Annotated in this window: 50 protein-coding genes and 1 tRNA gene (2 of these 51 cut by a window edge); 14 read left to right on the top strand and 37 right to left on the bottom strand. The window is 62.0% G+C overall.

Going from position 1 to position 56,813, the window contains the following annotated elements:
• The 7 genes from CAF76_RS17595 to CAF76_RS17565 form a co-directional block, all read right to left on the bottom strand.
• Positions 1–696: the 5' portion of a sigma 54-interacting transcriptional regulator gene (locus CAF76_RS17595; RefSeq protein WP_064592681.1), read on the bottom strand. Its footprint begins 237 nt before the window's first position; 696 of the gene's 933 nt are visible here — the first part of the coding sequence; its start codon is at positions 694–696; its stop codon lies off the left edge, out of view.
• Positions 697–752: 56 nt separating this feature from the next.
• On the bottom strand, positions 753–1,334 hold the full coding sequence (locus CAF76_RS17590; RefSeq protein ID WP_007952774.1) for an alpha/beta hydrolase: 582 nt from the start codon (positions 1,332–1,334) through the stop codon (positions 753–755).
• A gap of 168 nt (positions 1,335–1,502) precedes the next feature.
• Positions 1,503–1,904: a biopolymer transporter ExbD gene (locus CAF76_RS17585; protein ID WP_003220570.1), complete on the bottom strand. Its 402-nt coding sequence runs from the start codon at positions 1,902–1,904 to the stop codon at positions 1,503–1,505.
• A 1-nt stretch (position 1,905) separates the two neighbouring features.
• Positions 1,906–2,631: a MotA/TolQ/ExbB proton channel family protein gene (locus CAF76_RS17580; protein ID WP_011331927.1), complete on the bottom strand. Its 726-nt coding sequence runs from the start codon at positions 2,629–2,631 to the stop codon at positions 1,906–1,908.
• A 45-nt stretch (positions 2,632–2,676) separates the two neighbouring features.
• The gene (locus tag CAF76_RS17575; RefSeq protein WP_085647927.1) at positions 2,677–3,489 is read right to left on the bottom strand and encodes an energy transducer TonB; all 813 of its coding nucleotides are present in this window, start codon (positions 3,487–3,489) and stop codon (positions 2,677–2,679) included.
• 379 nt (positions 3,490–3,868) lie between these two features.
• Positions 3,869–5,212: an aryl-sulfate sulfotransferase gene (locus CAF76_RS17570; protein WP_085647926.1), complete on the bottom strand. Its 1,344-nt coding sequence runs from the start codon at positions 5,210–5,212 to the stop codon at positions 3,869–3,871.
• A gap of 23 nt (positions 5,213–5,235) precedes the next feature.
• Positions 5,236–7,596, bottom strand: a complete 2,361-nt coding sequence (locus tag CAF76_RS17565; protein ID WP_085647925.1) for a TonB-dependent receptor — start codon at positions 7,594–7,596, stop codon at positions 5,236–5,238.
• A gap of 165 nt (positions 7,597–7,761) precedes the next feature.
• Between CAF76_RS17565 and CAF76_RS17560 the strand changes: the two genes are divergently transcribed.
• Both CAF76_RS17560 and CAF76_RS17555 read left to right on the top strand, forming a co-directional pair.
• The gene (locus CAF76_RS17560) at positions 7,762–8,706 is read left to right on the top strand and encodes a LysR family transcriptional regulator (RefSeq protein WP_085647924.1); all 945 of its coding nucleotides are present in this window, start codon (positions 7,762–7,764) and stop codon (positions 8,704–8,706) included.
• Between the two features lie 190 nt (positions 8,707–8,896).
• Positions 8,897–10,507 (top strand): alkaline phosphatase family protein, encoded by a 1,611-nt coding sequence (locus CAF76_RS17555; protein ID WP_085647923.1) that lies wholly within the window; start codon positions 8,897–8,899, stop codon positions 10,505–10,507.
• A gap of 188 nt (positions 10,508–10,695) precedes the next feature.
• On the opposite strand, the gene CAF76_RS17550 is transcribed toward CAF76_RS17555, so the two are convergent.
• Entirely contained in the window at positions 10,696–11,604 is a 909-nt protein-coding gene (locus CAF76_RS17550; RefSeq protein WP_085647922.1) for a TauD/TfdA family dioxygenase, read from the bottom strand.
• Positions 11,605–11,784: 180 nt separating this feature from the next.
• Here CAF76_RS17550 and CAF76_RS17545 point away from each other — a divergent pair, with 180 nt between their 5' ends.
• Positions 11,785–12,705, top strand: coding sequence for a LysR family transcriptional regulator (locus tag CAF76_RS17545; protein WP_039764497.1), 921 nt, complete (start codon positions 11,785–11,787; stop codon positions 12,703–12,705).
• Between the two features lie 94 nt (positions 12,706–12,799).
• Here the strand turns inward: CAF76_RS17545 and CAF76_RS17540 are convergent, their stop codons facing one another.
• Positions 12,800–13,813, bottom strand: a complete 1,014-nt coding sequence (locus tag CAF76_RS17540) for an ABC transporter substrate-binding protein (protein ID WP_085647921.1) — start codon at positions 13,811–13,813, stop codon at positions 12,800–12,802.
• Positions 13,814–14,122: 309 nt separating this feature from the next.
• Between CAF76_RS17540 and CAF76_RS17535 the strand changes: the two genes are divergently transcribed.
• From CAF76_RS17535 to CAF76_RS17525, 3 genes are read left to right on the top strand one after another with little or no spacing between them, the layout of a single operon-like run.
• Positions 14,123–15,721 (top strand): ABC transporter permease, encoded by a 1,599-nt coding sequence (locus CAF76_RS17535; RefSeq protein ID WP_085647920.1) that lies wholly within the window; start codon positions 14,123–14,125, stop codon positions 15,719–15,721.
• Positions 15,718–16,533 carry an ABC transporter ATP-binding protein gene (locus CAF76_RS17530; protein WP_085647919.1) on the top strand — a complete coding sequence of 272 codons (816 nt, stop codon included), beginning with the start codon at positions 15,718–15,720 and terminating at the stop codon, positions 16,531–16,533. Before CAF76_RS17535 ends, CAF76_RS17530 begins: the two co-directional genes overlap by 4 nt.
• A gap of 14 nt (positions 16,534–16,547) precedes the next feature.
• Positions 16,548–18,158 carry an arylsulfatase gene (locus CAF76_RS17525; RefSeq protein ID WP_085647918.1) on the top strand — a complete coding sequence of 537 codons (1,611 nt, stop codon included), beginning with the start codon at positions 16,548–16,550 and terminating at the stop codon, positions 18,156–18,158.
• A gap of 236 nt (positions 18,159–18,394) precedes the next feature.
• On the opposite strand, the gene CAF76_RS17520 is transcribed toward CAF76_RS17525, so the two are convergent.
• Positions 18,395–19,468, bottom strand: coding sequence for a fatty acid desaturase (locus CAF76_RS17520; protein WP_085647917.1), 1,074 nt, complete (start codon positions 19,466–19,468; stop codon positions 18,395–18,397).
• A 100-nt stretch (positions 19,469–19,568) separates the two neighbouring features.
• Here CAF76_RS17520 and CAF76_RS17515 point away from each other — a divergent pair, with 100 nt between their 5' ends.
• Entirely contained in the window at positions 19,569–20,573 is a 1,005-nt protein-coding gene (locus CAF76_RS17515; RefSeq protein WP_064592655.1) for an AraC family transcriptional regulator, read from the top strand.
• A 15-nt stretch (positions 20,574–20,588) separates the two neighbouring features.
• Here the strand turns inward: CAF76_RS17515 and CAF76_RS17510 are convergent, their stop codons facing one another.
• The 4 genes from CAF76_RS17510 to CAF76_RS17495 form a co-directional block, all read right to left on the bottom strand.
• Positions 20,589–21,812: a type II toxin-antitoxin system HipA family toxin gene (locus CAF76_RS17510; protein ID WP_085647916.1), complete on the bottom strand. Its 1,224-nt coding sequence runs from the start codon at positions 21,810–21,812 to the stop codon at positions 20,589–20,591.
• Entirely contained in the window at positions 21,805–22,053 is a 249-nt protein-coding gene (locus CAF76_RS17505; protein ID WP_085647915.1) for a helix-turn-helix domain-containing protein, read from the bottom strand. Before CAF76_RS17505 ends, CAF76_RS17510 begins: the two co-directional genes overlap by 8 nt.
• Before the next feature lie 113 nt (positions 22,054–22,166).
• Positions 22,167–23,555: a heavy metal sensor histidine kinase gene (locus tag CAF76_RS17500; protein ID WP_085647914.1), complete on the bottom strand. Its 1,389-nt coding sequence runs from the start codon at positions 23,553–23,555 to the stop codon at positions 22,167–22,169.
• Complete coding sequence (locus CAF76_RS17495) at positions 23,545–24,225, bottom strand: heavy metal response regulator transcription factor (protein ID WP_011331911.1); 681 nt, start codon at positions 24,223–24,225, stop codon at positions 23,545–23,547. The genes CAF76_RS17500 and CAF76_RS17495 overlap by 11 nt, the downstream gene beginning before the upstream one ends.
• Before the next feature lie 136 nt (positions 24,226–24,361).
• On the opposite strand from CAF76_RS17495, the gene CAF76_RS17490 reads away from it, so the two are divergent.
• Together CAF76_RS17490 and uraH are read left to right on the top strand one after the other, a co-directional pair.
• Entirely contained in the window at positions 24,362–24,844 is a 483-nt protein-coding gene (locus CAF76_RS17490) for a heme-binding protein (protein ID WP_085647913.1), read from the top strand.
• A 16-nt stretch (positions 24,845–24,860) separates the two neighbouring features.
• Positions 24,861–25,271: a hydroxyisourate hydrolase gene (gene uraH / locus CAF76_RS17485; protein WP_064592647.1), complete on the top strand. Its 411-nt coding sequence runs from the start codon at positions 24,861–24,863 to the stop codon at positions 25,269–25,271.
• 61 nt (positions 25,272–25,332) lie between these two features.
• On the opposite strand, the gene CAF76_RS17480 is transcribed toward uraH, so the two are convergent.
• Complete coding sequence (locus tag CAF76_RS17480) at positions 25,333–26,016, bottom strand: Crp/Fnr family transcriptional regulator (RefSeq protein ID WP_064592639.1); 684 nt, start codon at positions 26,014–26,016, stop codon at positions 25,333–25,335.
• A gap of 85 nt (positions 26,017–26,101) precedes the next feature.
• On the opposite strand from CAF76_RS17480, the gene CAF76_RS17475 reads away from it, so the two are divergent.
• Positions 26,102–26,626 (top strand): DUF962 domain-containing protein, encoded by a 525-nt coding sequence (locus tag CAF76_RS17475; protein WP_085647912.1) that lies wholly within the window; start codon positions 26,102–26,104, stop codon positions 26,624–26,626.
• 123 nt (positions 26,627–26,749) lie between these two features.
• Here the strand turns inward: CAF76_RS17475 and CAF76_RS17470 are convergent, their stop codons facing one another.
• The 6 genes from CAF76_RS17470 to dibA form a co-directional block, all read right to left on the bottom strand.
• Entirely contained in the window at positions 26,750–27,739 is a 990-nt protein-coding gene (locus CAF76_RS17470) for a sulfate/molybdate ABC transporter ATP-binding protein (RefSeq protein ID WP_074689378.1), read from the bottom strand.
• Between the two features lie 3 nt (positions 27,740–27,742).
• On the bottom strand, positions 27,743–28,615 hold the full coding sequence (gene cysW, locus CAF76_RS17465; RefSeq protein ID WP_011331905.1) for a sulfate ABC transporter permease subunit CysW: 873 nt from the start codon (positions 28,613–28,615) through the stop codon (positions 27,743–27,745).
• Between the two features lie 13 nt (positions 28,616–28,628).
• Positions 28,629–29,447 (bottom strand): sulfate ABC transporter permease subunit CysT, encoded by an 819-nt coding sequence (cysT, locus tag CAF76_RS17460; protein ID WP_007952818.1) that lies wholly within the window; start codon positions 29,445–29,447, stop codon positions 28,629–28,631.
• A 71-nt stretch (positions 29,448–29,518) separates the two neighbouring features.
• Positions 29,519–30,532 (bottom strand): sulfate ABC transporter substrate-binding protein, encoded by a 1,014-nt coding sequence (locus CAF76_RS17455; protein WP_011331904.1) that lies wholly within the window; start codon positions 30,530–30,532, stop codon positions 29,519–29,521.
• Positions 30,533–30,671: 139 nt separating this feature from the next.
• On the bottom strand, positions 30,672–30,854 hold the full coding sequence (gene oscA / locus CAF76_RS17450; protein ID WP_039772974.1) for a sulfur starvation response protein OscA: 183 nt from the start codon (positions 30,852–30,854) through the stop codon (positions 30,672–30,674).
• A 190-nt stretch (positions 30,855–31,044) separates the two neighbouring features.
• Positions 31,045–32,964, bottom strand: a complete 1,920-nt coding sequence (gene dibA, locus CAF76_RS17445; RefSeq protein WP_064592627.1) for a phosphodiesterase DibA — start codon at positions 32,962–32,964, stop codon at positions 31,045–31,047.
• Between the two features lie 146 nt (positions 32,965–33,110).
• Here dibA and desA point away from each other — a divergent pair, with 146 nt between their 5' ends.
• Both desA and CAF76_RS17435 read left to right on the top strand, forming a co-directional pair.
• Positions 33,111–34,295, top strand: a complete 1,185-nt coding sequence (desA, locus tag CAF76_RS17440; RefSeq protein ID WP_085647911.1) for a delta-9 fatty acid desaturase DesA — start codon at positions 33,111–33,113, stop codon at positions 34,293–34,295.
• Positions 34,296–34,441: 146 nt separating this feature from the next.
• Positions 34,442–35,431: a sensor domain-containing diguanylate cyclase gene (locus CAF76_RS17435; protein ID WP_085613312.1), complete on the top strand. Its 990-nt coding sequence runs from the start codon at positions 34,442–34,444 to the stop codon at positions 35,429–35,431.
• 27 nt (positions 35,432–35,458) lie between these two features.
• Here CAF76_RS17435 and CAF76_RS17430 read toward each other — a convergent pair whose 3' ends face one another.
• From CAF76_RS17430 to gabD, 3 genes are all read right to left on the bottom strand, one after another.
• A complete protein-coding gene (locus tag CAF76_RS17430; protein WP_085647910.1) occupies positions 35,459–36,670 on the bottom strand; it encodes a response regulator in 1,212 nt (403 codons plus the stop codon).
• 141 nt (positions 36,671–36,811) lie between these two features.
• Positions 36,812–38,089 carry a 4-aminobutyrate--2-oxoglutarate transaminase gene (gene gabT, locus CAF76_RS17425; RefSeq protein WP_007957613.1) on the bottom strand — a complete coding sequence of 426 codons (1,278 nt, stop codon included), beginning with the start codon at positions 38,087–38,089 and terminating at the stop codon, positions 36,812–36,814.
• 186 nt (positions 38,090–38,275) lie between these two features.
• Positions 38,276–39,718 carry an NADP-dependent succinate-semialdehyde dehydrogenase gene (gene gabD / locus CAF76_RS17420; RefSeq protein ID WP_064592619.1) on the bottom strand — a complete coding sequence of 481 codons (1,443 nt, stop codon included), beginning with the start codon at positions 39,716–39,718 and terminating at the stop codon, positions 38,276–38,278.
• 443 nt (positions 39,719–40,161) lie between these two features.
• On the opposite strand from gabD, the gene CAF76_RS17415 reads away from it, so the two are divergent.
• A tRNA-Arg gene (locus tag CAF76_RS17415) sits at positions 40,162–40,238 on the top strand.
• Between the two features lie 67 nt (positions 40,239–40,305).
• Here the strand turns inward: CAF76_RS17415 and CAF76_RS17410 are convergent.
• From CAF76_RS17410 to CAF76_RS17390, 5 genes are all read right to left on the bottom strand, one after another.
• Positions 40,306–40,575 (bottom strand): hypothetical protein, encoded by a 270-nt coding sequence (locus CAF76_RS17410; RefSeq protein WP_256579630.1) that lies wholly within the window; start codon positions 40,573–40,575, stop codon positions 40,306–40,308.
• A 20-nt stretch (positions 40,576–40,595) separates the two neighbouring features.
• On the bottom strand, positions 40,596–41,198 hold the full coding sequence (locus CAF76_RS17405) for a hypothetical protein (RefSeq protein ID WP_085647909.1): 603 nt from the start codon (positions 41,196–41,198) through the stop codon (positions 40,596–40,598).
• On the bottom strand, positions 41,195–41,776 hold the full coding sequence (locus tag CAF76_RS17400) for an RNA polymerase sigma factor (RefSeq protein WP_256579639.1): 582 nt from the start codon (positions 41,774–41,776) through the stop codon (positions 41,195–41,197). Before CAF76_RS17400 ends, CAF76_RS17405 begins: the two co-directional genes overlap by 4 nt.
• A 29-nt stretch (positions 41,777–41,805) precedes the next feature.
• On the bottom strand, positions 41,806–43,497 hold the full coding sequence (locus CAF76_RS17395) for a VWA domain-containing protein (protein WP_085647907.1): 1,692 nt from the start codon (positions 43,495–43,497) through the stop codon (positions 41,806–41,808).
• Positions 43,498–43,586: 89 nt separating this feature from the next.
• Complete coding sequence (locus tag CAF76_RS17390; RefSeq protein ID WP_064592611.1) at positions 43,587–44,147, bottom strand: YbhB/YbcL family Raf kinase inhibitor-like protein; 561 nt, start codon at positions 44,145–44,147, stop codon at positions 43,587–43,589.
• Positions 44,148–44,286: 139 nt separating this feature from the next.
• Between CAF76_RS17390 and CAF76_RS17385 the strand changes: the two genes are divergently transcribed.
• Entirely contained in the window at positions 44,287–45,816 is a 1,530-nt protein-coding gene (locus CAF76_RS17385) for an FAD-dependent oxidoreductase (RefSeq protein ID WP_085647906.1), read from the top strand.
• Here CAF76_RS17385 and pgaD read toward each other — a convergent pair.
• From pgaD to CAF76_RS17345, 8 genes are all read right to left on the bottom strand, one after another.
• Positions 45,809–46,342: a poly-beta-1,6-N-acetyl-D-glucosamine biosynthesis protein PgaD gene (gene pgaD / locus CAF76_RS17380; protein WP_039772993.1), complete on the bottom strand. Its 534-nt coding sequence runs from the start codon at positions 46,340–46,342 to the stop codon at positions 45,809–45,811. The two genes, CAF76_RS17385 and pgaD, sit on opposite strands and share 8 nt — an antisense overlap.
• Positions 46,339–47,694 carry a poly-beta-1,6-N-acetyl-D-glucosamine synthase gene (pgaC, locus tag CAF76_RS17375; protein WP_085647905.1) on the bottom strand — a complete coding sequence of 452 codons (1,356 nt, stop codon included), beginning with the start codon at positions 47,692–47,694 and terminating at the stop codon, positions 46,339–46,341. The genes pgaD and pgaC overlap by 4 nt, the downstream gene beginning before the upstream one ends.
• A 1-nt stretch (position 47,695) precedes the next feature.
• Positions 47,696–49,693, bottom strand: coding sequence for a poly-beta-1,6-N-acetyl-D-glucosamine N-deacetylase PgaB (gene pgaB, locus CAF76_RS17370; RefSeq protein WP_085647904.1), 1,998 nt, complete (start codon positions 49,691–49,693; stop codon positions 47,696–47,698).
• A 12-nt stretch (positions 49,694–49,705) separates the two neighbouring features.
• Positions 49,706–52,186 (bottom strand): poly-beta-1,6 N-acetyl-D-glucosamine export porin PgaA, encoded by a 2,481-nt coding sequence (pgaA, locus tag CAF76_RS17365; RefSeq protein ID WP_085647903.1) that lies wholly within the window; start codon positions 52,184–52,186, stop codon positions 49,706–49,708.
• Positions 52,187–52,443: 257 nt separating this feature from the next.
• Positions 52,444–53,949 carry a YdgA family protein gene (locus CAF76_RS17360; RefSeq protein WP_085647902.1) on the bottom strand — a complete coding sequence of 502 codons (1,506 nt, stop codon included), beginning with the start codon at positions 53,947–53,949 and terminating at the stop codon, positions 52,444–52,446.
• A gap of 199 nt (positions 53,950–54,148) precedes the next feature.
• The gene (locus tag CAF76_RS17355) at positions 54,149–54,784 is read right to left on the bottom strand and encodes an NADH:ubiquinone oxidoreductase subunit N (protein ID WP_085647901.1); all 636 of its coding nucleotides are present in this window, start codon (positions 54,782–54,784) and stop codon (positions 54,149–54,151) included.
• Between the two features lie 93 nt (positions 54,785–54,877).
• Positions 54,878–56,320, bottom strand: coding sequence for an efflux transporter outer membrane subunit (locus tag CAF76_RS17350; RefSeq protein WP_064382679.1), 1,443 nt, complete (start codon positions 56,318–56,320; stop codon positions 54,878–54,880).
• Positions 56,317–56,813, bottom strand: partial view of an HlyD family secretion protein gene (locus CAF76_RS17345; RefSeq protein ID WP_085647900.1) — the 3' portion only. The gene runs 391 nt beyond the window's last position; only the last 497 of its 888 coding nucleotides appear in the window; its start codon lies beyond the right edge, outside the window; the stop codon is at positions 56,317–56,319. Before CAF76_RS17345 ends, CAF76_RS17350 begins: the two co-directional genes overlap by 4 nt.

Genomic DNA, 56,813 nt, shown 5'->3' with positions numbered 1-56,813 from the left:
TTGCGCCGCTTCGCTGATCAGCGGCACCGGAAGATCCAGGCGCTGGCTGTAGATGCCGAGGAAGTACTCGGCCAACGACAGAATGTCGCCGACCCGCGCACGCAGAGCCGGCAGTTCCAGATGCCCTTCGCTGAGATAGTGATAAAGCCGCTCGTGGAATTTCCCCGCCGCCACCGCTTGGGCCAGATCGATACTGGTCGCCGCCACCAGGCGCACGTCCACCGGGCTTGGTTGATGCGCACCGACGCGGGTGACTTCGTGGTTTTCCAGGGCGGAAAGCAATTTGATCTGGATCGGCAGCGGCAGGTCGCCGATCTCGTCCAGGTACAAGGTGCCGCCGTTAGCCGAGCCGAACCAGCCGGCGCGACTGCTGGCCGAGCCGCTGTAGCTGCCGGCGGCGTAGCCGAACAACTCCGCATCGGCGTAGGTCGGGCTGATCGCCCCGCAATTGACCGAGACAAACAGCCCGCTGCGATCACTGGCGCGGTGAATGTGGCGGGCGAGCAATTCCTTGCCGGTGCCGGTCTCGCCGCGAATCAACACCGAGATCGAGCGCGGTGCGAGTTGGGCCATTTCCTCGCGCAACTGGCGCGAGCGTGGATCGACGAACACCAGCGCCTTGGCGCGAATGCTCAGGGGACTTTTTTCCGCATCGGGAAAGGTCAGCAACGGCTGGCCGAAGGTTTCAAAACTCATGGCAGACTCCCGCCCCAAATCGCCGGGAGACGGGGGCGTTGAAAAAACAAAAGTGGTCAGGCACGGCGCCGGGCGTGGTGTTCCATGCGGTTTTGCAGGCGATACAGATAAGCGAATCCCTGCTCCCAGCGTTGATGCCCGGACTTCACGTTGATATGGCCGGCGCCGGCGAGAATCCCCGCCTCGGCGCCCCAGTTGCGCGCCAGTTCCAGCGCACGCGGCGCACTGACGGCGGCGTCGTTGTCGGAGCTGACGACTTGGCTCGGGAAGGGCAGCAGATCGGTCGGGATCGGCGCGAAATTGCGCAGCGCCGGCACGCAGGCCGGACGCTCGACATCCGCCGGCGCAACCAGCAGCGCCCCGCGCACCTGACGCAAGTGATGCAGCGGCGCGGTGGCCGCCCAGTGCGCCACGGTGATGCAACCCAGGCTGTGCGCGATGAGAATCACCGGCGAGCTGTCAGCGGCAATCGCCTCGGCCAGCGCAGCGACCCAGTCTTCACGACGCGGTGTCAGCCAGTCGGCCTGCTCCACCCGCGCGCTGTTGGGCAGGCTGTTTTGCCAATGGGTTTGCCAATGATCTTCTGGCGATCCTTGCCAGCCCGGCACAATCAGATAACGGATTGATTCGTTGCGCATGGGGGAGCTCTCCTGCGTCGTGTCTGTTCCTGAACGAGTATAGGGACGGGATTTATATTCGTTAAGGAATAAGAAGCTATTTATTAAGACCTGAAAAGCATATTAAGCGGGAGACAAAAAAGGGGCCGCACCCTGCCAAGGAGACGGCCCCGGAAAAACGTGAAACCCTTATCGTGCAGTGATCACCGACAGCTTGGTGATGCCCGCCCGCTCAATCGAAGCCATGGCTCGCGCCACTTCGCCGTAATTCACCCCGTCGTCGGCCTGCAATTGCACGCGCACTTCCGGGTCCTTGGCCTTGGCCGACTTGAGGTTGAACTCCAGCAGATCCGGCTGGATTTCGTCCTTGTTGATAAACAGTTTTCCCGCACCGTCGATGCTCACCACCAACGGGTCTTTCTGCTCGACCGGCGCCACCGCTTCGGTCTTCGGCAGGTTGATCGGTATCGCGTTGGTCAAAAGCGGCGCGGTGACGATGAACACCACCAGCAGCACCAGCATCACGTCCACCAGCGGCGTCACGTTGATCTCGCTCAGCACCTCGTCGCTGTCTTGCGTGGAGAAGGCCATATCAGGACGCCTCCTTCACTTTTGTTGCGTTGCCCTGGGCCGCAGCCTTGTGCGCGGTCGGGTGGATCAGCACGCGGAACGAGCTTTTTTGCGCCAGGCTGTAGAAGTCGTGGGCAAAGTCGTCCAGGTCCGCCGCCGTCAGTTTCAGACGACGCAAAAAGTAGTTGTAAACCAGCACCGCCGGCACCGCGACCGCGATCCCCACACCAGTGGCGACCAGCGCTGCACCGATGGGACCGGCGACCGTTTCCAGGCTCGCCGAGCCTGCCGCGCTGATGCCTTTGAGCGCTTCCATGATTCCCCACACCGTGCCGAACAGACCAATGAACGGCGAGGTGCTGCCAATACTCGCGACCACCGCCAGACCGGTTTCCAGCGAACGCCGCTCGCGAACGATCTGCTGACGCAAGGCACGTTCGAGGCGATCCTGATGGTTGATCGCCTGGCTCAGGTCATTGGCCTGCGGCGCCTCGCCCACTTGTATCGCCGCATAACCGGCCTGTGCCACCCGCGCTGCCGCGCCGGGCTGGGTTTCGCTCAACTCGGCGGCGGAGTCCAGACTCGACGCCGCCCAGAAGCGCTTGTGAAATTTGCGGTCCTGCGCCTTCAACCGGCCGAACTGCACAGCCTTGAGCAATGCCAGGCCCCAGGTAGCGACAGAGAAGACCACCAGCAGCCAGATCACCGCGCTTTCGATGGATTCCAGTGGAGATGCCAGTAACGTCATGATGTGTTCCCTCGTGTAAACGTTTATCGCGAAATTGGTTTCGGTTTAATGAATCTTGAAATCGATGGGTACGCTGACCCAGCCGTCCTGGGCGATATCACCCTGCTTGGCCGGCACGAAGCTCCAGCGCTTCACGGCGTCCAGCGCCGCGTCGTCGAGTTGTTGCCGGCCACTGCTTTTCTGAATCTGGATCTCGCCCGGTTTGCCGCTGGCCAACACGTGCACCCGGAGCAACACCGTGCCTTCCCAACCGCGACGCTGGGCCAGCGACGGATACTCCGGCGCCGGGTTCTTCAGGTACGCCGCGTTGGCCGAGGCCGGCGTCACCGGAGCAGGCGCTGGTGGTGCAGGTGGCGCGGGCGCGGCGACCGGGGCGGCCGGTTGTGGCGGAGCCGGTGGTTGCTCGACCGCTTTCGGCGCCGGTTTCGGTACGGGTTTGGCCACCGGTTTCGGTTTGGGGATCGGCTTCGGCTTCGGTGGCGGCTTGGTTGCCAATTCGTCCTCCACCGGGGGCGGAGGCTCAACCACAGGTGCCGGTGGCGGCGGCACAACTACAGGTGGTGCCGGTGGCGCCGGGCGCGAAAACTCGATGGTCATCGGCGGAATTTCCGGCGGCACGATCGGCAGCGCCGGCGTCGGATGCTGGTTGATCCAGTAGATCACCGCGCCGTGCACCACCAGCGCCAGAACGCCGAGCAGAATCGTTTCGCGGCGGCTCAGAATGCCCTTGGGGGCGCGCTGCAAACGCAGCTGCCCCAACGGCACGCGATGGGGCCGGCCGAGATCGACCAACTCGCCGCTCGGCGCCTGGCGCCACAGCACCTCCTGTGCGCTGGCGGCGGTCTGGACATTGCCCATTGATTTACTCCCTGCGGTCTCTTTGCGTTTTTTTCGCTTAGCCGATTCGCCGCTTGTTGAATCCCCCACGGCGTGATCGATGGGTCAATCATTGGGCCAGCGGCTTATCTCCGAAAGTAATCTTTCATGTTATGAATAGACGTTTATGGAATATATGAAACAGTCATTTCCGCCAAAGCCACGGCCCGCAAGGCTTCCAGCGATTCACCGAAATCGACATGCTTTCGCGGCATAAAAAGTATTCATCCAAGGCATCGGATCTTGAAAAAAAGCAAACAAAAAGGCCGATGCATGTTTAATGCATCGGCCTTCGATGACTGACTTTCTTATTGCTTCACAAGCTCAACGGTCTTGGCTCGGCGGTGAACAATCCTGATAACTAACGACTGGCATTGGTCTGTTGCACGCCGATGGCCGGCGCAATCACTGCCGTCTCCGAGCGCGGCGTACCTGCCGGCACCCAGTCATAACTCACAGGAAGGGCTCGATAGACCCAGTTGCTGATCGCGTCGCTGCCCGGTGCCTTGCCCAGATAAGGGCTGACGTATTCCCAGACATTTTCACCACTGGCCGTCACCTGGAAAAATCGCCCGTTCATGCCTTCGTCGATCAGCGTGTTGCCGTTGGGCAAGCGCCGCGCGCTGCTGATGAACGAGCTGTAGAACGCCCACCCCGGCTGCTTTGAATTCGCCGCGCTGTACTGCCAGACGATTTCATTTTTCACCGGGTCGATCTCCAGCACCCGCGAACCGGAAATCAGCCCCAGCGTGACGTTCGGGTACCCCGCCGAACCCTGGTTGTCGAACACCAGCAAATTGCCCGCGCCGGGCAGTCCGGCCGGGATGATGTGCGCGTCATGCTGGCCGACGAACTGGTCCACCGGGCGCGGGATTTTCTGCGCGGTTTTCGGATTGGCCAGCGGCAGATTCGGCCCCAGACGCCAGACCACCTTGCCGCTGTGTTTGTCGATGATCGCGATGAAGTTGGCGTTGCGCGAATCGATCAGCAGGTTGTCCGGGTTGAAGCGCTTGTCGCCCGCATCAAACCACTTGTTCGGCCCGACCAGGCTGAGGTTGTTGATGTGCAGGTAATCCGGATTTTCACTGGCGCGAACCAGCTTCAACTGCTCGGCGGTGAAGCCGAATTCATTCAAATGATCCGACGCCAGCCACTGCCATTTCACCTCGCCGGCGGGGCTGACTTCATAGATCGCATCGTCGATCACCTCGGGCACCTTGAAGCCTTTGACCTTGTGCACCTTGTTCGCCAGCACCACGGTGTTGCCGTTGCTCAGGCGACGCTGATCGTGATGCTGTTGCGCAGCGCCACCGGGGGCCTTGTCGCCCCATTGCCAGACGACTTTGCCATTCCAGTCCAGCTCGCCGACGCTCTGATTGCCGAGGCCGTTACCGGCGGAGCCGAGCTTGCCCGGATCCTTTTCGCTCAGTTGCAGCAACACATGGCCGCGCTCGCCCCCGACCAGTTGCGGGTCGATGATCGCCGACGGGAAACCCGACTGCGGCCAGTTCTTCACCTCGTTGCCGTTCATGTCGATCAGGTGCGTCTGCTTGTCGGCACCGCTGAAGATCACATATTGATTGAAGGCCTTGGCCGGATCGTAACGGGTGACGCCGGTGGGGTAGACGCTGGGGGCGGCGAGCGCCCCGGCACTGAGCACTGCGCCGGACAACAACACCGGTAAAGCGGTTTTGATGCGCAACATGATGCAGCTCCTTGAAGGATCAATCAGAAGTCGTAGCGACCGGTGACGCCGAGAGTGCGCGGCGTACCCAGCAAGCCTTCATAGCCGCCGTTGCCGCCGGTCCACAGGGTCGTGTAGTAGGTTTTGTCGAAGGCGTTTTTCAGCCACAGCGAGACGTCCCACTGACCCTGATTGAAATCGCCGCGCAGGCCGGTGGAGAGATTGACCACCGCGTAACTCGGGATCTGGCCGTAATCGGAATCTTCGACCGTGCCCACCGCTTTGGAGCGGAATGCGTAGCTGCCGGTGACGTAAGGTTGCAGACCGTTATCCAGATTCCATTCGTACTTGCCGTTGGCATTGCCGATCCATTTCGAGGCGCCGACCACCTGATGGCCGCTGAGGTCGCAAGAGGCCGGAGCACCCGGTGCCTGGCTGACTTCCGGCGGGCACGGCGCGTCCTTGTAGGAGAGATAGCTGACGTCGTTGTACGAGCCGTTGAAGTTCAGCGTCAGGCCGCGCAGCGGGATCAGGGTGCTTTCGAATTCCACCCCGCGCGAGCGCACCGAGCCGGCGTTGGTCAGGTATTGCACCCGGTTGACGTCGTCGTAGGCGTTGGTCTGGTAAGCGTTGACCTGAGTCCAGAACACGTTGGCGTTGAGCTGCAAACGGCGATCCCACAGCGTGCTCTTGAAGCCGAGTTCGGCGTTGTTGGCGCGCTCGGTGCCGATCAGCAGCGAGTCGGCGCCAGCGGTCGGGGCCGAGCCGACCACAAGGTTGACCCCACCGGATTTTTCGCCGTGAGACAACGTGGCGTAGCCGAGCAGGTCATCGGTGAAGCGATAGCTGAGGTTGAGCAATCCGGACGGGCTGGAGCTGTACTGATTCAGGTCGCCGGAATCGTAGGCGCCGGTGCGGCCGCGTCGCGCGGTGGCGGCGGCACCCGTGACAGCGGCGCCACCCACCGGCGCATCACGATTGACCCAGGCGTTCTTCTCTTCATAAGTGCCACGCACCCCGGCGGTGAAATCCAGACGCGGTGTCAGGTGCCAGGTGCCTTGGGCGAACAGCGCAAAACTGTCGGTCTTGATATGGCCACGGCCGACGCTGTTGACGTTGGCCAGCGCGCCCCGTGGCGTGCCGTTCCAGATGTCTGCCTGCGGGCCGTAATAGGCGAAGGATTTGTTGTCCAGGTCCGAACCGAAATAGTAGGCGCCGAGGACGTAATCGAAGAACTCGCCCTTGGGCGATGCGAGACGAAATTCCTGGGAATACTGTTTGTCCTCAACCGACACCCCGGCGTTGTAGGTCGCCGGCACATTGAGGCCATCGTCGTTGCGCGGGGTGAAATTCCAGAAACGGTAGGAGCTGACCGAGGTCAGGGTGAAGTCGCTCGGCAAGGTCCAGTTGGCCTCCACCGATGTGCCGCCCTGATGGACGGTGACGTGCTGGTCGTTGTCCAGATTGACCTTGCGGTGCGAGCCGTTGACCAGCGTCGCGCCGGCAGCGGCGGCGCGGGCCGAGTAGAGATTGACGCCATTGATGGTCGGCCCGGTGTTGTACAGCACGCGGGTGCCGGCGCTGGAATCCTCTTCGTTGTAATCACCGATCCAGCGCAGGTTGAAATTCTCGTTGGGTTTGAACAGCAGTTGCGCCCGGAAGCCGTCGCGGGAACCGCCGTTCAGGTCATGGCCGTTGAATTCGTTCTTGATGTCACCATCGCTGCGGGTGCGATAGGCAGAGATGCGTCCGGCCAACTGATCGTTGAGCGGCCCGGAAAGCGTGCCCTTGGTCTGGAAATAACCGTCCTCGCCGACCGACGTCTCGATGCTGCGCTCCGGGGTAAAACTCGGCGCGCGGGTACTGATGTTGATCACCCCGGCGGTGGTGTTCTTGCCGAACAACGTACCCTGCGGCCCGCGCAGGACTTCCAACTGCTCGATGTCCATCAGGTCGAACACCGCCATCCCCGGGCGACCCAGATAAACGTTGTCGATGTACAGACCGACGCTGCCTTCCAGACCATCGCTGGCCGGGTTGTTGCCCAGGCCCCGGATCGACACGCTGGACTGGCGCGCATGCATGTAGGCGACGTTGACGCTGGGCACCAGTTGCTGCAGATCCTGAATCCGGTAGACCCGCTGCGTCTCCAGAGTCTGGCCGCTGACCACGCTCATGGGCGTCGGCACGTCCTGAGAACTTTCTTCGCGACGGCGGGTGGTGACGGTCACGGTTTCCAGTTGCGAAGTGGCGGTCGCGGTCTTGCCTGCCGGTGCCGGCACAGGGGTTTCCGTTTCCGCAGCGTAGCCGTGGGTCCAGCTGGCACTCCCCGCTAGCAACAGGGCCAGAGGCAGACGTTTGAGCCGTCGTGGCGGCGGCGGTGAAGCGAGGTTCAACGGACTCATGGGACTGCTCCTGGTCAAAAAACACGCAGACATCTTCCGTGCCGCATATTCTTTTAAGTTATTTATTTATGTTTTTACAAAGATTTACTGCATAAGAGATTGCCTTTATAAGGAGTCGACCTAATGCATATCCAATGCATTTCCCGGATATTTTTTATGTGAAAAATGCATATCGACTTGCGCCAACTCAGACACTTCATTGCCCTTGCCGAACAACGCAGCTTCGTCGCCGGCGCGCAGGCGGTGAACCTGTCGCAGTCGGCGTTCAGCCGCAGCATTCAGGCGCTGGAGCACAGCGTCGGTTGCCAGTTGGTGGATCGCGGACGCAAGGAATTACCGCCGACCAAACAGGGCCAGGTGCTGCTTGAACATGCGCGGCGACTGGTCAGCGGCGCGCAGCAGATGGCTAACGAGATCAGCCAGTTCAACGGGCTGGAGGCAGGAGAGTTACGCTTCGGTTGCGGCCCGGCGCCGGCGGCAGGATTGATCCCGCGCGCCATCGGTAGCTTCATCGGCCGCTACCCGAAAGCGCGGGTGCATTACCAGGTCGATGACTGGCAGAGCCTGAGCAAGCGACTGCTTAGCGAGGAGTTCGAATTCTTCGTCGCCGACACTCGGCACTTCGAGGCGGACCCGGATTATCTGACCCACCGCTTGCGGCCACGCAAATGGCATTTCTGCTGCCGCGCCGGGCATCCGCTGGCCGCATCGGATCGGGTCACGGCCGAGCAATTGATGAGTTATCCACTGGCCGTCAGCATTCGCCCGCCGAATCTGCGCAAGGTCATCGTCGACCTTAGTGGCCGCCCGGATTTCGTCCCGAATGTGGAGTGCGAGAACAGCGCCAGCCTGCTCGGCGTGGTGCTGCGCTCCGATGCGATCGGCATCGTTGGCGCCTATTCGGATGCGCTGCATCAGGCCCGGGGTGAGTTGGTGTGTTTGAAGGTCGAAGGGTTGGCGGATGATCTGGAGGAGCTTTACACCCGTTATGGAATCGTCAGCCGCGCCGGGTATCGGTTATCACCGTTGGCCGAGGCGATGATCGAGCAGATCAAGGCGATTGATGCGGTGGATGAAGAAGTGTGCTCACTGGAGAATTTTGCCGTCTGACACTCCGCCTTCGCGAGCAAGCCCGCTCCCACATTTGAAACGCGTACTCCTGTGGGAGCGGGCTTGCTCGCGAAGAGGCCTGTGCAGGCGCCGATGCATTTCCTGCATGAAACCCATTCCCCGAATGCACTTGCCGAACACCCTCGCCGAAAGCGAAAAACCTCGCCTGTCTTCCTGACTGGTGAACCCCATGTCCAACCCGCAAAACCCCGTGCGCAACGTGCTGTACATCATGTGCGATCAACTGCGCCGCGATTACCTGTCCTGCTACGGCCACCCGCACCTGCACACGCCAAACATTGATCGCCTGGCTGCGGCCGGCGTGCGCTTTAGCCGTGCCTACACCCAAGGCACGATTTGTGGGCCGTCGCGGATGTCGGCCTACACCGGGCGCTATGTCAGCAGTCATCAAGTGGCGTGGAACGCCGTGCCGCTGCCGCTTGAAGAACTGACCATCGGCGATTACCTGAGACCCCACGGCATTCGTACCGCGCTGGTCGGCAAGACCCACGCCACAGCCAACGTGGATGCCTTGCAGCGGTTGTCGATCAACCCGGAAAGCGCCCAGGCCGAAGTGCTGAACGAAGTCGGCTTCGAGCCGTACTTTCGTCACGACGGCATCTTCCCCGACGACCCGCTGTTCGATGACAAACGCGAATCCGCGCCATACACCCACTACCTGCGCGAGCAGGGTTTCGAAGGGCGTAACCCCTGGCATGACTGGGCCAACGCGGCCGAAGGCGACAACGGAGAAATCCTCAGCGGCTGGAAAATGCGCAATGCCCATTTGCCGGCGCGAATTCCCGAGCAACATTCAGAGACTGTCTACACTACAAATCGAGCCATCGACTTCATCGGTGAGCAAGGTGAAAAACCGTGGTTTTTACACCTGTCCTACATCAAACCCCACTGGCCCTATATCGTACCGGCTCCGTACCACACCTTGTACAGTACGAAATCGATTCTCAAACCGGTACGTAATGCCTCTCCAAGCGACCACCCGGTCTATCAGGCCTTTCGCCAGCATGAGGAAAGCCTGAATTTCTCCAAAGATCCGGTACGACTGAACGTGATCCCGACGTACATGGGCCTGGTCAAACAGGTCGATGATCAGCTGGGGCGGCTGTTCGATTTCCTGCAAAGCAACGGCCGCTGGGAGGACACGCTGATCGTGTTCACCAGCGATCACGGCGACTTTCTGGGCGATCACTGGCTGGGTGAGAAGGAGTTTTTGCTGGAACAAGCGGTGGGCGTGCCATTGATCGTGCGCGACCCACGTGCGGCGGCGGATGTCACACGGGGCACGGTGGATGAACGCCTGGCGGAAACCATCGACGGCGTGCCGACCTTTCTCGACGCGCTGGGCGTGACGGGGGCGGAGCATCGCCTGGAAGGTCGCTCGCTGATTCCGCTGCTGCACGGTGAGAACCCGGACTGGCGCCGCTATGCGATCAGCGAATACGACTACGCCTTTCAGGCCCCGGCACGTGAGCGACTGGGCCAGCCGATCGACCGTTGCCGCATGACCATGGTGCGCAGCGAACGCTGGAAATACCTGGCGTACGACGGCTTCCGGCCGCAGCTTTTCGATCTGTTGAATGACCCGCAGGAGCTGCAGGATCTGGGCGCGGACCCGGCGTATGCGGCGGTGCGCGAGGAGCATGCGGGGTATCTGTTCGAATGGGTGCGCGGGTTGAAACGCCGCACGACCATCAGTCATCAGGAGATTGATTTGCGTGGGCAGCGGTTTCGTTATGGCGAACCCGAGACCGAGAAGCTCGTTCAGATTGGCGTTTGGTAGAGATCAAGCGAAGGCAAGAGCAAGAGCCCCCTCACCCTAACCCTCTCCCGGAGGGAGAGGGGACTGACCGAGCTGTTTTTTAGAAGGACGCCGACCTGAAATATCAGGGTTGAACTCAGGCTCAAAAAGCCCCCAATCGGCTCCCTCTCCCTCCGGGAGAGGGCGGGGGGTGAGGGTTGCTTTTGATCTTAATCGCGCCCTTTGATGGTCTGGCTACGCTGCCCATTCGCCCCGACCGGCACTTCCCCTTTGAGCGTCACCCGACGCACCACACGATCCTGAGTGCCGTAATCATCAATCGCATAATGCTGCGTCGAACGGTTATCCCAGATCGCCACATCACCGGCCTTCCAGCGCCAGCGCACGACGTTCTCCTGGCGGATCACATGGCTCTGCAGCAAGCCGAACAGGTGCGCCGAATCGGCCTGGGAATAACCCTTGATGCGCTTGACGAAATGCCCCAGCAGCAAGCTCTTTTCCCCGCTGATCGGGTGCACACGGACCACCGGGTGCTCGGTCTCGTAAACGGTCGAGGTGAAGATCTTGCGATAGCGCTCGAGCTTCTCCGCCGACACGTCCGGCTTCACGGCGGCGTAGTCGTATTCGTTGCTGTGCACAGCCACCAGTTTGTCCGCCAGCTCGCGCAACTCGGTCGGCAGTTCGTTGTACGCCGTCGCGGTGTTCGCCCACAGCGTGTCGCCGCCGAACGCCGGGGCCACCACCGAGCGCAGGATCGAGGCTTTCGGGTAGGCATCGACGAAGGTTACGTCGGTGTGCCAGGAGTTGGCGCGCTGCCCTTCCGCGCCGTCCAGTTCCAGCAGATAACGGGTGCCCTCGCGGGACGGCACGGTCGGATGCGCTACGGGCTCGCCGAGCAGATGCGCAAAGGCTTCCTGACGTTGATCGTCGAGCTGGGTCTGCTCGCGAAAGAACACGACCTTGTACTGGATCAGCGCCTGTTGAATGGCTTCAACCGTCGCGGCATCCAGCTCACCGGACAGCTGCACGCCACGGATTTCGGCGCCGATACGACCGGCCACCGGATGAATGTCCAACGCGTGGACAGCGGGTTTTACAGCGAGTGCGGCATTGCTCATGGGTAGACCCTCATCGACTGCTTGCGGTTGGACGGCAGCGAAACAACGCTCTATCTATATTTCATTTACATCTAATAGATATTCACATGCTTCGTTGACGGAATAAGAGCTTGCATTTAAAACCTCAAGCAACCTCGTCGCAAATGCCTTCGAGCTATTTTTAGGATGCCGGAAAAGCATATGGATCTTCGCCAGTTGCGCTACTTCATCGCCCTCAACGAACACCGCAGTTTTGTCCGCGCGGCCGACGCCATGGGCATCACTCAACCGGCGTTCAGCCGCAGCATTCAAGGGCTGGAGCAGGAGTTCGGCTGCGTGCTGGTGGATCGCGGCAACAAGGATCTGCGCCCCACGCCCGAAGGCCAGGTGGTGCTGCAACACGCCCTGACCCTGGTGCAAGGCGCGGCATTGCTCAGCGCCGAGGTGACGCAGATGACCAAGCTCGACGCCGGCGAACTGCACTTCGGTTGCGGCCCGGCGCCGGCAGTGAAACTGGTGCCGGACGCGGTGGCGCAATTCATCAATGCGCACCCGAAAGTGCGCACCTGTTTTCAGGTGGATAACTGGGAAAAACTCAGCCGCGCCCTGAGCCGCGAGGAGATCGAATTCTTTATCGCCGACATTCGCCATTTCGAATCCGACCCGAACTTCCAGACCCAGCCGCTGACACCCAAGCGCGGGGTGTTTTTCTGCCGGCCGGGGCATCCGCTGCTCGCCAAGGAAAGCCTGTCGACCAACGACATGTTCGACTATCCGCTGGCGACCACGCTGATCCCGCCAGGCATTCGCAAATTGCTGGCGAATCTCAGCGGACGGATCGACTTTTCGCCGACCATCGAGACCGAGCACTTTCCGGCGCTGGTGAAAGTGGTGCTGCAATCCAACGCGATCGGCGTCGGTACTGAAGAGGCGTTCGTCGAGGATATTGCCCAGGGCTCGCTGGCGCTGCTGCACTGGCGCAATCTGCCGCAGAACCTGGAGAGCATGAATGCGCGGTGCGGGATTGTGAGCCGCACGGGATTCCGGCTGTCGCCGGCAGCGCGGGCGATGATTGAGACGTTGGTGGCAGTGGATAAACAGGAAATCAGCGTCGCGGTTTGAGGTCGTCATCGCCAGCAGGCTGGCTCCCACATGAAATGCATCCAATTGTGGGAGCCAGCCTGCTGGCGATGAGGTCTGTTCTGGCGCTAAAAATTCAAAGCTTCGCAGCCGCCAGCTCTGGCGCCACCCACTCGTTCACCTTGAACGGCTTGCGAATCAGCTTCTGCTGCGCCGCCAGGTCCACCTTGCCCTGCAGGTTCTGAAGGAACAGCGGGTCCAGTGTCGACGGGAACACTTCGCTCAGGTTCTGATCCTTCAGATCCTGGGTCAGGATCACCGGCGGATAGCTCGCCAGCCCCGACACAAGCTGCACATAGGCGTCCTTGTTGCTGTCCTGCGTCAACCACTCCACTGCCTGTTGCTGCGCCTTGAGCAGCTTCGCCACGGCTTCCGGATGCCCGTCGACAAACTTGCCGGTGCCCACCAGCACCGACTGCACACTGCCGGCGCCACCGAGATCCTTGGTATTCAATGGCAGCTCAGCCAGTCCTTTGGCCTGCAACGCGGTCAGCCCGGAACTGCCCCACGACGCATCGATCTGCTTCGCCGCCAGCGCCGCTACCGCTGCGTTGAAATCGAGGTTGATCACTTTCACGTCCTTCTCGCTCAAACCCACGCTGGCCAGCGCCGCATCGAACGACAACTGGGTCGCGGTGCCGCGGAAGATCGCTACGCGCTTGCCTTTGAGATCCTGCAGCGTCTTGATCCCCGAACCCGGCACCACGCCGAGGTATTGCTTCACGCCCCGGGCGCTGGCGCTGAGCAGGCGCGTATCCAGACCGTTGGACTTGCCGATGATGGCCGCCAGATCTCCGAGATAGGCCAGGTCCACTTGGCCGTTGGCGAACGCTTCGTTGATCACCGGTCCAGCGCCCTTGAAGAAGCTCCACTGAATCTTGATGCCTTGATCGGCGAAGGCCTTTTCGAAGATCTGCTGATCGCGCAGCACGTCCACGATGCCCCCGCCGCTGTGCTGGGTACCCGCGCTCAGATCAGGCACGGCAATCCTGATTTCCTTGAGCTCGTCGGCCTGGGCAGAGAACGCCAGCAGCCCCGCCAGCGCCGGCGCGGCAAACAGACTGATGACACGTTTGAAAGGAAGGTTCATGGGTGCGGCTCCTGATCACGGCGGGCATTGAGGAGCCGAAAGTAGGCATATTCCGCATCAACGTTTAAATACTTAAAAAGCACATTTTTATAGCTTTAAACGCTAAGCCAGAGTGCACAGGGCCTGTAGATCGATATGCATGCAGAGCATCGAAAATATTCTCCGAATGCATTGGATGCGCATGGGCTGGAGGCCTTAAATGGTCTGGCTTATCTCCCAATAGCATTGAATTGAATTTTTATATATCAAATTTGCATACCGCACTTCCATGAAGGCAGGCCTGCCTGCAACCCGACAACGGAGGTCACCATGGCCCGACAATCCCTGCTCAGCCTGCCGCTGCCCGCACCACCGCTGAAAGCACTGCGCTCATGGCCAAGCCTTGGCCAGCGTGTGCTGCCGTGGCTGCTGCCCCTCTCCCTGTTCGCCCTGTGGTGGCTGGCGGCGCGCAATCAATGGATGAGCGAACAGATCCTGCCCGCGCCTTCACTGGTGTGGAGCAGCGCGATCGAGCTGTCCCAGGGCGAGTTGTGGAGTCATTTGTGGATCAGCCTGCAACGGTTGTTCTGGGGACTGCTGGCGGGTGTTAGCGCCGGCGCAGTGCTCGGTGCGGCGCTGGGCTTCAGCCGCCGCCTCGAGCGCCTGATCTTCCCGACGTTCGCCGGCCTGGCCCAGGTGCCGACGCTAGCGTGGATTCCGTTGTTCATGGTGTTTTTCGGCATCGGCGAAACGCTGAAACTGGTGGTGCTGGTCAAAGCCATCGTGGTGCCGGTAACCCTGCACACGCTGGTCGGCGTGCGTGACGCACAACCGAAACTGCGTGAAGCCGCCGCTGTTTTACGTTTGCCGCCACGCCTGCTGATTCGCCGCCTGGTGCTGCCCGCCGCCCTCCCCGCATTCATGGCCGGCGTGCGTCTGGCGCTGGCCGCTGGCTGGACCTCGTTGCTTGCGGTCGAGCTGCTGGCCTCCAGCGAAGGCATCGGTTACCTGATGGTGTGGGCGCGTCAGCTGTTCATGCTCGACATCGTATTCGTGTGCATCGTCGTAATCGGTCTGATCGGCGTGGCGATGGATCGCGGCATCGGTCTGCTGGACAAAAAACTGGTGCACTGGCCGCACCCGGCCACGGCGGAAATTCGTCGCGGCCCACGCTACGAAGGCTGGCAGCGCGTGCAGCCATGGCTGCTGCCACTGGCGCTGTTTGCGTTGTGGCAACTGGCGGTCGACCAGCAATGGATCGATGCCAACATTCTGGTCAGCCCATGGGTGGTGCTTGAGGCAACCCAAAACGGATTGCTCGACGGCACGTTGATCTCCGGCATGGCCCTGAGCCTGGGCCGCACACTTGGCGGCCTGTTGATTGGCGGCGGTCTCGGCCTCGGGCTGGGTTTGCTGCTGGGTCTGTCACGCACCAGCGAACGCGTGCTCGGCCCGACCCTCGCCGCCCTGCGCCAGATCGCGATTTTCGCCTGGGTGCCGCTGCTCACCGCGTGGTTCGGTCTGGGCGAACTGGCGAAATGGGTGTTCGTCGCCCTCGCCGCGTTCTTTCCGTTGTTTGTCGCGACCCAACGCAGCGTCGCCAACCTCTCGCCGCAACTCAACGAAGCCGCGCAGGTGCTGCGCCTGAGCCTCGCCCAACGCCTGCGCCGACTGGTCCTGCCGGGCGCCGCACCGGGGATTTTCGCCGGCCTGCGCCTGAGCCTGATCTACGCCTGGCTCGGCACCATCGGCGCCGAATATTTCATGCCGTCCAACGGCGGCATCGGCAGCCAGATGATCGGCGCCCAACAACTGCTGCGCATGGACCTGATCATGGCCGGGATGCTGCTGGTCGGCCTCACCGGCGCCCTGCTCAACCTCATTGGCCAACGCCTGGAAATCCGCGCCACCCGCTGGAGACACGCATGAACGCACCGATTGTCAGCTTCACCCACGTAGGCAAGTCCTTCGACGTCGACGGTTTCGAACTGGAGGCGATTCGCGAATTCAATCTGGACATTGCCGAAGGCGAATTCGTCGCCATCGTCGGTTCCAGCGGCTGTGGCAAATCCACTTTGCTGCGCTTGCTGGTGGGCCTCGACACGCAGTTTCGCGGGCAGATCAGCGTCGACGGCAAAGCCGTCAGCGGTATCGGCGGCGAGCGCGGCATCGTGTTTCAGGAACACCGTTTGTTCCCGTGGCTGACGGTGGCCGACAACATCGGCCTGGGCCTGGTCAACGAGCCGCTGGCTGCCTCCGAAAAGCAGCAACGCATCAACGATTTCATCGAGCTGGTGGGCCTGCGCGACTTCACCCGCGCCTACCCGCATCAGCTCTCCGGCGGCATGGCCCAACGCGTGGCGATTGCTCGCGGGTTGGTGGCAAGCCCACGGATCCTGCTGCTCGACGAACCCTTCGGCGCCCTCGATGCGCTCACCCGCCAGCAGATGCAGGACGAGCTGCTGGCGATTCGCGAGCGGGCAAAGATCACCACGATTCTGGTCACCCACGATGTCGAGGAAGCGATTTTCCTCGCCGACCGCGTGGTGGTGATGGAACCGCGCCCCGGCCGGATCAAGCGGGTGGTGGACATCGCCCTGCCCCATCCGCGCCAACGCAGCAGTTTCGACTTTCATCAGCTGCGCGAAGAACTGCTGCACGAGCTGACCAGTGACGACCATTACCAACCGAGCGCACCGGTGCAGATCCGCGATCTGCCGCTGTCGTTCATTGCCTGCTGAACAGGAGCCTGTCGATGCCGCAACGTCCCAACTTTCTGGTGATTCTGGCCGATGACCTCGGTTTCTCCGACATCGGCGCGTTCGGTGGCGAAATCGCCACGCCAAACCTCGATGCCCTGGCCAACAATGGCCTGCGCCTGACCGATTTTCACGCTGCACCGACCTGCTCGCCGACCCGCTCGATGCTGCTCACCGGCACCGACCACCACATCGCCGGTATCGGCACCATGGCCGAAGCACTGACCCCGGAGCTGATCGGCAAACCGGGTTACGAGGGTTACCTCAACGATCGGGTCGTCGCGCTGCCGGAGTTGCTGCGCGAAGCGGGTTACCAGACCTTGATGAGCGGCAAATGGCACCTGGGCCTGACCGCCGAACTGGCGCCCCACGCCCGTGGTTTCGAGCGTTCATTCTCGCTGCTGCCCGGCGCGGCCAACCACTACGGCTTCGAACCGACCTACGATGAACACACGCCCGGCCTGCTGAAATCCACCCCGGCGCTGTACATCGAGGACGACACGTTCATCGACGAATTGCCCAAGGATTTCTATTCCTCCGACGCCTTCGGCGACAAGCTGTTGCAGTACCTCAAGGAGCGCGATCAGAGCCGACCGTTCTTCGCCTACCTGCCGTTTTCCGCGCCGCACTGGCCGTTGCAGGCGCCCGCCGACATCGTCGAAAAATACCGTGGCCGCTACGACGCGGGCCCCGAAGTCTTGCGCCTCGATCGTCTGGAAAAGCTCAAGTCGCTGGGACTGATCGAACCGGATGTCGAACCGCACCCGCTGATCCAGCTGACCGCGCAATGGGACGCGCTGAGCGATGAACAAAAATGCATTTCCGCCCGGGCGATGGAAGTCTACGCCGCGATGGTCGAGCGCATGGACTGGAACATCGGCCGCGTCGTCGACTACCTGCGTCAGCAGGGCCAGCTCGACAACACCTTCATCCTGTTCATGTCCGACAACGGTGCCGAAGGTGCGCTGCTGGAAGCCTTTCCGAAATTCGGTCCGGAGCTGATGACGTATCTGAACCAGCATTACGACAACAGCCTCGACAACATCGGCCGCGCCAATTCCTATGTCTGGTACGGGCCGAACTGGGCGCAGGTGGCGACCGCGCCGTCGCGCCTGTTCAAGGCGTTCACCACCGAGGGCGGGATTCGCGTTCCGGCGCTGCTGCACTATCCGCAACTGCCGCTGAAGGGGCAGATCAGCCACGGTTTCGGCACGGTGATGGACATCACGCCGACCATCCTCGATCTGGCCGGCGTGCGCCATCCGGGCAAGCAATGGCACGGCAAACCGGTGGCGCCGTTGCGCGGGAAATCGTGGCTGGGTTTTTTGTCCGGCGAGACAGCGCAGGTGCATGACGAACACACCGTCACCGGTTGGGAATTGTTCGGGCGCCGGGCGATTCGGCAGGGGCAGTGGAAGGCGGTGTGGATCCCCGGGCCGGTCGGGCCGGCGACCTGGCAGCTTTACGATCTTGGGAGTGATCCGGGGGAGATTCATGACCTGGCGGCCAGTCAGCCGCAGAAGCTTGAAGCGCTGATCGAGCATTGGCAGCGGTATGTGGAGGAGACCGGGGTGATTCTGAGTGAGTCGCCGTTTCAGCCGGATTGAGGGCAGGATCAAAAGCCCTCCCTCACCCCAGCCCTCCCGAAACGTCGGACCGCCCGGAGGGAGAGGGAGCTGACCGAGGTGTCTTTCGCTATACATCGACCTGAGAAACCGAGTTGATTGTGGATTCGGTAAAGCACTTTCAAGTCGGTGTATCTCCCGAATATCCCCCAATCAGTCCCCTCTCCCTCCGGGAGAGGGTTAGGGTGAGGGCTGGATCTCCAGCCGAAAACACAAAGTCAGTTCACCTCGATCGCCTTACCCGCCAACCCTTCATTCTCCTTGCGAACAAACCGGTTCGCCCGCCCGAACGTCCCGAAATCGTTAAACCGAACCCCCATCTCCCGCATCACCTTATGCGCCACCGGCACCGTCAGCTGGCGGATGTAAAACGGCTCCTTCACCACGAAATGATGAATCCCGTGACTGCTGCCGAAGTTGAAGCAGAACGCCTGCAACGGCCACAGCCACCAAGGATTCAGCACCTGACATTGCTGCAGCACATTGCCCGGTTCCACATCCCCGTAGTAATGCATGTTGGAGCTGATGAAGTGCAGGCAAAACGTACGCAACACGTTCGGGCCAATGATCACCACGGCGGCGATGTCGATCACCTGCATCACTGAAAGCGTGGTCGCCGACCATTCAATCGGCGAGCCCATCAAGTAAGCGACGCCATTGGCCGCATGGAATCCGAGAAACACATACCACGCCCCCCAATGCACCAGCGCCAGCGGCGCGTAGACCTTCAGCGTGCGTTTGATGATGCTGAACTTGTGCGCCCAGGTCTTGGCCCGGAGCATGCGGATGAATGCCGACATCACGTTGTCACCGACCATCAGCAACCGCGCGAAACCCCAGGGTTCGCCGTTGGTGATCGCCCGTTCTTCCATGTCGGTTTCGGTGCCGGACACCTTGTGATGATTGAGGTGCAAATGGCGGCGAATCCAGGGGTTGATCGTGCTCGGCCGCGCCAGCCACACCAGGCCCATCATCAGGTTGTGCGGCACCCGCTGTTTGCGGAAATACATGCTGTGGATCAGGTCGTGCTCTAGCTCATGGGTCAGCGAAGCGAAAAACGCGTTGAATAGCAGACACGCCCACCACGCCATGTGCCCGCTGATATACAGCGCCGCCGAACCGATCATTCCGGCCAGGGCAAAGGCGAGAATCCCGGCGCCGAGTGCATCCTGATGCTTGAGAATCGGGTAGCGCTCGCGCAGCTCCACGCCCTTGGCCAGCACCACTTCGCGAATATGCGCTGATCGCTGGGCAGCATTGTGTCGCTGGGGACTTGCAGAAGTACGGTCCATGCTTCCATCCTCTGGTTATTGATGTTCGCATCCTGCCTCGCGCGGACTCCAAACGCGGTAGCCGAGAACGCCAACCTGTTGACCGGAAGCGCCAATCAGCATGAAGGAACCGACTTCTCTCGCCAGCTGGACCCGTGCCCTGCGCAAGCAACTCGACGCGCTGGGGCTGGACAGCACTGCCCTGTGCCGGCAGGCCGGGCTCGATCCGCAACTGATGGATGACCCGAACGCCCGCTATCCGTTGTCCGCCACCACGCGCCTGTGGGAAATCGCGGTGCAGGTCAGCGGCGATCCGGCGATTGGTTTGCGGGTGTCGCGGTTCGTCAGCCCCACGACCTTTCACGCACTGGGCTATGCGTTGGTGGCCAGCGGCAGCCTGCGGGAAGTGTTCGAGCGGATCGTGCGTTATCACCAGGTGGTCAGCGACGCGCTGGAACTGGAGCTGACCCGCACCGAGGACCGCTACCGCTTTCGCCTGAAAATCCCGGCCGGCAATCCGGCCCCGGCCTTCGAAGCCATCGACGCCTTTGCCGCCATCTACGTGCGCACCTGCCGCAATCGCCTGGGCCGCGACTACGCGCCACTGGCGGTGTACCTGCGTCGCCCGGAACCGGTCGATGCGCATCAATGGCACAAGGTGTTCCGCTCGCCGGTGCACTTTTCCGCCGAAGAAGACCGGATCGAATTCGCCCTCACCGACTTCGACAGTCACCTCGACGACGCCAACCCGGAGCTGGCCGAACACAACGAAGCCGTGCTCAAACGCACCCTCGCCCAGCTCAAACCGCTGACCTGGGAGCGCAAGGTACGCGACGCCATCGAAGAACAACTGCCCGAAGGCGAACCCAGCGCCGAACGCATCGCCCAGGCCCTGCACCTGAGCCTGCGCAGCCTGCAACGGCATCTGGCGGACGAGGGTTGCCGCTTCGACACCCTGCTGAATGAAAGCCGCGAAAACCTCGCGCTGCTGCACCTGCGCGATCCGCAATGCTCGCTGAGCGAGGTCAGTTACCTGTTGGGATTTGCCGATACCAGCAGCTTCAGCCGTGCGTTCAAACGCTGGACCGGGATGACGCCGGGGCAGTTTCGGGATCAGTTGCGCTGAGCGCAAATGGGTCGCTCAACCCTTGGTCAGACTGCGCTCAATCCCGGATTCCCACTGCTCGATCATTGCCGTACCTACCTCGGCGAACGACTGATGGGTTCGGCAATGCTCAAGCATTTCCGCCATCGCCGTCTGCATGCCATGAACAACCTGCTGCAGTAGTTCATTGCACCGGCCTTCAGTGAGATTGCACGCCGTACGGCCGAAGCGCATCAGCGCCTTGTACTTGGGCCATGCCTTCGACCCGCCCAACAGCAAGGCCAGGCTGTCGTTCCTGATGTAAACCGATGTGGTGATGATGTCGTAAGCCGGGGCTAGCCGGATCGAAGCCTGCGCGCCGCAATGGTCATACAGCACACCGAAGTTCTTCAGATGCGCATCGCCGTTTTTCAGTCCCGCTGACAGCGCCACGATCTTGAAAAAAGCTTCCAGCGCCTGACTCAACAGCGCAGGAGAAACAAAGGCTTTAATCTGTCGGGCAGCGCCTTCGTAAGAACCATCGTATTTGGCTCTGGAAGGCCAGCCATTGAGTACGCAAAAGTCCTCGAAACCCAGATAGCCATGCTCAGTCAGGTCAAAACGCTCGACCACCAGAAACTTGCCCTGCTCACTCAATTCAAACTTTGGCACTTCAAGTCCGCTAAGCGCTGCGGCGCGCATACAGAAGTATTCGTTGGTCGCCAGCTCAGGAAACTCTTCGGGACGGAAGGCTTTGACCAGATGTGTGGAGCCTCGGTGAGTCAGGCGATCAACTGCTGCCGCGCTATCGCGCACCAGCACTTTGGGCTGCACGCCCGAAACCCCGGAGTATTGGCCGTACTTCTGTAGCAAATCTTCGAACAGTCCCTGGGCACCGTCATGCACCAAAAGCTCGGCCAGTGATGTTTCGGGCTGACGCTCGGTTGCCGACTCACTGGTAATCGCCAGCCGTCCCAACTGATGCGGTCCGACGATAGCGAGCAAGGCGAAATCATCAAAACCGCGCACTGCTTTACTGAAGCGTCGAACCAGCTCATCGCGCAGCGCGCCTTCCGGCAGATTCATTTCGAAGACAGGATGAATGCCCCGCTCCCAGCCGTAGCTCTCCAACCGGGTCGGCATTGTCAGCGACACTGCATTCTCGTCGATGGCGTCCTCGCGATAACTGAACACACTGTCCATGCCCGGCTGCCCTCGACCGAGCGTTCCGACCGGGCTATCAGCGACGGTGATGTGCAAGCGATCTGTCGGCTCAGTCATGGAAATTGACCTTCTGCAACGCGTCGAGTGTCGGACGTTGTGCTCTCACGGGAATCGCTGTCAGCTCATAGCCAAAGCCGTTGAGGATCGCCTCGACTTTGCGCAGACCAATTTCAGAAATCGTATTGTTTTCGATACCCGAAATGGTGGCGCGGCTCATGCCGTAACGTTGCGCCAACGCTTGCTGCGAGAGTTTTTGCGCTTTGCGCAGAGTTCTGATCAGTTCGCCCAACTGTTCCATGACACACCATTGCATTATATGCAGTGCAATAAAGCGTAATTAAAAGTATATGCATCGTATTCGATGCCAATTCCGGGCAAGTCTAGCTCATATGAAACGGCATATGCGGTCGATTAGCGACGGGTTACAAATCCAAGCTCAAAAACCGTACCCGTTGCATCACTGCTGACCCGCACCCGCCCCCCATGCAACTGCATGATCGACCGCACGATTGCCAGTCCCAATCCGCCGGAGTCTCCCGGCTCCGCGCGGGACGGGTCGACGCGGTAGAAGCGGTCGAACAGTTTGCCCAGATGCTCATCCGCGATCACCGGGCCGAGGTTGTGCACTTGCAGCCAGCACAGGCCTGGTTCATCGCGTCGGCGCAGGCTGATGGCCGAGCCGGCATCAGCATGGCGTACGGCGTTGGCCAACAGGTTGCCCAAGGCGCGTTGCAGCAGTTGCTGATCCGCCAGCAATTCTCCGCTGAACGTGTTTTCCAGACGGATTTCCCGGTCATCGGCCAAGGCTTCGAAGTAGTCGCATAACTCATCGCCGATTTCGTGCAACTTCAGCGTGCGCAGATCGAGCGCGCGTTCAGCCTGCTCTGCGCGAGCGAGAAACATCAGGTTCTCGGCCATGCGCTTGAGCCGTTCGAATTCTTCCATGTTCGACGCCAGCACTTCCTGATACTCGGTGCTGCTGCGCGGGTGATTCAGTGCCTGGCCGTTGCTGGCGAGCAAGGTGTGCAGGGGCGTGCGGATTTCGTGGGCGAGGTCGGCGGAAAACTGTGAGAGGCGCTGGAAGCCGTCGTCCAGCCGTACGAGCATGCCGTTCAGCGCGTGTACCGGCTCCAGCAATTCCGCCGGCGTGCTGGCGGTGGGAACGCGTTGGTCGAGGCTGCGCAGGTCGATGCCGCGCAGTGCTTCACTCAGCTTGCGCAGAGGCCGCAAACCTCGGCGCAACAGCATCAGGCCCAGCGTGAAAGCGAGTACGGCACCAACGCCGACGGCCAGATACAAGCGCAGGCGATAGCTGCCGAGCATCTGTTCGCGCTCGCTCAATACCTTGCCGGCGATCACGGTCAGCGCTTCACCGTTCGGCCCTTGGGCCTGACCTGACAACAGGGCCAGCTCGACACCGTCCGCCGCCTGCCAGGTCAGCACATCGCGGCGTTGCGGCGGTTGATCCCGGGGGATGGCCTGCACGGGCGGCAGTGCGCGTTGGCGAGGGTTGATCGTGATCACATTCGAGCCGTCAGCGCGTTGCACCAGCAGCAGACTGTCGAGGTTGCCGAGCATGTTCTGGTACAGCCGTGGCCGCGCCTGCAGGGCGTCGAGGCTGTCGCTGTCGGCAAGCAGCGCGCGCACCTGTTCCAGACGGCCGAGCAAGGCCATGTCGTCGCGCCAGGCGATTTCCGAGGCCAGCGAGCGATACAGGAACACGCCAATCGCGCTGAGTACCAGCGCACAGACGACAGCGAACGCCAGGGCCAGGCGCCAGGCGATGGATCTAGCGCGCATCGTCGGGCGCTTCGAGTTGATAGCCGACCCCGCGCACGGTGTGGATCAGTTTCGGCATGTACGGATCATCGACTTTCGAACGAAGTCGACGCACCGCGACTTCGACCATGTTGGTGTCGCTGTCGAAATTCAGGTTCCACACCTGCGAGGCGATCAGCGTGCGCGACAGCACTTCACCCTGACGGCTGGCGAGCAGATGCAGCAGGGCGAATTCCTTGTTGGTCAGGGCAATGCGCTGGCCGCCCCGGCTGACCCGGCGGCGCAGTACGTCGATTTCCAGATCGGCGATGTTGTACGACTCGGCTTCACGCAGGGGGCCGCGCCGCAACAACGTGCGCACCCGCGCCAGCAATTCGGCGAAGGCGAACGGCTTGAGCAAATAGTCATCGGCCCCCAGTTCGAGGCCGCGCACGCGGTCTTCGATGGCGTCCTTCGCCGTCAGGAACAGCACCGGCGTGGCGCCGCGCTGGCGGATCAGCTGGAGCAATTGCCAGCCGTTGAGGCCCGGCAGCATCACGTCGAGGATGATCAGGTCATATTCCTGCTGCTCAATAAAGTAGCGACCGTCGAGGCCATTCAGCGCCACGTCCACGGCAAAACCCGACTCTCCCAGCCCTTTGGCGATGAAGTTCGCGGTTTTGGCTTCATCTTCTACGACCAGCAAACGCATGGCACACCTCGATTGATCAGAGACACAGGCTAGGCCCCTTCGGCGATATTGCCCATTACAAACTTGTAATCCGACTGACGAGGTTTCGACGGGGACCGGCGGATAAGGTGGTGGCCTTCGCTTTTGGAGCCTGCCCATGTCCGTCAAATACCTGCTTGCCAGCCTCGCGATCGGCCTCAGCGGCGCGGCGCACGCCACGCCTGAGCTGCCCCGTCACGCCGATCTCGATCTGAAAACCGCGCGGCTGCTGGCCGACGCGGCGCTGGAAAACTGCACCGCCACGGTGTCGGTGCTCGACCGTGGCGGCAACCTGTTGGTGACCTTGCGCGGCGACGGTATCGGCCCGCACAACACCGCCGCCAGCCAACGCAAGGCCTACACCGCACTATCGACGAAAACCCCGACTCGACTGTTCGCCGAGCGCGCCCGCAACAACCCAGAAACCGCCAACCTCAACACCCTTGATGAGTTGCTGTTACTCGGCGGCGGCATCCCGTTGTTTGCCGGGAAAGAACTGGTCGGCGCCATGGGCGTGGCCGGTTCCGGCGGTGGCGAACAGGACGAAACCTGCGCAATCAAGGCCGCCGAAATCGTCGGCCTGTCCATCAACCGTACTTGAACCGAGGAACATCACCATGACCCCACTGCGCATGACTTTCACCGCGCTTGGATTGAGCGCCTTTTCGAGCCTGGCGCTGGCCGCCGGCAACCCGCTGAGCGTACACGTACTCAATCTGGAAAACGGCCTGCCGTCGCCGGGCATCAACGTGACGCTGGAACGTCATGTCGGCCAGGACTGGCAGCCGCTGGCGCAGGGCACCACCAATGAACAGGGACGGATCGCCGAACTGTTCCCGGCGAACAAGCCGTTCGAGGCCGGTGAGTATCGGGTGGTGTTCAAGACTGGCGAGTACTTCGAGAAGGCGAAGCACGAGACGTTTTTTCCGGAGATTCCGGTGATTTTTAAAGTGAAGCAGACGGACCAGCACTATCACATTCCGCTGCTGCTCAGCCCTTATGGCTTCTCGACGTATCGCGGTTCGTAAAAACAACATCGATCCAATGAGGGAGCGGGCAAGCCCGCTCCCACAGGGAAACCCGTGTTCTTCAGAGGGTCGCCAGCGCGCGCAGTCGCACAGCGTCGAGGATTTCGATCTCGCCATAACTCAAGCCGATAATCCCCTGCCCCTGCAACTCCTTGAGGATCTGGTTGGTGGTCTGCCGCGACAGCGACAGCATCGACGCCAACTGCTCCTGAGGCAGTTGCAGCACGCGGCGCGGCGGGTCCAGTTCGCCATAGCCCTCGGCGATCATCAGCAAGCGATGAGCCAGACGTGCCGGGGCCGGCAGCAGGCTCAGCTGTTCGAGGTTGATGAAGGTCAGGCGCAGTTTGTGGCTCATCAACAACGCCAGATGTCGCCAGTAAACGGGTCGCTCATCGAGCAGTTGCAGCAGTGTGGCCTGGGGAATGTTCAGCAGCGTGCAGGGCCCGACCGCGTAGGCATCGTGGGTGCGCGGCTGGCCGTCGAACAGGCAGATTTCGCCGAACCAGTGCGGCGCCTCCACCAGACTCAGCAACGCCTCCTTGCCCTGCTCGCTGACCGCGCCGATGCGTACCGCGCCGTCGAGCACCGCGTACAGCCCGCACGGCGCATCGCCGCGCTGGAACAGCCGCTGCCCCGTCGTCAGCCGCCGCTCCCGGGCCGCCGCCAGCAGACTATCCTGAAAGGACGAGGGCAGATGACTGAACCATTGCCCGGTCAGCAGGCGCTCGCGCCAGACCTTATCCATGCGTTCTCCGAAAGATTGTCGCCTGCCTGACAGAGCGAGCCGTGAACCCGGGGCATGATTCGATCACCCTACAGGAGGAACAACAATGAAAAGCCTCGTCGATCATTTGAGTCAATACGCCGCTTACCACCGTGACCCGCGCAACATCGCCAGCCACTTTATCGGGATTCCGCTGATTGTGGTGGCGGTGGCCGTGCTGTTGTCGCGGCCGGAATGGTCGGTGGGCGGGTTGTGGATTTCCCCGGCGGTGATCGCCGCCCTTGCTTCGGCGTGGTTTTACCTGCGCCTGGAACTGAAGCTCGGAGTGTTGATGACCGTGTTGATGGGGCTGTCGGTCTGGGCCGGGCATGTATTGGCGCAGCAGAGCACCATGGTCTGGCTCAGCAGCGGTCTGGCGATGTTTGTGATTGGCTGGGTGATCCAGTTTGTCGGGCACCACTATGAAGGGCGCAAACCGGCGTTTGTCGATGACTTGAGCGGGTTGATTGTCGGGCCGCTGTTTGTGGTGGCCGAACTGGCGTTCCTGCTCGGGATGCGGCATGAGCTGAAAGAGCAGATCGAGGCGCGGGCGGGTGTGGTGCGGGTCAATCCGCATCGCGCGGCTGTCTGAACCACTGCCCCGCTCGCTCGTTCCCACGCTCTACGTGGGAATGAATCCCGTGACGCTCCGCCTCACAGTGGACGCGGAGCGTCCATAGCGGCGTTCCCACGCAGAGCGTGGGAACGAGCGAGATCAAACGTTGGCGACTTTCTGCCAGACCTTCGGCTTGAAGAACAACGTCTCCCCCTTGGCCAACCCGGTCAGGCTATCGTGGTCTTTCACCACTTCCGCCTCGATCAGATCAGCCTGCCCCTCAACCTTCAACGTCACCCGCGTGGTCGCACCCAGCGGCCGGATATCGCGGACTTCGGCGGCGTGGTGATCCTCCAGTTCATGCCGCGACAGCGACACTTCGTGCGGGCGGAACAGCACGTGGTTGTCATCGCCCAGATGCAGACGGTTCGAATCGCCGAGGAAGTGATAGACGAAATCGCTGGCCGGGTTTTCGTAGACGTCGCCCGGTGAGCCGATCTGCTCGATCACGCCCTTGTTCATCACCACGATGCGGTCGGCCACTTCCATCGCTTCTTCCTGATCGTGGGTGACGAACACCGAGGTCAGGTTGATGTCTTCGTGCAGGCGCGCCAGCCAGCGGCGCAGCTCTTTGCGCACCTTGGCGTCGAGAGCACCGAACGGCTCATCGAGCAGCAGCACTTTCGGCTCTACCGCCAGGGCACGGGCCAGGGCGATACGCTGACGCTGGCCGCCGGACAGTTGCTCCGGATAACGATCCGACAGCCAGTCCAGTTGCACCATGTTCAGCAGCTCGTGAACCTTGGTCGCGATCTGGCTTTCGTTCGGGCGCTGGTTTTTTGGTTTCATGCGCAGGCCGAACGCGACGTTGTCGAACACCGTCATGTGGCGGAACAGGGCGTAGTGCTGGAACACGAAACCGACGTTGCGATCCCGCACGTCGTGGCCGGACACATCTTCGCCGTGGAACACGATGTTGCCGTTATCCGGGGTTTCCAGACCGGCAATGATGCGCAGCAAGGTGGTCTTGCCGCAGCCGGACGGGCCGAGCAGCGCCACCAGTTCACCGCTGTGGATGTCCAGGCTGATGTTGTCCAGCGCCTTGAACGCATTGAAATTCTTGCTGACGTTACGCACTTCGATCGACATGAATTATTCCTCCGCGGCGCTGGCGCGCAGGCGGTTGATACGGTTTTCGCTCCACTGCTTGAGCAGCAGGATGAAGAGCGCCAGGATCAGCAACAGGCTCGCCACGGCGAACGCGGCCACGTGGTTGTATTCGTTGTAGAGGATCTCGACGTGCAGCGGCAAGGTGTTGGTCACCCCGCGAATGTGCCCGGAAACCACCGACACCGCACCGAACTCACCCATGGCCCGCGCAGTACACAGCACCACGCCATAGATCAGGCCCCATTTGATGTTGGGGACGGTCACGTGCCAGAACATCTGCCAGCCATTGGCGCCGAGCAGGCGCGCGGCTTCCTCTTCCTGAGTGCCTTGTTCCTGCATCAGCGGGATCAGCTCACGGGCCACGAATGGCACGGTGACGAAGATCGTCGCCAGCACGATGCCCGGCAGGGCGAAGACGATCTGGATGTCGTGATCCTGCAGCCACGGCCCGAACAGGCCCTGGGCGCCGAACATCAACACGTAGACCAGACCGGCGATCACCGGCGATACCGAAAACGGCAAGTCGATCAGCGTCACCAGCATGCTCTTGCCGCGGAACGAGTACTTGCTCACGCACCACGCGGCGCTGACACCGAACACCAGGTTCAGCGGCACCGACACCAGCACCGCGATCACGGTGAGTTTCAGCGCCGACAAGGCATCCGGTTCAAAGATCGCAGTGAAGAATGCGCCGAGGCCGTTCTTCAATCCCTGCGACACCACGATGAACAGCGGCAGCAGCAGAAACAGGAAGAAAATCAGCCAGCCGAGGCCGATCAGGATCCGCCGCGAAGTGGCGCTGCCACGGCGGGCGGCGTTGGCCGAGGAAGCGGCCGCAATAGACGATTGGGACATGGTTCGCGCCTCCTTATGGGGTTTCGATGCGCCGCTGCAGCAAGTTGATCAGCAGCAACAGGACGAAGGAAACCACCAGCATCAACACGCCGATGGAGGTAGCGCCGGTGTAATCGTACTGGTCGAGCTTGACCATGATCAGCAGCGGCAGGATCTCGGTTTTCATCGGCATGTTGCCGGCGATGAATATCACCGAACCGTACTCGCCGACGCCACGGGCGAACGCCAGGGCGAAACCGGTCAGCCAGGCCGGCAACAGCGCCGGCAGCAGAATGTGGCGAAACACCTGCAACGGTTTGGCACCGAGGCACGCCGCCGCTTCTTCGACCTCACGCGGAATGTCCGCCAGCACCGGCTGCACCGTGCGCACCACGAACGGCAGGGTCACGAAGGTCAGCGCCAGGGTGATCCCGAGTGGGGTGTAGGCGATCTTGAAACCGAGGTCGGCGGCGAACTGCCCGACCAGTCCGGTCGGCGTGTACAGCGCCGTCAGCGCAATACCGGCCACGGCGGTCGGCAGGGCGAATGGCAGATCGATCATCGCGTCGATCACCTTGCGTCCCGGGAACGTGTAGCGCACGAGCACCCAGGCCAGCAACGTGCCGATGATGCCGTTGATGATCGCGGCGCACAGCGCGGTGCCGAAGCTCAGCTTCAGTGCGGCGAGCACGCGGGGCGCGGAGATGATCGTCCAGAACTGGTCCCAGGTGAGTTGGGCGGCGTGGACGAACATCGCCGCCAGCGGGATTAGCACAATCAGGCTGAGGTACACCAAGGTGTAGCCCAGCGTCAGCCCGAAGCCGGGTATGACGGGGGAGATACGACGCGACATAAAAGTCCTTGGTTTGAGAACGCACAAAGCCCCGACGGTTAAATCGGGGCTCGTTTATGACCTATTTCAGATTACTGCGCCTGATAGATCTGGTCGAACACGCCACCGTCGTTGAAGAATTTCGGCTGCGCGGTTTTCCAGCCGCCGAAGTCCTTGTCGATGGTCACCAGCTCCAGTTTCGGGAACTGCTGGGCGTACTTGGCCGCCACGTCCTTGTCACGCGGGCGATAGAAGTTCTTCGCCGCGATTTCCTGGCCGGCCGGGCTGTACAGGTGCTTGAGGTAGGCTTCGGCGATCTGCTCGTTGCCCTTCTTCTCGGCGTTCTTGTCGACCACAGCCACCGGTGGTTCGGCGAGGATCGACAGCGAAGGCACGACGATGTCGAACTTGTCCTTGCCGCCGTCTTCCTTCAGCGCCAGGAAGGCTTCGTTTTCCCAGGCCAGCAACACGTCACCCTGACCGTTGTTGACGAAGGTGATGGTCGAGCCACGGGCGCCGGTGTCCAGAACCGGTACGTGTTTGAACAGGGTTTGTACGTATTCCTTGGCTTTCGCTTCGTTGCCGCCGTTGGCTTTCAGGCCGTAGGCCCACGCCGCGAGGAAGTTCCAGCGTGCACCGCCGGAGGTTTTCGGGTTCGGGGTGATCACCGAGACGTCATTCTTGATCAGATCGCCCCAGTCCTTGATGCCTTTCGGGTTGCCCTTGCGCACCAGGAACACAATGGTCGAGGTGTAAGGAGTGCTGGCGTCCGGCAGACGCTTCTGCCAGTCGGCCGGCAGGGTCTTGCCGAGCTTGGCGATTTCGTCGATGTCGCCGGCCAGGGCCAGGGTCACGACGTCGGCGCGCAGACCGTCGATCACCGCACGGCCCTGCTTGCCCGAACCGCCGTGGGATTGCTGGATTTTCACGGTGTCGCCGGCGTGCTCCGACTGCCAGTACTTCACGAACTCGGCGTTGTAATCCTGATACAGCTCGCGTGTCGGGTCATACGACACGTTGAGCAGTTCGTAATCCTTGGCAACCGCGGAACCGGCAAACACAGCACTGGCCAGGGCGGCCAAAGCGTAACGGCGAATCGACGACATGGTGAAAGCTCCTGGAATTCTTGGTGGTGGCTTTTTCTTATGGATTGCGAAAATCGGGTTGCCTGTAAAGATCACCGCCTGCGCCCACTCTTGCATTGATCCCCGGCAAGAGCGGGCGCAGGCTGGAATCTTTCTGGGTTCAGCTCGGTTTGTTGCCCGGTTGCTGCAAGCGGAATTTCTCTTTGCGTTCGATCTGGACCACCTGGGCGTTATGCACAGTGATTTCCACCGCGCCGAAACGCAGGTCGCGCAAGGCGCTCTGGATTTCACGCAGGATGGTGCTTTCGTCCTGACCGTCAACGCTACGCAGGGATGCGCTCATGGTGCTGCTCCTTTGTATGGGATATGCCTGGCAGTGGGCGGCACTGCGTTCGGCGTGGGAGCAATATAAGAGAGGCGCGGATATTCTTAAAAAGACTATTTAAGAATGTTTATATAACTGGAAAACATTATGTGATGCAGCAAGGGTTTGCGGCGGATTTGCCTGCCGGCAAACCCGCCGTACGCCGTCATCAACCGATCAAGGGCGCCCGGTTCCAGTCGACTTGCGCTTCCGGGACCGGCCGCCCAAACCAGTAGCCCTGCCCCAGATCACAGGCCTGCTCCAGCAGGAACGCGGCCTGTTCCACCTGCTCGATGCCCTCGGCATGCACCTGCATGCCCATGCTGCGGGCCAGGGCGATGATCACCCGGACGATCGCCGCATCGTCCTCGTCCCACGGCAGGCCGGCGACGAAACCCTGATCGATCTTGAGCTTCTGCACCGGCAGGCGCTTGAGCCGCAGCAACGACGAATAACCGGTGCCGAAGTCATCGATGGCCAGACGAATGCCCAGTTCGCGCAAACGATGCATCTGTTCCAGCGCGACTTCCGGATCGTCCATCACCGCGCTTTCGGTGACTTCCAGTTCCAGATAGGCCGGATCCAGGCCGGTCTCGTGCAGCACCTGCGCCACCTGCTGATACAACTCGCGGCGAGCGAATAACCGCGAGGACACGTTCACCGCGACAAACGACAGCACCACCCCGGCCTGCTGCCATTGGCACATCTGCCGGCAGGCCTGCTGCATGACCCAGGCGTCGATCTCCGAGATCAGCCCGGTGCGCTCGGCAATCGGGATGAACTCCGCCGGCGACACCAGGCCCCGCTGCGGATGCTCCCAGCGCACCAGCGCCTCGACGCCGATCAGGCGACTGGTTTGCAGGTCGTGCACCGGTTGGTAGTAGACCCGCAGTTCCTGCTGCTCCAGCGCGCGGCGCAACTCGAAGGCGATTTCGACCCGCTGCTGGGCGTGAGCCGTGAGCTCTTCGGTGTACAGCGCGTAGCCATTGCGGCCGCTGCTCTTGGCCTTGAACAGCGCCGCATCGGCGTTGCGCAACAGCTGTTCGGCGCTCAGTGCATCGCTGGGAAACAGGCTGATGCCGAGGCTGGCGTTGATGAACAGTTCATGGCCGTCGAGGCAGAACGGCTCCTTGAGCGCATCGAGAATACGCTGAGCCAGCGCTGCCGCCTGTGCCGGCTGTGGACAACTTTCCAGCAGAACCGCGAATTCATCGCCGCCCAGCCGCGCCAGGGTGATGCCCGGCCCGAACAACCCCTGCAAACGCGCGGCGACGGCCTTGAGCAAACGGTCACCGATGGTGTGGCCGAGGCTGTCGTTGATCAGTTTGAAATGGTCCAGATCGATCATCAGCAGCGCGCAGCCGCGCTTGTGGGTCTGCGCCGATGCCAGCGCCTGTTCGGCGCGGTCGCTGAACAGCAGGCGGTTGGGCAGGTCGGTCAGCGGATCGTGGTGGGCCAAGTGCTTGAGTTCGTGCTCGGAATCCTTGATCGCGCTGATGTCGGAAAACACCGCGACGTAATGGCTGAGCCGGTTGTCATCGTCACGAATGACCCGGATCGTCTGCCATTGCGGGTAGATTTCACCGCTCTTGCGCCGGTTCCAGATCTCGCCGCTCCATTCGTCCCGCGCCTGTAAAGAAGCGAACATCGCTTGATAGAACCCCGGCGGATGATGCCCGGACTTGAACAGGCTGGGCTGCTGGCCGATGACTTCATCGCGCTGATAACCGGTGATTTCCATGAACGCGCGATTGACGTGCACGATCAGCCCCTGCCGGTCCGTGACCAGCACGCCTTCGCGGGTGCAATCGAAAACCGCAGCGGCCTGACGCAGGCGTTCGCGATCTGCTTGGCGTTCACGCAATCGGGCGCCGATGCCCAGGCATTCGAACAGCCGCGCCCGGGCCAGGAAGATCAACCCGGCGCTGAGCGCCACGAACAGGTAGCCGTTGATCAGTTGCCAGCGCAGCAACTCGTCAGAGCTATCGAAGAAACTGTTCAATAAATAACCAGTACCTTGCAGCCAGACCACGGCAAGGACCAGGTAAAGCAGCGCTGCACGCAAGGCATCGCGGTAAGTGGCAGACATTCGGCCGTCCATGTCCCTACAAAAATGTCGGGATTATAGGTCAAGAAACATCCAGCCATCTCTTATCTGAAAGGGCGACTGGTTTTATCTGTGTGCTTGGTGATAATGCAACGGCTGTTTTTTCTTTATCGAGGGCCCTATAGCCTATGTGGTACGAAGGTTTTCTTGGCTTGTCGGCCTGGTCGCTGGTCGCCGTCACCCTGGTGATGACCCACGTGACGATCGTTGCCGTCACGGTCTACTTGCACCGCTACTCGGCCCATCGCTCCCTGGAGCTGAATGCCGGGCTGAAGCATTTCTTCCGTTTCTGGCTGTGGCTGACCACGGCGCAGAACACCCGCGAGTGGACCGCCATCCACCGCAAACACCACGCCAAATGCGAAACCGAAGACGACCCGCACAGCCCGGTCGTCAAGGGTCTGTCCACCGTCCTGCGCAAAGGCGCAGAGCTGTATCGCGAAGAAGCGCAGAACCCGGAAACCCTGCGCATCTACGGCAAGAACTGCCCCGAAGACTGGATCGAGCGCAACCTCTACAGCCGCTACCGGCTGCTGGGCGTGGCGATCATGGCCGTCATCGACCTGCTGCTGTTCGGCACCATCGGCATCACCATCTGGGCGATCCAGATGATGTGGATCCCGGTCTGGGCGGCCGGTGTGGTCAACGGTCTGGGCCATGCCGTCGGCTACCGCAACTTCGAATGCCGCGACGCGGCGACCAATCTGGTGCCGTGGGGCATCCTGATCGGCGGCGAAGAACTGCACAACAACCATCACACCTACCCCAATTCGGCCAAGCTGTCGGTCAGGAAGTGGGAGTTCGACCTCGGCTGGGCGTGGATCCAGATCTTCAGCTTCCTGCGTCTGGCCAAAGTGCAGCGGGTCGCGCCGATCGCCCACCGCGTCGAAGGCAAGGGCAGCCTGGACATGGACACCGCCATGGCGATCCTCAACAACCGCTTCCAGATCATGGCCCAGTACCGCAAGCTGGTGATCGGGCCACTGGTCAAGCAGGAACTGGCCAAGGTCGATCATTCGGTACGCCACCAGTTCCACCGGGCCAAACGCCTGCTCTCGCGGGAAACCAGCCTGCTGGAAGATCGCCACCACGCGCGCATCCAGAACATGCTCGAGCACAGTCAGGCGCTGAAGGTAATCTACGAGAAACGTCTGGCCCTGCAGCAGATCTGGGTCAAGACCAGCGCAAATGGCCACGACATGCTCGCCGCCATCAAGGAATGGGTACACGAGGCCGAGGCCAGCGGCATCCAGTCCCTGCGCGAATTCGCTGACCAGTTGAAAACCTACTCGCTGCGCCCTGTCGCCGCCTGAGTGCCGTTGATCGGTGCGCCCGGTTCCCGTGCGCACCCTTCGGAACTTCACCGTCGATCCCCTATCTCAAAGACACTTCGCCACCCCCGGCGGGTTTTCCCGTGGCCGTTGTCGATTGATCGGCACGCCCTTTGAGATTCGTGTCGATGGTCAACAACAATCAAAAAGACTCATCCCCTCCCCAGTGGCCCGAGGCCGCGCAAACCCTGATGGCATTGATGCACGCCCAGGGCGAAGTCGCCCGGCTCAGCGAACGCGAGCAGCTGTTCAGTTCGCTGCTGGTCAGCGTCAACGCCGTGCTTTGGGCCTTCAACTGGGAAACCCGTCAGGTGTTGTACGTCAGCCCCGCTTACGAGCGGATCTTCGGTCGTTCCGCCGGCCTGTTGCTGGCCGACTACAACCAGTGGCGCGACAGCATCTACCCGGATGATCTGGAATACGCCGAACGCAGCCTCGCCGAAGTGCTGCACAAAGGCGCCGTGGAAGACCGCGAATACCGGATCATCGCCGCCGACGGCCAGGTTCGCTGGGTCAGCGACAAGTGCTTCATCAATCGTCAGGACGAACCGGGGCAACCGGTGATCATCGTCGGCTTCGCCGAAGACATCACCGACAAGAAGCAAATGGAAACCGAGCTGCAACGCCTGGCCACCACCGACGTACTGACCCAGAGCAGCAATCGCCGACACTTCTTCGAATGTGCCCACCGGGAATTTGAACAAGCCCGCCTGCAAGGCGCGCAAATGGCGTTCCTGCTGCTGGACATCGATGACTTCAAAGTGATCAACGACACCTACGGCCACCCGGAGGGCGACAACGTGCTGCAACGGATCGCCGAATGCGGGCGAGCATCATTGCGCCGGGGAGACCTGTTCGGACGGATTGGCGGTGAGGAATTCGCTGCGGTTTTCCCGGGCTGTGCGCCGGACATGGCGATGCAGGTGGCCGAACGGCTGCAACGGGAAATCCAGCGGCTGAGTTTTAACCATGGTGAACAGACGTTCGGTATCACCGTCAGCCAGGGCCTGACCAGCCTCACCCCGGAAGATGAAAGCCTCGACACCCTGTTCGCCCGCGCAGACGCGGCGATGTACGAGGCCAAGCGCCAAGGCAAGAACCGGATCATTTCCGCCTGATTCAAGACTGGATGCGCAATCAACCCGCTATTTGCGCATCCGCATCAGCTCCGGCAAGCCGATTTTAAGCAAGCGCGCCGTGCGGCTCTTCGCCAGATCCTCGACGCCTTCATGCTCGGTCAGCCGCGCCATCTGCGCCGCCATGTTCATCACCAGTGCCTCGCGGGAATACACCCCGCCACCGAGCTGGTAGACCGAGGCAATCAGCTCGCGCAGTTCCAACGGCAAACGCCAGCGAGTGCGCAGCGCCGAGCCATACGCCGCACCGAATTCGGCCAGCGCATCGCCGACTTCCTCCAGCTCATCCAGCTCGCCGCCGGCCTGCTTCCACTCCTGCAGACAACGCAGCAACGCCAGATCACCGAGGCGGTGGAGCATCCCGGCGCAATAGCAGCGCTCCTGATCCAGATCGAGCAGCCGCGCCAGCGTGCGGGCGTACTCGGCGGTGTGCAGCGACAGGCCCCAATAGCGCTCGGCGTAGTCGGCCAGACACGGGTCGCTGAGCCGGGCGCTGCGCTTGAGTGCCAAACCAAGGATCAGGTTCATGCTTTGACCGGTGCCCAGACGATGCAGCGCCTGGGCCAGGGTCTGCACCGGCGCGCCATGATGCTGGGCGGCGCTGTTGGCGGCGGCGATCAACACGGCGGTGATCTGCGGGTCGGTGCGAATTTCCTCTTCCAGCAGCTTCAGATCCAGGCCGTTGGGATTGAGGCTGCGCTTGACCGCCACCTGCACGTCGGTCATCAGCGGCGCGCCGTCGGCCTGCTCGCGGCGGCGTTCGAGGAACACCGACAATGTCATGCCCGGCGCCAGCGCCGGTACTTCACAGAACACTTCTTCGCCGGCGTTCAGCAGCAGTCCCTGCAAACGTTCGGTCAGGCTTTCCATGTTCAGGGGTTTGGCCAGGTAGGCGGTCGGTGCCAGCGGCAAGGCTTCGCGCACGCTGGCGCTGTCGTTGCGGCTGCTCATCAGAATGAACGGCAGCGGCGGATTGCGTCTGCGCTGGCGCACGCTGCGCAATACGTTCAAGCCATCGACGCCGGGCAACTCCCAGTCGACGATCGCCAGGTCATAGGGCACTTCGCTGAGCAGCGTCATTGCCTCCTGGCCATCGGCGCACAGATCCAGCCGCGCATCGCAGCGCACATTCAGCAACACTTGTTTGAGCAGGTCACGAGACCACGGGTCGGCCTCGGCAATCAGGACTCTCGGTACAGCGGGTAAATCAACGGCCGTCATGCTCGCCCTCCCTTGCAATGCTTGAACCTTAGCCAATGCTGGCGTTTCGGTACAACCTGAAAACCGCACAGGTGTTTCTCCCGGCATGAAAAAACCCGCCGAAGCGGGTTTTTTGTCGATCCGATCACACGGTGCTACGGATTACAGCTCCGAGAAGCACTCTTCGATGATCGCCAGGCCTTTGTCCAGTTGCTCGTCCGGCGAGGTCAGCGGTACCAGGACGCGCAGCACGTTGCCGTAGGTGCCGCAGGACAGCAGGATCAGGCCCTTGTCACGCGCCTTGGCCACGACAGCCGCGACGGCGGTCGGGTTTGGCTTGTGGCTGTCGCCGTTTTCGAACAGCTCGACCGCGATCATCGCGCCCAGGGCACGGACTTCGCCGATCACCGGGTACTTGGCCTGGATGGCTTTCAGGCCAGTGACCAGACGCTCACCAACAGCCTTGCAGCGGTCCAGCAGTTTTTCTTCTTCGAACACTTCCATCACGGCCAGGGCCGCAGCGCAAGCGATCGGGCTACCGGCGTAGGTGCCGCCCAGGCCACCTGGCGCGATGGCGTCCATGTATTCGGCCTTGCCGCAGACACCGGCCAGCGGGAAGCCGCCAGCGATGGACTTGGCGAAGGTGGTCAGATCGGCAGCAACGCCCATCTGTTCCATGGCGAAGAAGGTGCCGGTACGGCCAGCGCCGGTCTGCACTTCGTCAGCGATCAGCAGGATGCCGTGTTGGTCGCACAGGGCACGCAGACGCTTCATGAACTCTTTCGGTGCGACGTAGAAACCACCTTCACCCTGCACAGGCTCGATGATGATCGCGGCGATGTCTTTCGGCTCGGCGTCGTTCTTGAAGATGCGTTCGATGGAAGCGATCGAGTCGTCGATGCTCACGCCGTGCAGTTCGTTCGGGTACAGCGCGCGGAAGATGCCGCCTGGCATCAGGCCCATGCCGGCCGAGTAAGGCACGACTTTACCGGTCAGGCCCAGGGTCATCATGGTGCGACCGTGGTAAGCGCCGGTGAAGGCGATCACGCCAGCGCGGCCAGTGGCGGCACGGGCGATCTTGACGGCGTTTTCAACGGCTTCGGAGCCGGTGGTCACCAGCAGGGTTTTCTTGGCGAAGTCGCCCGGTACGCGAGCGTTGATTTTCTCGCACAGCTCGACGTACGGCTCGTAGGCCAGAACCTGGAAGCAGGTGTGGGTCAGCTTGTTCAGCTGCTCGGTCACGGCGGCGATGATTTTCGGGTGCACGTGGCCGGTGTTCAGTACGGCGATACCGCCGGCGAAGTCGATGAATTCACGACCTTCAACGTCGGTTACTGTCGCGTTCTTCGCGGACTCGGCGAAGATCGGGTGAATCTGGCCAACACCACGTGGAACAGCTGCGGTACGACGGGCCATCAGTTCAGCGTTAGTCTTGCTCATTACAGTCCTCATTCGCCGCTCATCGGGCGGCGTGGTTCAAGGATAAAGCGGGAGGAATCGGCGGTGGCAGCATGCGATGATCGACTGCCACGGCGTTCCCGGCCGCAGAGAAAATTCCGGTTTGAAACGACGCAAAGGGACAGCGCTCTCGTGCCCTTTGCGTTTACAGCGATCTTCTACCGAGGCTTAGATGCCCAGGCAGAGGTATTTGATTTCCAGGTAATCTTCGATGCCGTACTTGGAGCCTTCACGACCCAGGCCCGAGGCCTTGATACCGCCGAACGGCGCGACTTCGTTGGAGATCAGCCCGGTGTTGACGCCGACCATGCCGTATTCCAGGGCTTCAGCCACACGGAACACACGGCCCAGGTCGCGAGCGTAGAAGTACGAGGCCAGACCGAACTCGGTGTCGTTCGACATCGCGATCACTTCGGCTTCGTCTTTGAAGCGGAACAGCGGCGCCAGCGGACCGAAGGTTTCTTCCTTGGCCACCGCCGCGTCTTTCGGCACGTTGGTCAGGATGGTCGGCTCGAAGAAGTTGCCTTCCATCGGCTTGCCACCGGCCAGAACGGTTGCACCTTTGCTCACCGCGTCAGCGATGTGCTCTTGCACCTTGGCCACGGCTTTCTCGTCGATCAGCGGGCCAGTGGTGGTGCCTTCTTCCAGACCGTTGCCGATCTTCAGCTTGGCGACTGCCACTTTCAGCTTCTCGGCGAACGCGTCGTAGACCGAATCCTGAATGTACAGACGGTTGGCGCAGACGCAGGTCTGGCCGTTGTTGCGGTACTTGGAAATGATCGCGCCTTCGACGGCCTTATCCAGATCCGCGTCGTCGAACACGATGAACGGCGCGTTGCCGCCCAGTTCCAGGGAGACTTTCTTGATGTCCTTGGCGCATTCCGACATCAGCTGACGACCGATTTCGGTCGAGCCGGTGAAGGACAGTTTGCGCACGATCGGGTTGCTGGTCAGCTCGCTGCCGATATCGCCGGCGCTGCCGGACACCACGCTGAACACACCTTTGGGGATGCCGGCGCGCTGGGCCAGTTCGGCCAGAGCGAATGCGGAGAACGGAGTTTGCGAAGCCGGCTTGAGCACCATGGTGCAACCGGCGGCCAGCGCAGGACCTGCCTTACGAGTGATCATCGCCGCCGGGAAGTTCCACGGGGTGATGGCAGCGGTCACGCCGATCGGTTGTTTGATCACGATCAGGCGCTTGTCCGGCTGGTGGCCCGGAATCACGTCGCCGTAAATGCGCTTGGCTTCTTCGGCGAACCACTCGATGAACGAAGCGGCGTAAACGATTTCGCCCTTGGCTTCGGCCAGCGGTTTGCCTTGCTCGAGGGTCATCAGGCGAGCGAGGTCGTCCTGGTGCTCGATCATCAGTTCGAACCAGCGACGCAGTTTGCCTGCACGCTCCTTGGCGGTCAGTGCACGCCAGGCCGGAAGCGCCTTGTCGGCGGCTTCGATGGCGCGGCGGGTTTCGGCAGCGCCCATTTTCGGCACGGTGCCCAGAATCTCGCCAGTGGCCGGGTTGTTGACCTTGATCGTCTGACCGTTGTCCGCGTCGACCCATGCGCCATCGATGAAGGCTTGCTGGCGGAACAACTGGGTGTCTTTAAGCTGCATGTCGGCTTTCCTTAACAGCACCGCGCAAGGCGCGGAGCAAAATTATGATTGTAGAAAGGCGCCTCGCAAGGCTGCCGTCAGGGAAATCATTCACCGGGCTGGCACATAAATAGCGCACGACTCGAAACGCGTGCGGCTCAGCACCTGGATCAGGAGCGTTTGAAATCTCAAACGAATCCTAGGTTCAAAGGGGTTGAAGGACAATAGGGCGTTCGAAAAAAAGAACAAAAACGCCGCAATTGCTGAACATTTCAGATCAACGTACCAACAGCCCCGATCGCAGGGAAACCATAGAACAGCCTCCCCAAAGCGCCAAGCGAGCCTTTTGCAGGACGTTACAGCTTTATGGAATGCAGTGCTTTTCAACCGACACGCGCACTGACAATACGCACCAAAACCCGGCATGGACGCCCCGAGCCGACCTAGGTATGATGTCGCCCGCTGCACCAGTAGCTCAGCTGGATAGAGTACTGCCCTCCGAAGGCAGGGGTCGTGGGTTCGAATCCCGCCTGGTGCGCCATTGATTTAAACGAGAAAGCCCCGGACTGTGATGGTCCGGGGCTTTTTTGTACCTGCTGGCTGGCGACTCACTCCGTCGTCCAGTCAAACTCGTCATATTCATCATCGTCTTCTTCGTCCTCGATCAAGTCATCATCGAGAACGTCGTCCTCCAGATCCTCTTCGGCCTGTTTGGCCAGAAGAAACTCCTTGCGACTCTCCGTCACTGCCCGCCGCAGTTCCTCACCCTTGACCGGGCAGTTGAGCATTTGGGCGATGCGGTCGATTTTTTGGGCCACGGCATCCTCCAGCGCATCGGCAATGACCCGATAGTGCGCGTTTTTGCAGGTCAATGCCAAATGGCGGATGGCTGATACAGTCAGTTCTTGCGGATTTTTTCCAGCCGCAGGTCGAGATTCACGTTCGGGTAGCGCTTGTGCAGGTTGTTGAACAGGGTGTCGGCCGCTTGCGACTGGCCGGACTCGCGCAGGCGCAGGACTTCGCGCAGTTGCGCGTCGAGACCGTTGACCGGGGCGGCGGCGCGCTTGCTGACCTTGGCTTCGTCCGCCGTGTCGGCGCTGATCGATTCGCTCTGCATCGGCGCGGCCATTTCCGCCATCGGCGCGGGAGCTGGCGCGGAAAGTGCGCCGGCAGGAGCCGACAGCGATCGGGCCTCCTGGCGGACCCCAGGCGCAGCCGGTTTGGCAGCAGGGGCGAAATCGAATTGAGCCACGGGTTCCGGCGCACGCTGCACCAGCGACAGCATCAGCGCGATGCCGACCAGACTGGCAAAAGCCACTTGGTAGCGCGGCTTCTGGCAGGCCTTGAGCCAGCGTTGCCACAGGCTCTGCCTTGGCGCCGGGGTTTCACGGTGGGCGGCGTTTAGGATCAGCGCATCGAGATGCGCCGGCGGCTCGGCGTTGTGCTGTTCGCGCACGTGCTTGAGCACTTGCTCTTCGGGTGTCGGGCGGGCGTCCGTCATGTCATTACCTCCTCGGCCAGCAGCCGACGCAGTTTTTGCTGGGCGTAGCGCAAGCGGCTCTTGACGGTTTCCAGCGGTGTTCCGGTGAGGCTGGCGATTTGCGCCAGGTCGAGGTCGCCATGGGCGCGTAGCAGGAACACTTCGCGCTGGTCGGCGGGCAAGGATTGCAGGGCGCTCTCCAGGCGCTGGCTGTCGCGGCTGAGGTTGAGCAATTGTTCGGGATCCGAGGCGTCGTCGCTGACGGCGTGAAATTGCTCGTCGTAGCTGTCATGCAGCGGTTGCCGGGCGCCGTGTTTGCGCCAGTGGTCGATCAGGCGATTGCGGGCAATCTGGAACAACCATGTACGAAAGGTCGCCCGGCCTTGTGGCTGACTGGCGCTGCGGATCAGGCTCAGCCAGGTCTCCTGGAAAACCTCGTCGGCCAGTTCCGGTTTGCCGCTCAAACCGAGCAGAAACCGGTAAAGGCTCTGGCGATGACGGGCGTACAGGATCTCGAACGCCTTGCCGTCACCCTCGCGATAACGGGCCAGCAGCGATTCGTCGCTGCTGGCCTCAAGGCTGTCTGCAGAAGCAAACAACTGGGTGATGAAGCCTTTGAGGCGGCTCACTATTCAATCCGTCGCTCGGTGGACATTGCGTTGGAGGCCGTGGACGTACGCAGGCTCTGCGCCAGTTCCACCAGTTGCACGAACTCGTTGCGCAGGCCGAAGCGGTCATCGCCGCGTGCACCTCGGGCCAGGGCTTCGGTGTCCTTGAGGCTGAATTCGCCGGTGTAGCGGCCGTCCTTGAGTTGCTGGGAAAACGCGGCGACGGCGGCGGCGAAACGCAGATCCTCACTGGCCGGCGCCACCTGACTGGCAATCGGCCGCTCGATCAGCAGACTTTTCCCACCCTCAGGCTTTTGATATCGCACACGCAGCATTGCTAATTCTCCTTTCTTCTCGGAAACCACTGCATCGGTTTTTCCGTAACGCAGCGGCTCCAGCCAGCCCTTCTCGCCTGCCGGGACAATTTCATACAGCGCCGTCACCGTATGTCCCGCACCGATCTCTGCGGCATCGACCTTGTCATTGCTGAAATCCTCACGCTTCAACGCGCGGTTCTCGTAACCGAGCAGGCGGTATTCGCTGACCTGCGCCGGGTTGAACTCGACCTGCAACTTGACGTTTTTCGCCACCACGGCGAGGGTCGAACCGAGTTGATCCACCAGCACCTTGCGCGCTTCGCGCAGGTTGTCTATGTAGGCGTAGTTGCCGTCACCGGCATCGGCCAGTTGTTCCATCAGGTGTTCATTGTAGTTATCCACACCAAAACCCAGGGTGGTCAGGGAAATCCCGCTCTTGCGTTTATCCACAGCCATTTGTTTCAGGCTGTCGAAGTCGCTGATGCCGACATTGAAGTCACCATCGGTGGCCAACAGGATGCGGTTGATGCCGTTGGGGATGAACGCCTGCTGCGCCATCTGATAAGCCAACTCGATGCCTGAAGCGCCCGCAGTCGAGCCGCCGGCGGTCAATTGCTCGATGGCTGTGCGAATTTTCGCCTTTTCCCGTCCGGAAGTCGGCTCCAGCACCACTCTGGATTCGCCGGCATACACCACCAGCGACACCCGATCCTGCTCGCGCAATTGATCGACCAGCAACTTCAGGGTGCTTTTGACCCGCGGCAAGCCTTCGGGGCGGTCCATCGAGCCGGACACATCCACCAGAAATACCAGATTGGCCGGGGCCAGTTCCGCCACCGCGCGGTCGGAGGCCTTGATGCCGATGCGCAGCAAGCGGGTGTGCGGGTTCCACGGTGAGGCAGCCAGTTCAGTGGTCACGCCAAAGGGCGAGCCATCGCTCGGCAGTGCGTAGTCGTAGGGAAAGTAATTGACCATCTCTTCCAGCCGTACCGCGCCTTCCGGCGGCAGGCGACCCTGATTGAGCAGGCGCCGCACATTGGCGTAGGCGCCGGTGTCGACATCGGCACTGAAGGTCGAGACCGGGGTTTCGGCGACGCTGTGGATCGGGTTGTCGGCCAGCTTGGCGTACTGCTCGCGTTGTTCGTCACGATAGCCTTGTGGATAACTTTCACTGGCCGGCATCGGTGCAAAACTGGCGATCGGCGCCGCCAGTGCACTGCGCTTGGCCATCGCGCTGTCGGCCATGACCGCTTCGGGCTGTACGGAAGATTTCAGTTCGGTCTGCGCCGGCAGCGGCGCGACGGTGGTTTCCGGGCTGGAGGAAACACCGCAACCGGCAATCACCAGCAACACACTGGCAGCAAGGGGGCGCAGAAGCGTGGAAGGAAGGGACATGGGGGCTGACCTCGGGGAAGAATTGATCCATTCATCCCCTGAGACGGGCAGCCCTTTGCGTTCGGGTTAAACCTCGCCAAAATTTTTTTTCAGCGGTGATAACGCCGCACCGCACTGCTGTTGCGCAGCACGTGACCTTTGATTTTTTCCATCAGCTGGGCGCGGGTCAGGCCGGCGGGCAAGGCGTCCGGGGCCAGATCCAGGGCGTAGATCTGGATGATGTAGTGGTGCGCGCTGTCGCCCACCGGTGGGCACGGGCCGACGTAGCTGGTGGTGCCTTTGCTGTTGGTGCCACCGACGCCTTCGAGGGCCGATTTGGCGCCAACGCCGGCGGCAATCTGCCGGGTCGTGGCCTTGATGCCGTAGTGAATCCAGTGATCGACACCCGCGCCTTTCTGGCCGTCCGGATCGTGCATGACGATGGCGTAGCTCAGGGTTCCGCTCGGGCCGGCGTTCCAGCTCAGGGCCGGCGACTGGTTCTTGCCGCCGCAGCCGGCCGCATCGCTGGCCGCCGCCGAGGTGAACAGGCGGTTATCCGACACGCCGGGAATGCTGAGGGTGAAACGCTCCTGGGCCTGCGCCGGAAACTGCACGCAAAGGGCGACGGCAACGGCCGCCAGCCAAGGGTTGAGAGAGGTCAATCGGGTCATTCCGGGAGCACCTTGTGCAGTTGGGCCTTCGTCGGCCTGCAAACTATAGCCGTACCGTTCGTGCCGTGGCAGTGGCAAATGGCTGAACCTCGCAATGCGGCCCAAACTCGTATGAGAAATGCCTGTAAGGAGCACGACCATGACCCTGCACCGTGTCGCCCGTTTCACCGATGTGCCTGAAGACCGTGGCCTGGAGGTGCAAGTCGGCGACTGCAAGGTCGTCCTGCTGCGCGCCGCCGGCCAGTTGCGTGCCTTTCAGGGGCAATGCCCGCACGCCGGCGCACCGCTGGCGGAAGGTGCGTTGTGCCATGGCCGTTTGATCTGCCCTTGGCACAAGGCAGCCTTTCGCGCCGAAGATGGCGCGTTGTGCGAGCCTCCGGCGCTGGACAGCCTCAAGCGCTATCCGCTGGAACTGCGCGGCGACGAGGTGTGGGTCGATGACCAGCCGCTGCCGGATCCGCACACCCCGCCGCAGGACGATCCGCGCACCTTTGTCATCGTCGGCGCCGGTGCCGGGGGAACGGCCTGCGCCGCCGCCCTGCGGGAAAAAGGCTTCGGCGGGCGGATCGTGCTGATCGACCGCGAGCCGGACGCCGGCTACGACCGAACGGTGCTGAGCAAATTCGTGCTGTCCGGGGAAATGCCGTCGGCGGAAACCCCGCCGCTGCGCGATGACGATTTTTACCGCGAACAGCACATCAACCGGGTTTCAGGCGAGGTCACAGGGCTCGATGCCAAAGCCAAAACCCTTCACCTGAGCGATGGCCGCACACTGCATTACAGCGCGGCGGTGCTGGCCACCGGCGCAACGCCGAACACGCTGGAACTACCCGGCGCCGACCTGCCCCAGGTATTTGTCCTGCGCTCCAAAGCCCAGGCGCAATCCATCATGGACGCCGCCCAGCCGGGCCAGCGCGCGGTGATCATCGGTGACAGTTTCATTGCGCTCGAATGCGCCTCGGCCCTGCGCCAGCACGGTCTCGAGGTGACGGTGCTGGCGCGTCACGAGATTCCCTTCGCGGCGCAATTCGGTGAAGCCGTGGGCAAGGCGATCCGGGCACTGCATGAAGAACACGGCGTGAAATTCATCACTGATCACGAAGCCAGGGAGATCACCGGCGACGGCAAGGTCGAGGCAGTATTGCTCGACAACGGTCTGCGCCTGTCGGCGGATCTGGTGTTGGCGGGAATCGGCGTGCATCCGGCGACCGAAGCGTTCGGCGATTTGCCGCGCGAGGAGGATCAATCACTGTTGGTCGATGCCAGCCTGCGCGTGGCTGACGACCTGTGGGCGATTGGCGATATCGCCACCTTCCCGTTGAACGGCAAACCACAACGCATCGAACACTGGCGCCTGGCCCAGCAGCACGCGCGGATCGCCGCCGCCAACCTGCTCGGTGGCGACGAGCATTACCTCGACGTGCCGTATTTCTGGACCTGGCATTTCGGCCGCAACTACGACTATCTCGGTCACGCCGAGGCGTGGGACGCAGTCGAATTCATCGGCGAACCCGAACAGCCGCCATTTATCGGGCTGTTCGGGAGCAAGGGCGTGGTGGTGGCGGCGGTGGCCTGCGAAGAGGAGCGAGCGATGGCGCTGCTGGCCGAACGCATGAAACAGCCGCTGCCGATGGATGAAGCCTGGCGGCTGATTCGCGCCGTCAGGTGATCCGGTTCAGCGGCTCGCGGTTGTCGTCGTCCTCGGCGTGCAGAAATATCACCCGAGGATGTTCCAGAGGCGCCAGCGGTGGCGGCAGTTCCTGCGGCTGAACCGGCCACAGATGCGGCACCACTTGGCTGACGTCGCCGTCCTGATCGTTGTGGATGGTCATCACGCCCGGCCCGCGCAGTTTCTGAAAGCGCTCGTCGCACAATTTGAAGCTGCGGCTCAGCCCTTCATCGTCGACCACCGGGGACGGCAGGCGGCGCTGGGCGAAGCTTCGGCTCTTGCGTTGCTGATAGCGCGCCCAGCCGATCAGGATCACCGCGTTGACCAGCGCCACCCACAGGTAAATCTGCAAGGTGCCAAGGGCTTCGAACGCCGAATTGTCGATGCGCGGCCCGCCTTCGTGGGTCTCGATCAGCGGCCATAGACCGCGCGCCAGCAGATACAGCAGGCCGATCCAGGCCAGCACGGTGAAGAACGCATCGACCACTACCAGAAACGGCCGTTGGCGGGTCCGGATGATTTTCATTTGATAACCTCCTCTTCATCGTCCCCGAGCGGCTTGATACCCCGGTCGGGGCTGACCCAGCGCGCACGCTTCTGGTGTTGGCCGAACAAGACTTTGGGGAAACTGACCAGCGTGGTCAGCAGGCTGACGAACCAGAACGCGATCGGATACCAGACCACCCAGAACATGGTCTTGCCCAGGCCCGGCTCGTAACGACGGTCAATGATGATGCTGACCGCGAACTGCACCAGACAGACAAACGCCAGCAGCAGACCGGTGAACGCCGGGGGCATCAGGTGATGCACCGCAATCGCTTCAGGCATGACCACGAACTTGCCGACGGCCCAGAAGATCACCGACAACAGGAAGGTAAACGCCCAACCGGTCGACAGGCAGTATTCGAACAGCAGCGGCCACAGGTAACGGTGACGGTACTGCCAGATCCCGCGAATATTCTTGAACAGCACTTCGGCGCCGCCCTGGGCCCAGCGCAGACGCTGTTTCCACAGACCGCGCAGGGTTTCCGGCATCAGGATCCAGCACAGGGCACGGGGCTCGTAGAAGATGCTCCAGTGATCCAGTTGCAGCTTCCAGCTGATGTCGATGTCTTCGGTGATCATGTCCGGGCTCCAGTAGCCAACCCGGTTCAGCGCCGTGCGGCGGAACGCAACGATCACACCCGACACCGTAAAGATCCGCCCGAACACCCGCTGGGTGCGCTTGATCAGCCCGATGATCGACGAGAACTCGCCGACCTGAACCCGACCGACCAGGGTCGAACGTGTGCGGATCCGTGGGTTGCCGGTCACCGCACCCAGTCGTGCGTTGTCGAGCATCGGCGCCACAAGGTAAGCGGCGGTGTTCGGCGCCAGCAGCGCGTCACCGTCGATGCACACCAGATATTCGCTGCGCGCAGCGATGGCGCCCATGCGCAGGGCCACGGCCTTGCCCTGGTTTTCCGCCAGGTGCAGCACCCGCAGTCGCGAATCTTCCTTGGCCAGTGCATCCAGCACTTCGGCAGTGTTGTCCTTGGAGCCGTCATTGATCGCGATGACTTCGATGTTCGGGTAATGCTGCGCCAGCGCCGCGTGGATGGTGTCGGCGGCGTTGTCGCCCTCGTTGTAGCAAGGGATCAGGATCGAAATCAGCGGTTCGCCTTCCAGCGGTGGCGGCAGGGTGTCGTCCTTCCACGGCCAGTGCCGCTCCCAGTGCAGCCAGAAATACAGGCCACCGGAAATCCACAACCCGGACATGAACAGCGGGTAGAAGAACACGAAGTCCATCAGGAATTGCCCGGTGACCAGGAAGATCAGCCCCAGCGGGACGCCGAGGACGATCGCCAGAACAAGCAGGGCCAGCAGTCTATCCAGCATGTCATGGGTTCCATTTGTTGGAGAGCGCAGGCCGCACGGTTTTCAGGTCCGGCAGGTTCTCGAGAAAGTTGTCCGGGTAGTAGCCGAAACTGGTGGCGCCCTGACGCTTGAGGCGGCTCATCCAGTCGGCCAGTTGCGCGCCGTCGATATCGGCCTGGTCCTTTTTCGTCCAGTCCCGGGCCTGCAGTTCGAACACCGTGCGATCCAGCGCGCCGGGGCGCTGTTTGATCTTCGCCACCAGCTCTTCGAGCCACGGGCCGGACTGCGCATACGTCTGTTTTTCCATGAGCGGCATGGCCATCGGCGCCGTCCAGTCGTAAGTCCCGAGGAAGTCGTCGAGGTTCTGCGCGAACCACGCTTCGCTGTGCGGATTGAGCACCGGCTCGGCGAAGATGTTGCGCGCGGTGAGCACTTGCGGGCCACGAATCGCGCGCACCTTGGCGGTGAGTTCCTTGGTGAAGTCGATCAGGTAACGGCTCTTGAACCGCGTCCAGCGCTGCATCGCTGCCGGATCGTCACGCAGAGCGGCGATCGAGCCCGGCAAGCCGTTGGCGGCATAGGCCTTCAGCGCCTGCGGGCTGGCGTCTTCGAAGTCCGAAAGCACCGCGTCGTCGTGGTAGAGAATGCCGTCGACCGAAGTCAGGCGTGCCACGTCTTCGTAGATCTCGCCGATGATCCGCCGCACGTCGGGATCGAACGGCGACAGGCGCTTGTATTGATCCGGGTCGACAGCGGTCGTGCCGGTCTTCGGATCCCAGCGCGTCACCCGTGGCAGCTTCGAATCCAGCTCGAAACTCAGCACCGGCATCCACGCGAAGACCTTCACGTGAGCCCGGGTGCGCAATTGCCAGGCGACGCGATCGAACAGGTCGGCGCGCATCGGCAGATGACGGTTGGGGAAGTACAGCGAATGCACCAGCCCATCGCCCTTCGGATCGGCGAAGGCTTGCAGGAACACGGTGTTGGCGCCCATGTCGGCCATGCGCTGGATCAGTTTGCCGAGGTTGATTTCCTGCTGCGCCGGATCCGGGTCGTAGACGTTGTCCAGATCGACGTGGACCACGCGCATGGTGAAATCCGATTGCACGCCGACCACGCTGTTGGCGAAGTGCTCGCCGTCAGGGTCGGAAGCCACCAGGAAACGCGGCCCGCTCATCAGGTTGTCGAGGGCATCGAGGCCGTCATCGAGGGTCAGGGCCATTTCATAGCCTTCCTCGCTCACCACGGTCAGCGACGTGCCGTCCGCCGTGCCGTAAGGCCAGACCCAGATGCGCGGTTTTTTACCGGTGTTCTTGCGGATCTTCTCCGAGATCGCCTGCACGTCAGCGCGGATCCGCGCCTGGAAATCGGCCTCGGATTCGTAGCGTTTGCTCACAGGATCGTAGCGTCGGGTCGCGGCCGCCGGCTGCAGGTTGCCTTGCGGGTTGGCGAGAATGCCTTTGTGATTGGCATCGGTGTGAGCGGCGATTTCCACCAGACCCGATTGCGAGATTTCCCGCACCTGAGCCCAAGTCAGGAAGTCGGAGCGCGCACGCGGCGTGCCAGCGAAGTCCACCGGCTGGTTCAGCGGCGTGTCGATCCAGGTGCCGACCGGCGCCAGCAGCGCATGCCAGTTGTAGGCGCGCAACACCGGCAACACGCGAGTGTAAAAGCTTGAATAACCGTCGTCGAAACTGAGCAGGATCGCCTTGGGCGGCAGTTCCGGCCCGCCTTTGCGCGCGGCCATGATCTGGTCGACCGTCACCGGTTTGTAGTTGTTTTCCCGCAGCCAGGCGAGCTGTTCGAGCAGGCGCTCGGTGCGCACCGCCACCACCGCCTGATCGGGGTCACGGTCTTCGACGTCGTGGTAGGCAATGCCCAGCACGTGGTTTTTCGGCCAGGGCTTTTCATTGGCTGCCAGCGGTCGCTCGGACGGCGGCACGAAGGCCGGGGCTTGCTGGGCGCAGGCGCTGACCAGCAGCACTCCCAGCAGAAGGAAGAAACGCGAAATCAAAGGCATCTTCAAACTCTTCTAGAAGCGGAAAGTGAGGTCGACGAGCAGACGCAGATCGGTTTCCCGGTCACCGTCGTAGGGCCGGTTGATCACGCTGAACAAACCGCCCACCTCGAACACATCGTTCCAGGCGTAGCGCTGGCCGTAACCGAGCAATGCCATGCCGCCGGTGCCGTGATCACGCTGGCTGTAAGTACCCGCACCGGCCTGGAACTGCTGGCTCCAGGCAGTTTCGTAGCGGTGGTACAGCACGTGATTGACGTTGAGCAGCGGCATGACGCTGAAGTCCGACTTCGGGTTGAAGTACGGCACGTCATCGGACTTGGAGTTGTGGCTGGTGCCCACTTCCAGGCCCGCATCGACTTGCAGGTTCGGCGCGCTGTAGACGCCCTCTTTTCCGGTCAGCAAGGCTTCGACGCGGTTGTTGCCGTCGCTGAAGTGCGACGGGCTGACCGCCAGCCGCCACTCGCGGCTGTCGTTGGCGCGCCAACGGATGAAACCGCTGCCGCCGTTGGCCTTGATGTCGCTGTTCAATGCCCGCAGCGGGGTCTCGGCCGAGAGGTATTCGAGGCTGCCGCCGTATTGCCAGTGGTCGTTGATATCGCGGGCAATCGCCAGACGCGCGCCCTGCTTGTCGCCGAAACCGTAGGAATGATTCGATACTTCGGCTTCGAGGGTCATGTCGCGGGTGCGACGCTCCAGGCCGACACGCTGGAAGCGGTGGTGGCCGGTGCCTTCGGCAAAATCGCCGGTGGCGTATCCGGCCCCGCCGAACACTCGCCAGTCTTCATTGATCGGCGGGCTGTAAAGGGTGGTCTGGATGCCGAAATCCCGGCTGCCGGAGACCGCGCCGGCATCGCCACCGCTGCCGCCGTTGGCCTTGCCGCCATAGGCCTCGACGCGCAGCTCGGACATGTCGTGCACTTCACGTTCACGGGCCAGACGCTGGACCTGACGGTTGTCGGGGAAGCGCGCCACCACATCATCGGTCAGCGCATCCATCTGCCGCCATTCCTGCAAGTCCATGGCGGCGCGGGCCTGCGCGACTTCCAGGCCCATGTCGCGCGGCGCGATGCTCTCGGTTTCCTTGAGCTGGTTTTCCGCGCGGCGCGGCCAGTTGCGGGCCAGGTACAGATCGGCCTGGGCCAGGCGCAGGCCGATGTTGCCCGGTGCCTGATCCACCAGAGTCTGCAAACGCTCTTCACCGTGAGGCAGGTCGGAGCCATAGGTGCCGGCCTGTGCCGCCAGTTGCTGGGCGTCCATCCATTCGTCGTTGGGGTTGCCGATCGGCAAGCCCTTGAGTTCGACACGCGGCTTCTGCGCCTTGGCCTGATCCTCAGCAACCTTGCGCGCCTCTTCGGCGCGGTCGCTTTCCAGCAGCGAGTAATACAGCGCCGTGGTGTCTTCGAGTCGGTCGCCGACATCGGCGTCCGGCGCCGCCAGCACCTGACGGTAAAGATCGGTGGCGATTTCCGGCTGGCGCTGATCCAGATAGGACGCCGCCACCCAGCGCAGGGCGTAGGTCGGGATCTTCACGCCTTCGGCTTGCAGCTTCTGGTATTCACTGATGACTTCGGCGGTGCGCGCCCGGGCCTTGAGTGCGCCCATGCGGTCGATGCGCCAGCGGGTCACGTCATCGTGGGCGCTGGCGTCCGGGGTCCAGGTGGCGAGCAACTGGTCGTAGTCGGCCAGGGCGCGGTCGGCGATCACGTAGCGTTCTTTTTCGCTGCGGGTGGCCAGTTCGGCCAGGCGCACGCGTTCGGCGGCCAGATCACCTTCCAGTCGACGCAAGGTGACGGGATCGATCAACCCCGGACGCTGCCTGGCAAGCCGCAGCGCCGGCTCCGGCAGACGCACCTTTTGCAGGGCGACCACGTATTCGCGAGCGACCTCGGGTTTGTTGCCGGCGCGCATGAAGGCCTGGTCGTATTCGAACAGCGCGTCGTACGGCTTGCCGGCGCGACTCAAGGCGTAGCCCAGCGCCAGTCGGCGGGAGGGATCATCGGGTTTGGCGGCGACCAGCGAACGGGCGCGGATCACCCCTTCGTCAGGCTTGCTGGAATCGGCCTGGGTCAGCGCGAGACCGAGTTGCAGGTCGGCGTTATCCGGCTCCAGGGTCAGGGCCTTGTTGTAGACCTGGATCGCCTGATCCCAGCGTTTGAGGTTACGGTAGGCCCGGGCGGTGGCGGTCAGCGCCTGAACCGGCAGTGCGCGGCCACGACCCTGGGTCTCGTAGACCTGCACCACTTCCGCATCAAGTCCGGCCCATCCTGCGATCTGCAGGTGATCGCTGACCTGGCCGGTGGTGGCCTGGGCCGGCGGCACCTGACGCAAAACGGTCAGCGCGGGCGTGTAATGCCCGGCCCGGGCGTCGAGCACCATTTGATCGTAGGCCGTGTCGGCGAACGCGAACGCCGGCCAGAGCAACTGGCTGCACAGCGCGACTCGAAACAAAGGGCGTAAACCACGATGTAATACAGGACCATCAATACGCGGCATTCGTCAGCATCCTTACATGGCCAGCCGGGTAGCAGTGCCCCCCCTTGCCCAATTCGTAACGGAGGCCAGGTCGATTCACCTGGCCAAGCTATCCAAGCAGTCTTGCACGCAAGCGTAGATCAATATTCAGAACACAATAATTGTTCAGATTCGTGACGATGACTGGCCCCGGCTGACCGTTGACCCGGATGCCAGACAGCAAAACGCCCGGCGTCTGCGGGTGCAGAGGCCGGGCGTTTCGGTGACGCGCGAGGCGTTTACTGAGGCTGTTCGATACTGCCGAACTTGCTCATCAGGAAGCCCACGAACTGCTCGACGGTCATCTTCTGGCCGTTGAATTCAACCTGATTGGCGGCGTAATGCAGCTTGGTGACAACGTTGGTGCCATCCAGGGTCGCCAGCTGCGAACCGACGGCCATGCCGGCGAACATGTCGGCGCCAGCGCTGGCCTGGTCGACGATGGCCTTGGCATCGGTCTGGCCATCGATTTGCGCCTGCACGCTGAGCAGGTCGACCAGCATCGGCTTGGACACCAACACATTGATGTCCAGCAGCGCGATCAACTGTTTGCCCAGTTGATCCGGTGGCAGGTCCATCGACGCAGGCTTGGTCAGATCAAGCACCAGATTCGCCCGGCTTTCGCCGTTGGCGGTTTTCAGCGACAGGTCTTCCAGCGCCAGTTGCGGCCCGGCCGCCAGCAGTTTCTGCAGGTCGGCCTTGACCTGGGTCGACTCGGCCTCGGTCAGGTTCAGCTCCGGTGCCGGCAGGCCGGCGGCGGTGGCTTCGGCAGCGGCTTTTTCGTAAGGCTGCAGCTTGGTCTGGTAGATCTGCATCAGCGACATCGCCGACGGAATGTCGAGGTTTTTCAGGCTCATGGCCAGATTGGCCGAACCGATCTTCTTGTCGTTGAGGGTCACTTCAGCGACCTTGTAGTCGGCACGGCCGGAGGCGTTGCTGCCGTTCTCTTCGGTACGGTTCTTCATTTCGAAGTTCTTCACGCCCAGCACCGACTGCTTGGCGCCGAAGGTGGTCTTGCTGCTGGTCAGCTCCAGGGTGTTCTCGCCGGTGTAGTAGCCGTAGGTGCTCTTGGCGAGGTTGCTGGCCAGGGTCAGGCCATTGAGTTCGATCTGCACCGGGGTCTGGTCTTCGGCGACCGTGGTCAGGCGCAGGCTGTCCATGTAGCCGTCGGCCTTGACCTTCTGGGCCTGAGCGCTGGCGGAAATATCCATGTTCAAGCCGGAAAACTTCAGGTTCGACTTGTCATCCAGCGCGGTTTCCAGTGGCAGCAGTTCGAGGTTGCCGGTGGTGGACTGGTCGTAGCCGATGTTGACCACACCTTTGAGCGGCGCCGCGCCCTTGGTGGCGGCAAACCATTTTTCGGTGATCGGGGTCTTTTCCAGCTCAAAGTGACTGGTGGCCATGACCGGCAGCCATTTCAGCGAAACCAGACGCGAGAACGGCAGCGGGCCATGTTCGATGCGGTCGACGAACAGCAGCTCGACCGGCGCTTCGCCGAACATTTCACCCTCGCCCTTGAGGCGATAGTGCGCGGTGCTGCTGAAGGTGTTGCGCTCCAGCGATACCAGTTCCAGCGACGCACTGCCGTTGGAGCCGGCCATGGCGGTCTGCAACTCGCTGTTGGCATTGGCGACGGCGTTGTTCAGCACGCCTTCGATTTTGGTGCCGGTGTACCAGGCCCCGCCTACGCTGATGGCGCCAATGGCCACAACAATTCCGAGAAGCACGCCTGCTGATTTATTCATGAATGACCTGATCGATTTCCGTGGCTGAAAGTGTGGTCGTCTTCCCTGAACCCGTGACCGGGCCGTGGCGCGACTCCGCTGAATTTAGCGGTGGAGATTAGCACCGGGCGCGCCTGGCAGCCCAATGTTTAAAGGTTAAAGAATGTCGACAAGACATGGACAAACAAAAAGATCGCCGGGTTCGGCGATCTTTTCGGGCTCAGGAGTATTGAACCTCGATCTCGTCCAGCTGATGGTCGAAGCTTTTCAGCCGCGCGGTCCAGGTGTACACCAGCACTTCGAAATCCCGGTCGATCACCGCTCCGTCCGGCCCGTCGCTGCGCGGGTCGCAGAAATCCAGTTGATAACGCTCGCGGGCCATGGCTGTGGCGACGTCCGACAGTTCGCGGGCGTTGTTGAGCCAGTGCCAACCGTCGCCGGCGACTTGTCGGTCGAGGGCCAGACATTGTTTTTTCAGGGCTTCGAGGCTTTTTTCCAGCGGCGTGCCGGTGAGCTCGCCCATGACTTCGGCGAAGGTACGCCCCGGCTGCCAGTAGCCGCCCCAGAAGTAGCGGTCGAATACGGTTTCGACTTTGCGCAGCGCGACCTTGGTGTCCCAGATCAGCAGCAGCGTCTTGCTTTGCTCAAGCTGGCGTTTCTTGAGTCGCTGGGTCTGCACCAGCGCCGACGCCACGACCACGATCGCCATGACCGCGATCAGCGCCACGGTGCTGTCGAGGAAGACCATTGCCTTGTCGATCTGGTGGGCCAGCATGATGCCGTAGAAATAGGTGGCCGACAGCAGCACCAGGGCTACCAGGGCGCACCAGAAGCCAAGAGCGTAAGGGTTTTTCATTATTGGTTTCCCCTAGACCTGCGCTAGCGATGTGCACTGAAAAGGCGCCTGGTTCGGGGCGCCCTTTCAATACTTCAAAGCATAGCAACGGCCTCAGGGTTTGCTGGCGCTCGAGGCTTGCGTTCGTCCGCTTTCCCAACCGCCGCCCAGGGCGAGGAACAAATCGATCTGGCTCATGGCAACCTGGGTGTTGGCCGCGGCCAGTTGCGCGGTGACGTCGGTGTAAGTGCGGGTGGCCTGCAGGTCTGCAAGGAACGACTCGCGACCGGCCTGGAAGAAGCGGTGCGTCTGGTCCGCCGCCAGTTTTGCCGACTGCTCGGCATCGGCCAGTGCATCGCGGCGTTGCAGCAGCGCGGAGTACTGGGACAGACCTGTCTGGGTTTCGCGGATGGCGTTGAGCACCACGCCGTCGAAATGCGCCAGCGCGCCCTGGGTCGTGGCTTCGGCTTCACGGATGCGGGCCCGGGCGCCGTTGGTCGGCACACTCCAGCTCAGCGACGGGCCGAAGCCCCAGCGGTTGGTGGACGGTTTGCCCAGGTTGTCGAGAATGCCGACGGTGCCGATTGTCGCGCCGAAACTGATGTCCGGGTACAGCTCGCCGGTGGCGATGCCGATCCCGGCGGTCGCGGCCGCCAGACGCCGCTCGGCCTGGCGGATGTCCGGCCGACGCTTGAGCAGCGCGGCGCCGTCACCGACTGGCACCAGTTGGGCGATTTTCGGCAGCTCGGCACAGGTCGCGGTGCCGGCCGGCAATTGATCGACAGGCTTGGCCAGCAGCATCGACAGACGGAACAACCCGGCCTGCCGCGCCGCCTCATAACGCGGCATGTCGGCGCGCAGGGATTTGAATTGGGTCTGCGAACGGGTGACCTGGGTTTCGTCGCCACGCCCGGCATCGCGCAGGCGCTGGATCAGGGTGGTGCTCTGGGATTGCAGGTCGAGGGAATGCTGGGCGATTTCCCGTTCCTCGTTCGCCGCGCAGACCTGGGTGTAGGCCCGCACCACGTCGGCGACCAGGGTGATGCGTGCCGTATCGGCAGCGGCCTGGGTTGCGTCGGCGTTGGCTTTGGCCGCTTCGATCCCGCGTTGCAACGTGCCCCACAGGTCGAACTGATAGGACGCGCTGATGCCGATATCGCCGATGTTGGCCACCGGCACTTTCTCCGGCAGCAGGAATGCCTCGCCGGATTCCTGCAAGCGTTGCGCACCCATCTTCACGCCGCCGCTCCAGCCACCGGCCGCTTCGGCTTCATCGACCTGCGCACGGGCCCGCGACAGGTTCGCCGCCGCCACCCGCAGATCAGTGTTGGAGGCCATGGCCTGCTGCACCAGTTGATCCAGACGCGGATCCTGGTACAGCCGCCACCAGTCCGCCGGCACCGGGGCCGACACCACCGGTTTGCCGGCCACCGCCAGGTCGCCCTGGAAATCCTTGCGCTGGATCGCCGCGTCTTCGGGCACGTGGTAGTCCGGCCCGACCATCGAGCAGGCCGACAGCATCATGCCCAAACCGGCGATCATCAGAGCCCTGCTCATTTGGCGGACTCCTGCGGTTGATCGTCGATGATCGACACAGTGGCGGTACGCCCGGCGATCATGCGGAAATCATCCGGTACGTCGTCGAAGGCAATGCGCACCGGAATCCGTTGCGCCAGACGCACCCAGCTGAACGCCGGATTGACGTTGGGCAGGAGGTTGCTGCCGCTCGAACGGTCGCGGTCTTCGATACCGGCGACGATGCTTTCGACATGCCCGCGCAAGCGGGCGCGGTCGCCGATCACACGGATATCCACCGACTGCCCGATGTGGATGCCGTCGAGTTTGGTTTCTTCGAAATAGCCGTCGATGTGGAACGAATTGCTGTCGACCACCGACAACACCGGACGCCCGGCGGTGACGAATTCCTGCGAGCGTGGCGCACGGTCGTTGACGTAGCCGTCCACCGGACTGCGGATCACCGAGCGATCGAGGTTGAGCTGAGCACTGTCCACCGCCACCAGCGCTTCGGCCAGGGCCGATTGCGCGCGGG

The organism is Pseudomonas sp. B40(2017) (genome assembly GCF_002112855.1).
In the GTDB taxonomy this organism is placed as follows: Bacteria; Pseudomonadota; Gammaproteobacteria; order Pseudomonadales; family Pseudomonadaceae; genus Aquipseudomonas; species Aquipseudomonas pharyngis.
The sequence above is the reverse complement of the archived record's forward strand: the minus strand, read 5'-3'. Positions and strand labels throughout refer to the sequence as shown.

Bases quoted from the DNA above. Each gene is read 5' to 3' on its own strand.
- gabT (WP_007957613.1), bottom strand. From the start codon at position 38,089: ATGAGCAAGACTAACGCTGAACTGATGGCCCGTCGTACCGCAGCTGTT.
- cysW (WP_011331905.1), bottom strand. From the start codon at position 28,615: ATGTCCCAATCGTCTATTGCGGCCGCTTCCTCGGCCAACGCCGCCCGC.
- CAF76_RS17350 (WP_064382679.1), bottom strand. From the start codon at position 56,320: ATGAGCAGGGCTCTGATGATCGCCGGTTTGGGCATGATGCTGTCGGCC.
- CAF76_RS17480 (WP_064592639.1), bottom strand. From the start codon at position 26,016: ATGGATAAGGTCTGGCGCGAGCGCCTGCTGACCGGGCAATGGTTCAGT.
- CAF76_RS17510 (WP_085647916.1), bottom strand. From the start codon at position 21,812: ATGACTGAGCCGACAGATCGCTTGCACATCACCGTCGCTGATAGCCCG.
- CAF76_RS17500 (WP_085647914.1), bottom strand. From the start codon at position 23,555: ATGCGCGCTAGATCCATCGCCTGGCGCCTGGCCCTGGCGTTCGCTGTC.
- CAF76_RS17385 (WP_085647906.1), top strand. From the start codon at position 44,287: ATGACCCTGCACCGTGTCGCCCGTTTCACCGATGTGCCTGAAGACCGT.
- desA (WP_085647911.1), top strand. From the start codon at position 33,111: ATGTGGTACGAAGGTTTTCTTGGCTTGTCGGCCTGGTCGCTGGTCGCC.
- CAF76_RS17435 (WP_085613312.1), top strand. From the start codon at position 34,442: ATGGTCAACAACAATCAAAAAGACTCATCCCCTCCCCAGTGGCCCGAG.
- CAF76_RS17470 (WP_074689378.1), bottom strand. From the start codon at position 27,739: ATGTCGATCGAAGTGCGTAACGTCAGCAAGAATTTCAATGCGTTCAAG.
- pgaA (WP_085647903.1), bottom strand. From the start codon at position 52,186: ATGCCGCGTATTGATGGTCCTGTATTACATCGTGGTTTACGCCCTTTG.
- CAF76_RS17570 (WP_085647926.1), bottom strand. From the start codon at position 5,212: ATGTTGCGCATCAAAACCGCTTTACCGGTGTTGTTGTCCGGCGCAGTG.
- pgaB (WP_085647904.1), bottom strand. From the start codon at position 49,693: ATGCCTTTGATTTCGCGTTTCTTCCTTCTGCTGGGAGTGCTGCTGGTC.
- CAF76_RS17360 (WP_085647902.1), bottom strand. From the start codon at position 53,949: ATGAATAAATCAGCAGGCGTGCTTCTCGGAATTGTTGTGGCCATTGGC.
- CAF76_RS17355 (WP_085647901.1), bottom strand. From the start codon at position 54,784: ATGAAAAACCCTTACGCTCTTGGCTTCTGGTGCGCCCTGGTAGCCCTG.
- CAF76_RS17565 (WP_085647925.1), bottom strand. From the start codon at position 7,596: ATGAGTCCGTTGAACCTCGCTTCACCGCCGCCGCCACGACGGCTCAAA.
- CAF76_RS17475 (WP_085647912.1), top strand. From the start codon at position 26,102: ATGAAAAGCCTCGTCGATCATTTGAGTCAATACGCCGCTTACCACCGT.
- CAF76_RS17575 (WP_085647927.1), bottom strand. From the start codon at position 3,489: ATGGGCAATGTCCAGACCGCCGCCAGCGCACAGGAGGTGCTGTGGCGC.
- CAF76_RS17505 (WP_085647915.1), bottom strand. From the start codon at position 22,053: ATGGAACAGTTGGGCGAACTGATCAGAACTCTGCGCAAAGCGCAAAAA.
- CAF76_RS17515 (WP_064592655.1), top strand. From the start codon at position 19,569: ATGAAGGAACCGACTTCTCTCGCCAGCTGGACCCGTGCCCTGCGCAAG.
- oscA (WP_039772974.1), bottom strand. From the start codon at position 30,854: ATGAGCGCATCCCTGCGTAGCGTTGACGGTCAGGACGAAAGCACCATC.
- CAF76_RS17560 (WP_085647924.1), top strand. From the start codon at position 7,762: ATGCATATCGACTTGCGCCAACTCAGACACTTCATTGCCCTTGCCGAA.
- CAF76_RS17495 (WP_011331911.1), bottom strand. From the start codon at position 24,225: ATGCGTTTGCTGGTCGTAGAAGATGAAGCCAAAACCGCGAACTTCATC.
- pgaD (WP_039772993.1), bottom strand. From the start codon at position 46,342: ATGAAAATCATCCGGACCCGCCAACGGCCGTTTCTGGTAGTGGTCGAT.
- CAF76_RS17430 (WP_085647910.1), bottom strand. From the start codon at position 36,670: ATGACGGCCGTTGATTTACCCGCTGTACCGAGAGTCCTGATTGCCGAG.
- CAF76_RS17405 (WP_085647909.1), bottom strand. From the start codon at position 41,198: ATGACGGACGCCCGCCCGACACCCGAAGAGCAAGTGCTCAAGCACGTG.
- cysT (WP_007952818.1), bottom strand. From the start codon at position 29,447: ATGTCGCGTCGTATCTCCCCCGTCATACCCGGCTTCGGGCTGACGCTG.
- CAF76_RS17585 (WP_003220570.1), bottom strand. From the start codon at position 1,904: ATGGCCTTCTCCACGCAAGACAGCGACGAGGTGCTGAGCGAGATCAAC.
- CAF76_RS17490 (WP_085647913.1), top strand. From the start codon at position 24,362: ATGTCCGTCAAATACCTGCTTGCCAGCCTCGCGATCGGCCTCAGCGGC.
- CAF76_RS17590 (WP_007952774.1), bottom strand. From the start codon at position 1,334: ATGCGCAACGAATCAATCCGTTATCTGATTGTGCCGGGCTGGCAAGGA.
- CAF76_RS17525 (WP_085647918.1), top strand. From the start codon at position 16,548: ATGCCGCAACGTCCCAACTTTCTGGTGATTCTGGCCGATGACCTCGGT.
- CAF76_RS17540 (WP_085647921.1), bottom strand. From the start codon at position 13,813: ATGAACCTTCCTTTCAAACGTGTCATCAGTCTGTTTGCCGCGCCGGCG.
- CAF76_RS17455 (WP_011331904.1), bottom strand. From the start codon at position 30,532: ATGTCGTCGATTCGCCGTTACGCTTTGGCCGCCCTGGCCAGTGCTGTG.
- CAF76_RS17545 (WP_039764497.1), top strand. From the start codon at position 11,785: ATGGATCTTCGCCAGTTGCGCTACTTCATCGCCCTCAACGAACACCGC.
- CAF76_RS17520 (WP_085647917.1), bottom strand. From the start codon at position 19,468: ATGGACCGTACTTCTGCAAGTCCCCAGCGACACAATGCTGCCCAGCGA.
- CAF76_RS17535 (WP_085647920.1), top strand. From the start codon at position 14,123: ATGGCCCGACAATCCCTGCTCAGCCTGCCGCTGCCCGCACCACCGCTG.
- dibA (WP_064592627.1), bottom strand. From the start codon at position 32,964: ATGTCTGCCACTTACCGCGATGCCTTGCGTGCAGCGCTGCTTTACCTG.
- gabD (WP_064592619.1), bottom strand. From the start codon at position 39,718: ATGCAGCTTAAAGACACCCAGTTGTTCCGCCAGCAAGCCTTCATCGAT.
- pgaC (WP_085647905.1), bottom strand. From the start codon at position 47,694: ATGCTGGATAGACTGCTGGCCCTGCTTGTTCTGGCGATCGTCCTCGGC.
- uraH (WP_064592647.1), top strand. From the start codon at position 24,861: ATGACCCCACTGCGCATGACTTTCACCGCGCTTGGATTGAGCGCCTTT.
- CAF76_RS17390 (WP_064592611.1), bottom strand. From the start codon at position 44,147: ATGACCCGATTGACCTCTCTCAACCCTTGGCTGGCGGCCGTTGCCGTC.
- CAF76_RS17550 (WP_085647922.1), bottom strand. From the start codon at position 11,604: ATGAGCAATGCCGCACTCGCTGTAAAACCCGCTGTCCACGCGTTGGAC.
- CAF76_RS17555 (WP_085647923.1), top strand. From the start codon at position 8,897: ATGTCCAACCCGCAAAACCCCGTGCGCAACGTGCTGTACATCATGTGC.
- CAF76_RS17530 (WP_085647919.1), top strand. From the start codon at position 15,718: ATGAACGCACCGATTGTCAGCTTCACCCACGTAGGCAAGTCCTTCGAC.
- CAF76_RS17580 (WP_011331927.1), bottom strand. From the start codon at position 2,631: ATGACGTTACTGGCATCTCCACTGGAATCCATCGAAAGCGCGGTGATC.
- CAF76_RS17395 (WP_085647907.1), bottom strand. From the start codon at position 43,497: ATGTCCCTTCCTTCCACGCTTCTGCGCCCCCTTGCTGCCAGTGTGTTG.